Raw genomic sequence first — 56,342 nt, forward strand, 5'->3', positions numbered from 1 at the left:
TCAGCGGCTCGGAAGACGCGCGCGCATCGTTCAGCGCATGCAGCCACGCACCGGTGTACGCGCCGTGCTGCGCGCCGCCCGCCACCGCGGCAACCAGCGCGTCAGCCCCGCTCGCGCAGAAGACCGTCGCGCATCCGCCGGGTCCCGGCGATATCCGCGACTGCCCGACCTGTCCGATCCTGATCGCGGTGCCCGCCGGCTCGTTCGCGATGGGTAGCAATACTGACGATCCTTCCGAAAGGCCCGTGCATCGCGTGAGTATCGGCACTGCATTTGCGATCGGCAAATTTCCGGTGACGGTCGAGCAATGGAATGTCTGCGTCGCCGCCAACGCGTGCCCGAAGCTCACGCCCGAAAGCAATGCCAACAAGGCAGCACCCGCGCGCGATCTGAGCTGGGACGACGCGCAGCAGTACATCAAATGGCTCGCCAAGACCACCGGCAAACCGTACCGTCTGCCCACCGAGGCCGAGTGGGAATACGCGGACCGCGGCGGCACCACGACCGCGTACTGGTGGGGCGACCAGATGCGCAAAGGCACGGCCAATTGCAAGGATTGCGGCGATCCGTGGCACAAGGAAGGACCGGAAAGCGTCGGTACTTTCAGCCCGAATCCGCTCGGCCTCCACGACATGAACGGCGGCGTGTGGGAATGGACCGCCGACTGCTGGCACAACTCCTACCAGGGCGCGCCCGTCGATGGACATGCATGGGACAGCCCCGGCTGCGAAGTGCGCGTGATTCGCGGCGGCTCGTGGCGCGAAGGCGGCGATTACATGCTCAGCGCGACGCGCTTCAAGTACAGCGCGAGCGTGCGGCAATCGCAGGATGGTTTTCGCGTGGCGAGAGATCTGCACTGAGTCGCGCTTCTTCATTGAACCGGTCACCACCCGCTTGCGAGTGGATCAACGCGCGCGCGGCTTCGTCGTAATCGGCGCGAAATCCGCAACGATATGGGCCGCTCCGTACTTGCCGCCGATCTGCGCGAGCCGCGTATCCAGTGCGCGCAGATAGTCGGCGCGCGGCTCGCTTTCCGGGCGCATCGTGTCGAATAACTGCACCGGCGTAATCAGTAGCACCAACATTTCGGCGCCGAAAGGTTTGGCGACCGTCCAGTCGCCGCCACGGCCGATCGTCGCCGAATAGTTCGGCGGCGCCTGATTGTCTTTCATGCGCGGGCTCGGCACCATGTGCACGACGCTGCCGTCGAGCTGGAAATAGTCGACGGTCACATACGAGTCGAAACCCGGTGTACTCAGATCGACCACCAGTGCATCGCCTTCGCTCAGCAGCCCGCTCGACGGCCGCACATGCAGCGACGCAATTCGACCCGCCTGCCAGTTACGCACCCAGTACGGCGCCAGTGCTTTGACGATGTCGCATTTGTCGTCGGCGAGCGGCTGCACGTCGAGCGACACGGTCTCGACACCCGGCACCGCGGCCAGCGTGTCTTTCAGATGCGTCACGCCATAGCGCTGCGAGACGAAACCACGCAACGTCAACGCGTGATCCTGCACCGCCGGCGACAACGCCGAACACGGCACCTGCGCGAGCGCCGGCGCTACCGCGGCGAGCGTTAGCGCGGGCTTCGGCGCGGCCGCTGCCGAAGTCGTGGTGGGTGGTACCGCGGATGCGGCTGCTATCGATGCAGTGGCGGATGTAGTCGACGGCGCGGCGATCGAACTGGCCGGCTCGTTAGCCGCTGTCGCGCCGCCGCCATTCGCAATTGCATTGGCATTGGCATTCGAATTCGCCGCCAGCGCCGACGCGCCGCCCGTCCGATCCACCTGATCGGATCGCGACGTCGCCACGTCCGCCGGCGCGGCTTGCCGCACCGGTCCCGCACGAAATGCGAATACGCCGACCGCGGCCGCGCACACGACCGCGAAACTCGCGAGCCCGACCTTCGCCAGCGTGCCGGACTTTTCCGCCCGCGCCTCATTGTCGAATTCGGCGATGAAGCGCGCGACGCTCGGCATCCGCGTGGTGCGATCGAACGACAATGCGGAGCGCAGCGCACGCCATTGCCTCGCGTCGAGATTGGCCGGCCGCTGCGGCCTGAAATCGGCGTTGCGCGCCTGGGTCGCGGACAACCGGTCGAACGGATGATGACCGGTCAACAGCTCGTACGTGATGCAACCGAGCGCATAGATGTCGTCGCGCGGATCGGGCTCGCGATGCTCGATCATCTCCGGACTCGCATACGCGGGCGTCAACGCGCCGAGGCTGCCCGGATCGAATACGGTCGCGTCGCTTTCCTCTTCCGGCCGCTGGAATACCCGCGCGATACCGAAGTCGATCACCTTCACTTCGGCGGTCGTCGTCAGAAACACATTGGCGGGTTTGAAGTCGCAATGCACGAAGCCGCGTTCGTGCGCATACGCGAGCGCCGCGCACATCCCGCGCACGATCGGCAGCGCGGCGCGCACCGGCATGCCCTGATAACCGGGTGTGCGCAGCAACTGGCTCAGCGGCTTGCCGCTCAGGTACTCCATCGTCAGATAGACGATCGGACCGTCGCGGTCGAAGTCGTACACGGTGATGATGTTGCGATGCGCGAGCACCTGCGCCTTGCGCGCCTCGCGCTGCAATGCGACCAGAGAATTCGGATTGCCGCGGAACTGGACGTTCAGTACCTTGATCGCGACATAAGGTTTGCGATCCGAAGCTTCGAGCTTGCGCAGATCGAGTGCTTTATAGACGGTACCCATTCCGCCGACGCCGAGACACTCTTCGAGCACGAAGCGGTTATTCAGCGTGTCGCCGATGCCTTTGATCGTTTCATGGGGGGCGGCAGCCGACGGCGGCGAAGTACTCGCGGCGCCCGCGCTGCCGGTGCTCGACGAACCGACCGAAGGCACTTCGATCGTGGTCTGCAAACCGGTTTCGTCGCCACCGGCCGCGACATTCGACATCCGCAGCAACTCGATGCGCCTGCGTACTTCCAGATAGAGATCTTCGGGGAGCGGCGTTTGCCGGTGCGCGGCGCCGAGCGTATCCAGCAGTTGCGTGCGGCCGGCCTCGCCGGACGCCAACACGCGGTCGAGCTGCGCAACGAACTCGTCGCGCGACAGCTCGCCGCTCTGGAAGTCGTGAATCACACGCGCAAGGCTAGCCATTTGTGCGAAGCACCGCCGTTGCCGCTGGACCGTGTCGCATGCGACCGAAGCCACGCGGGTCGATAGAAAACCTGTCGTAACCAGTTACATGTGCCCTTTCGATACTAGCTCCCGGTCTGCGCTTTCGCAAACCAGGCAAAACAGGCATCGCGCGCGCGAGCAATTGCGGCTGCGCCGGCGCGGTGTCGTGGATCGGCCAACAGCAATTGCTCAGGTGTCGGAGCGCGGCCACCGCTCTGACCGTTCGCGCGCGCATCGTCTGCTCGTGCGGTACTACCGAATCGGCCGCCAAACCCTTGTACGGCAGGCTTTTCCCATTTTCTTCAGGACACTTGAATAAGACTGGCACAGCCTGTGCATTAGTGATACCCGAGCAAACAAGTTGCTCAAAACCACTCGCAACACTGCGAATACTTCTTTCAGGAGACTCACCATGAAAACGCTGATCATCAAAGACCTGTCCGTCACCGAACAACTCGACAGCAAGGCAATGCGCACCGTGCGCGGCGGCTTCGGCCCGAGCCTGTACTACAACTTCAGCCCGTACTCGGCGCCGAACAACAGCAAGACCCTCACCGCGACGCAAGTGATCAACAACGAGCTGAACTTCCAGAACGCCAACGGCAACAACGTTGCTCTGGCCGGCGGCGCCATTACGAATATGAGCCCGTACCTCGTCTCGAGCAACAGCGCCAACCAGTAACGCGTCGCGCGGCGAAGCACCTGCTCGCGCAGGCCGCTTCGCCGCGTTCCGCGTCTGTTCGCCTGCAATGCATTTCAGGAGCAACGCCATGTCATCCCTCATGATTCGCGATCTGTCCGCTGCCCGCGAACTGGACCGCCGGAGCATGTCCGCGATCACCGGCGGTACCGGCAGCAACGTGCCGATGCCGTCGGGCGGACTCGGCAGTCTCGCCGGCCTCGCCAACATCAACGTCACGGTGAACCAGAATCTGGTCCAGCAGCAATACGTGAACGTCGCGGCACTCAACAACATCGGCTCGATCGGCCCCAATGTCGTGCTGCCGTTCAAGCTCGACGTTTCCCCTTACCTGCAGGGCTCCAATTACGCCGCGGTGTAAGCGTCTGCAGCAGCATGGGAACGGGGGTTACCCCACTGCCGCTGCAGCGTCGCCGCCACACCGGCCGGGCCCGCATTTCCTATACTTAGAGTGCGTCGAGACCTCAGCACACCGAACCAGATACCAAACTACATACCGAACAACGTGCCAGCGCGGCGGCCGATTCCATAGCAGGATCGGCCGCCTGAGCGTTTTTGTGGAGCCGTCATGGCCAAGCTCATCATCAAGGATCTGACCGACAGCGTCGAACTCGATCGCGAGGCAATGGCCGCGATCGTCGGCGGCGCACGCGTCGGCGCGCGTTCGAGCATCGGCGCGCCGCTGGTGCCGCCCGCGACGCGGGTCGTCGAATATCCGCCCGGCTTTGCGGCCGCGCATCAGCGGATTGCCGATGTGAGTCTGGCGCGCAAGCGGCAGCGGCGCTGATCGTTGCGCTAATCGTTGCGCTGACCGCCGCGCCAATCCAACCATTGGCCACCGATTGGTGGGACGCGTGCCGACACTTCGGCTTGATATCTCCCGCGCTGCGCGCGCGTCCTTGCCTTCGCCCTTCTCCCACTCCCTTGACTGGCTTTGCGCGCCAGCGTGCGCGGGAAAATCCTCGCTGCATCCGGATACATTGGCATAGGCCTTGCAGAAATCGGAGCGGGCGCCAGCTTGTGCGCGCCCACTCATCTCAAGGAGTATTGCCATGAAAGCCGCTGTCATCATCAAGGACCTGCCGCATCGCGCCGGCGACGCACCCCACGAAAAAACGCTCACCGTCGAACAGATGAAATTGCTGCACGGCGGCCGCTCTGTCGTCGTCACAGTCGACGGCGGCAGCACGGCCCACGTCGACGATTTCGAAATCAATACCGCGATCTTCGAAGGCCGCATTCACGGGACCTATCTATAGGACGCGCGACGTGTCCGCAATTGGAAACGCGGCACCCGGCCCGGGGGCAGTTCATTCCGGACGAAGCGGGTGCCGCTCGCATTTGCATTTGCGCGGCAGGCGCGCTTGAGCGGCCGCGTCGCTTCAATGCCTTCTGTCCATTTCCGCCTGGGCACATGGTTTGCTTTTCAGGAATAACCCTGCGGCCCGACGCGGCCAGGCTGTGAAAGCAGGCCATCAACCAGACGGAGATCACACCATGCTAGGAACCATTCTTCTGATTGTGCTGATTCTGCTGCTCATCGGTGCTTTTCCGACGTGGCCTCACAGCCGCGCATGGGGCTACGGCCCGACAGGCGGACTCGGCGTTGTCCTGATCGTGGTGATCGTGCTGCTGATAGCCGGCGTGATATAGACGATGCCCGTTGAACGGGCTCGATTGAATGCCTGATTGAATGCCGAATGGCCGCTGCTGGTCCCGAGCGTTGCGATGCGCGGGCCGGCGGCGGCTTTGTTGTTTCCGCGTTCATTTCCGCTCGATCACGCGGGAGCAGCCGATGGAAAAATTACTCGCCACTCAGGTCGCGTTGATTACCGGCGCGAGTTCGCCAATTGGCTACGGCGCTGCCAAAGCCAGTTCAACCCGCTCGCCTTCGATCAATTGCTCGAACAGATTCGCGTCGCCCATCTGGCCGCCTTTGAGCATCATTTCGATACCGTCGAGTTCCGCGCGATCGGAATGCAGGCGGCACATCGTAACGCCTGTCGCAAGCGGCGCGAGATAGGACAGCCCCCATGCATCGAGCGCGCGCACCGCGAAGCTCGACGTGTCGCCACCGGCAATGCCGATGCGTCGCAGTCGTACGGTTCCCAGTACCTGTTGAAGAAGCAGGCCGCAGGCTTGCGCAAGCCGCGCTTGGGGAGCGGGTTCCTGAGACTCATGAGCCTCTTGAGACTTTTGAGCTGGATTGGCAGCACTTTCCTGACTCGACGGCCGATTACCGGGCGCTATGTCCGCCGCTGTATTCGGCGCTTCATTCGTGCGTCGCCGCGCGGTAAATGCCAGTACGTTTCGTCCCGTGCGTAGTGCGGCGGCGATTGCCGCAACGCGTTCGACGAGATAAACCTCTGACCGTTCGCCGGTCATCTGCTGGGGGTCCAGTTCTATCCGCAGATAGGAATACGCGGCTTCAATCTGCATTTCGGTAAGAGGCGAGAGACTGCCGGCCAATACAAATACCGGGCCGCTTGCCCGTGTTAATCGCGGCAAAGCTTCATTCTCCCGGGCCGATTCCGGGCGAGTGGTCGCCAACGCAAACGCATAGGCCTGGGCGACGCTGCTCGCGCCGACTGCAAGCAGCGGTGCGGTGCGCGATGCCTGAGCCACCACGACTTTGCCGATCGCCTGCAAATGCGTATCGTCGAGTACATCGAATAGCAATGCATCGGGGTTCGTAGCGAGCTTGCGTCGTACTTCCGCCTGTACCGCCGCGTCGCCCAACGCATAACAACGCGTGTCGATCAACCCGACCCGTTCAACGCCCTGCCGCTGCAAATGCACGCGCAAATCCGCTTCGTTCATCGGCGTCACCGGATGACGGCTCATCGTCGGATGGCGGTCGATACGGTGAATACGTTGCTCGCCGTCATCCGCGCCGGCCGCCGCGAACAACTGACCGAACACGCAATAGCGCCGCAAATTCGGTTGTCCGCCGACTATCGCGACCAGTTCATTCCCGCAGTATTCGCGCAGCGTGCGGATCGCCACACCGATGCTGCCGGTATCCGGCGCGCTGTCGAACGTCGAGCAAACCTTGTAGTGCATCACGCGCACGCCTAGCGCGGCAAACGCGGCGCCGACGCGCGCGAGTTCCTGCTGTTGCGCGGCGGGCGACATCGTGCGCGCGGCGCCCGCCACGCCGAGTGCATCGAGCGGCCCAAGGTTCTCTAGCCGAGCGGCGTCGGGCGGCGCAAGGAACAGCATCGTGCGCAATCCGGCGCGCGCCAGATGTGCGAGCGTGTCGGTTGCGCCGGTGAAATCGTCGCCATAGAACGCATACGCGGGTCCGCTCGCGCGGGTTGCGCCGGATTCTTTCACGTCGCTAACAGCAGGAAACGCACTCATGTGCGAGCACCGAAAAATTCCAACGCGCGCCGCAGCTCCGGCCTGCTCTGCGCGTAGCTCGCGAGCGGCGTGCCGGCCTGCGCCGCTTCCCACGCGTCGCGCACGCTCGTCACGCCCGCGGCCGGTCCGTCCGGATGCGCGAGGATGCCGCCGCCGCACATGAACAGCAGATCGTTCGATTGCGCCGCATCGAACGTAACCGGCGCGGTGCCGGCCCATTGTCCCGACGAAAACGCCGGGAGCACCCGGTCGTCGCCAGCGGCGCTCAAAGGCGTCGCGCAATCGCGCGCCGACTCGATCACCTCGGCGTCGCTCTGCGCGAACTTGCCGGCCAGTCCATGCACGTGCATATGATCGACGCCGGCCAGTCGCCACAACGTCTGATACGCCTGAAACGACATGCCGAGCGCAGGATCGCGCGACATCATTCCGTAGCCGTTGCGATGCGCGTGCAGCACCAGCGGCGTCGAACGGCGCAGCGACTGGATCGCGGAAAAGCCGCACCAGTTCAGGCTCGCCATCACGCAGTTGCCGCCTTCGCGTTCGACCAGCTCCGCGTGAGCGCGCATCGCGTCGAGGTCGTCGGTGATATTGAACGCGACCATCACCGGCCGGCCGCTGCGCTCGCGATACGCGCGCACTTCGGCCATCACCGCGCGCACGCGCTCGGCAAGCGGCGCATGCTCAGGGTTCGCGGATACTTCGTCATCCTTGATGAAGTCGATGCCCGCCTCGCACAACTCGCGCACCAGCGCCGCGGTTTCGCTCGCGCTCAGGCCGACGTTCGGCTTGATGATCGTGCCGATCAGCGGCCGGCCGCTGACCTGTGTAAGCGCGCGCGTACCGGCCACGCCGTGACGCGGCAACTCGAAGCGCGCGCGATACGCGGCGGGCAGTCGCAGCGACAGCAGACGCATGCCGGTCACTTCGCCGAGATCGTACAGATTGCCGGCGACGGTCGCCGCGAGTGTCGGCAGATTCGCACCGATATTCGCGAGCGGAAAAGACAGCGTCACGCGCGCGCGCCGCCACGGTCCCGGCGTGCGCTGGCGGGTCAGCCATGCGCTCGGCAACGCGGGTTGCGCGGCAGCTTCCAGTTCGTCGATCCGCAGCACCGTCGCACGACTACGCGCGCGCAGCGCATCGGATTCATTAGCAACCCGTACGAAGGTGCCGCTCGACTGCTCGCCGGCCATCACGTCGGCGACCCGCGCCGGATCGAGCGGCGTTTCGATCAGATAGTCCGCTTCGAGCGTGTCGCTGTCAGCCGGCGGCCGCACGTGTACAGAACTCATAACGTGCCCAGATCGGGGAACGGACGGACCGGCTCGCGACCGTTCCAGTCGCGCGACGCCGCATAGATCATGTCGAACAGCTTGCCCTTCGGACCGGCAATCTCCGACAGTTCGATCACGGTGCCCGGATGATCCTCGGTATCGAAGTAGACGAAGCGGCCATTGCGCCCCACCTCGCCGCTCATCGCAACCTTGAAGCCCTGCTGCTGCAAACGCGCGAGATCGGCGTCGAACGAGGTCGTCCAGTACGCGTTGTGCTGCAAACCGGTATTCCCGGCGGCGAGAAAATCGCGGTACATCGAAGGCGCGTCGTTGCGCGTCTGGATCAGTTCGACCTGCAACGGTCCCGAATTGGCGAGCGCCACCGAGTTGTGCACCTCGTAGCGCTCGCCGCGATACGTATAGTTTTCGATCGGCACCCGTTCGTTGTAAAACCACGGACCGACGCCGAGCACGCGGCTCCAGTAGTCCATCGCGGCTTCGATATCGCGCACCACGTAGCCGGCCTGCCGGATTTCGCCAAAGAAACGACTCATGAAACTCTCCCGTTGCTGCGGGTTTTAAAGGACGAGCGACACCCCGGCGCCGCGCGAACGCAGCGCCCGAATGCAGCGGATTAATGAATGTTTAGAGAAAGCCGATCGAGATCCACGGGATGGCCGCGACCAGCAGCAGGCCGACCAGCAGCGCGCCCATATAGCCGATGATCGGGCGAATCCCCGCGTCGGGATTGACCTTGCTGATCGCGCAGGCCGAGTAGTAGCCGACGCCGAACGGCGGCGAGAACAGCCCGACGCCCATCGACAGAATCACGACGATCGCGTAATGCACTTCGTGAACCCCGGCGAGACGCGCAATCGGAAATAGCAGCGGACCGAACAGCACGATCGCGGGAATACCTTCGAGTACGCTGCCGAGCATCACGAATACGACGATCGACACCGCGAGAAAGCCATACGCGCCGCCGGGCATCGACTGCATCAATTGCGCGAGATCCTGCGAAAAACCCGACTGCGTGAGCGCCCACGCCATCGCGGTCGCACAGCCGATGATGAACAGGATCGCGCCCGACAGCGTCGCCGCGTCGACCAGCATCCGGCCGAGCCGCCGCCATTCGAAGCGCCGGTAGATCAGCAGCCCAGCGAGCATCGAATAGGCGATACCGATCGTCGACACTTCGGTCGCGGTGGCGACGCCCTCGACCACCGCCATCCGGATCACGAACGGCAATGCGAGCGCGGGCAACGACACGACGAACAGGCGGCCGATCTGCCGGCGCGTGAAACGCTGCGCGCCGCTCAGATCTTCACGGCGATAACGCCACCAGACCACCACGCACAGAATCGCCGCGAGTACCGCGGCCGGCAACATGCCCGCGGTGAATAGCGCGGAGATCGACAGCCCCGTTACCGAGCCGATCGTAATCAGCACGATGCTCGGCGGAATCGTTTCGCTTTGCGCGCCGGTGGTCGCGAGCAATGCGACGAGATCGCCTTCGGATGCGCCGCGCTTTTTCATCTCGGGAAACAGTACCGGCGCAATGGCCGCCATGTCCGCGACTTTCGAACCGGAAATGCCGGACACCAGATACATTGCGCCGATCAGCACGAAGGAAAGTCCGCCGCGCACATGGCCGACCAGACTCGCGAGAAATTCGATCATCGCGCGCGCCATCCCGGTCATTTCAATTAGTAGACCGAGAAACACGAATAGCGGCACCGCGAGCAGCACCAGATGCGACATCCCCTCGTCCATCCGGCCGACCATCACTTCGAGCGGCGTATAAGTGGACAGCCCCAGATAGCCGAAGGTCGCGAGTGCGAACGAGAAGCCGATCGGTACGCCGGAGAAGATGCCGACCGCGACCACGCCGACGAAGAAGATCAGCAGATTGATCTTGCCGAGCGTCTGAAACCACGGACCTGCCGTGATCGCCACCGCGCCGAGTACCGCCGCGATCGCCAGCACGATCAGCACGTCGCGCAGGCGGCTCACCTGCGCAAGACGGATCAGCCCGACCGCCAGCATCAGCACCGCGCCGACCGGCAGCGCGAGCGCGCGCCATGCATTGCTGATCTGCAACGCGGGCGTGACGATTGCCGCTTCTCCCGACGCGTAGTCGTACGCCGGTGCAATCAACAGCGCCAGCAATGCGATCGACGCGACGATCGCGAGCGTATCGACGAACGCGCGCGAGCGCGGCGCGAGCCGACTGACCAGCGCGGTCATCCGCATATGCTCGCCGCGCCGCAACGCGAGTACCGCACCGAGCATCGCGAGCCACAGAAACAGAATGCCGGCCAGTTCATCGGACCAGACGAGCGGCTGATGCAACACGTAGCGCGATACCACGCCCGCCAGCATCACGACGATTTCGACCGCGAGCAGCGCGGCCGCGCACACTTCGACGAGCGCGACCAGCCCGCGGTCGACGCTCCCCAGCCAGCGTCGCGACACACTCGTCGCGTTCAACGGCACGCCGGCGTCCGCCGGATGCAATGCGTGATTCGCCATCCTGCTGTCTCCTTGCGCTCGCCCGCCGCGCGTGGTCCGAGGCTCGCCCGGGCGCGACGCGCTCACGCGAGTTTGCCGACCGACTGCTCGAGCAGATCCCACGCCTCGTTGCCAAAGCGGCCTTTCCATTGCCCATAGAAGCCGGCCTGGCGCAGCGCGGTACGGAACGTTTCCGGTGCCGGACGATTGATCGCGAGCCCCTTCTTTTGCAGATCGGCGACCGCCGCGTCATTCAGTTTGCGCACGTCCTCACGCTGCTTGAGTCCCGCCTGATTGAACGCGTCGCTGACGATCCCCTGCAGATCTTTCGGCAGCCGCTGCCACGCGCGCGGGTTCAATACGAACCAGTAGCCGTCCCACATATGATTGGTCAGCGAGCAGTACTTCTGCACTTCGTAGAGCTTGGCGACCTGCACGATCGGCAGCGGGTTTTCCTGCGCATCGACGATATGCGTTTGCAGCGACGAATACACTTCGCTGAATTGCAGACTGGTCGGCGCGGCGCCGAGTCCTTTGAACATGTCGATACTGAGCGGACTCACCGGCACGCGAATCTTCAGACCGCGCATGTTCTGCGCGTCGACGATCGGCGCGGTACTGGTGGTGGTCTGACGAAAGCCGTTGTCCCACATCTTCTCGAACGATTCGAGTCCGGCCTTCTGCATCGCCGCGCGCACATACGCGCCGAGCTTGCCGTCCATCGCGCGCCACACCTGGTCGTAATCGCTGAACGCAAAACCGACCGCGTTAATCGCGACCGACGGCGCCAGCGTCGACACCACCAGCGCCGACGGCGTGAACATTTCGATGCCGCCGCTACGCACCTGCGCGAGCATGTCGGTGTCGCCGCCCAACTGGTTGTTAGGGAAAATCCGGATCTCGATGCGCCCTTTCGACGCCTCGCGAACCTGATTCGCCGCTTCCTGCGAGCGTACGTTCAGCGGATGCGTGAGCGGCAGGTTATTGCCGTACTTGAACACGAACTCCGGCCCGGACGCGGCGCGCACGATTGCCGGAAAGCCCAGCGCACTGGCCACCGGGACGGCGGCCGCGGCACGCAGCAGACTGCGTCTCGCGAGGTTGGTCATCAGCGTCTCCATGCTTATAATTGATGTGACTTTCGAATCCATCAAAATCCATCATCGTCTGCCGCAACGCTCTGATTTCCGGTCATCAGCGTTACGGTGTCGGCGTGATAGCTGCAAGACTAGGCGCGCGCGGTAACTGCTGTCAAACCGCCAATTTGATGTTTTTTGATGGATTTCTATCGCTAAGGACTGCCATGTCCGAACCGCTTCAGCTTTCCGACGCCGCGCGGCTCGCTTCTTCCGCGCGCATTCCCGACATCGCGCGGGCGGCTGGTGTCTCGACCGCCACCGTCGATCGCGTGCTCAATGGCCGTGATGGCGTGCGTGCGGTCACCGCGCAGCGCGTGTTGCAGGCCGCCGCGCAACTCGGTTATCTGCTGACCCCGGCCGCGCCGGTCGTATCGACCGCGAAGCCCCCGCGGATCGCCTTTCTATTGCCGGCCGGCACCAATCGCTATTTGCGCATGCTCGGCGACTACATCGAATTCGCTCACGAGCAATGGAGTGCGCTCGGCATGAAATGCCGGGTGCACTACGTGGAGAGTTTCAATCCGAACGAATTGGCCGACCGTCTGTTGCATTACGGACAGCGGGCGGACGGTGTCGTTTTCATGGCGCTAGAACATCCGGTGGTGCGCGACGCGGTCAATACACTCGCGGACCAGGGAATACCGGCCATTACGCTGATCTCCGATCTGTCGAACTCGCGCCGCCTCGCGTATGTCGGCATCGACAATCGCGCGGCCGGACGCACCGCGGCGTTGCTATTGGGCCGTTTCATGGGGCCGCGCCCGAGCGGCAAGATCGCGATGCTGGCGGGAAGCCTCAATTACCGTGGACACGAAGAGCGCGAAATCGGCTTTCTGCATCTGATCGAATCGACGTTTCCGCAGGTCCGCGTGATCGGACTGCGTGAAGGACACGACGATAGCGAGCGCAACTACAGACAGACGCGCAAGTTGCTCGAAGAACATCCCGATCTCGCCGGCATCTATAACAGCGGGGGCGGCTCCGACGGCGTCGCGCGCGCCATCGTGGAAGCGCGCTCGGAACAGAAGATCCTGTTCGTCGGACATGGACTGACGCCCGATACGCGCGCATTGCTGATAGACGGCACGATGGACGCATTGATCACGCAAACGCCGCAGGCGATGGTCGGCAATTGCCTGCGCATCTTCGGCAACGTGCGCGACCGGCGCGATGCGCTGAGCGACGTGAAGCCGGTGCAGTTCAGCATCGTATTGCGTGAGAATCTGCCCTGAGCAACGGCGCGATTAGGTGATTTCGTCTGACGGAACGCGCCGTTGCCGAGTTAGCGCTTCGGGTGGCTCAGGCACGCGAACTGCTGAATCTCCCTCGTATTCCAATTCGATACGAAGGAGAACACATCATGCCTTATCTGATCGGCTGGCTGCTTGGCGTTCCGTTGATCGTACTCGTGATTCTGTACCTGATTTTCCACTGAGGGTGTGCGGAGGCTGGAATCACACGTTGTTCCGGCGGCGGTATCCGGCTGGTTTTCAGATCAGCGGACCGCCGCCATTAGCGCGCCCATCCCAACCAGCAGAGTTCCCATCAGGCGGTTCACCGCGCGTAGCCGCGCCGGCCGCTGCAGAACCGTGCGCAGCCGGTGAGAAAAGATCGCCGTCGAGGCAACGCCCAACGCAAACACCACCGCAAAAGTACTGGCCAGCAGCAGATACTGCTGATTGGCGGACCAGTGCGCGTCGTCCATCGACGTGCTGATGAATTGCGGAAAAAACGACGGAAAGAACAGCAACGTTTTCGGATTCAGGCCCGACGTCGCGAAGCCGCGCCAGAACAAGCCGCGATGAGCGGCGTTGCCGATCTGCTCGGGCGACGTCGACAATGAACCGCTGCGCCATTGTTTGAAGCCGAGATACACCAGATAAATCGCGCCGACCCAGCGCAACACGATCAGCGCGCGCTCGTCGATCAGCAACAGCGAATTCAGACATAGCGCGGTGAGCGCCAATTGCAGCAGCACCGCGCAGGTGCCGCCCCACACGCACGGCAACGCCGCGCGCCAACCGGCGCTCAACGCCTGGCTCATCGTCAGGACGTTGACCGGACCGGGGGAATAAACGAGCACCGCGGAAGCGAGAAGAAAGGACACATACAGCTGGATCGGCATCGGCGAAGCAACGGGCAGAAGTGCAAAAAAGCACAGGGTTGAGATAGACACATGAGAGAACATGCGTCCACGCCCGGCGAGCGCGTGTTCCGGCGCGGGTAACGCCGGAATCCGCCCGCGTGCCGCCTTCCTGTGAAGGCGGCGAGACACCGGAGAGCAGCTTGTGGCTGCTAGAGACCGGCAGGCTGAAGACCTGCGGTCCGGACGGTTGTCCCGGGCATGAATGCATGGTGAAAATATACCGGGAGCCCCGCTGGATAGGCTTCTTAAAGGTAGAGGCCGACGCACTTGCAACGGAATTATCTACACCTATAATTCGCTTCTACAAAATAACTTCCCGATCCCGCCGATGACTACCCGAACCCGCCCGCTCGACGCGCTCGACCGCAAGATCATGCGCGCGCTGCAAAAGAACGCCCGCCTCAGCAACGCGGAACTCGCCGATCTGGTCGGCATGTCGACCACCGCGTGCTGGAACCGTACGCGCCAGCTCGAAAACGAAGGCTATATTCGCGGCTACGTCGCGCTGCTCGATCAGCAGAAGCTCGGTTTCGCCGACGTGGTGCTGCTCGAAGTCACGCTGGACCGCCACGACGACGACGCGCTCGCGCGCTTCGGCGCCGAACTCGCGACGCTCAGCGAAGTACTCGAGGCGTATTTGGTCTCGGGCGATTACGACTATCTGGTGAAGGTCGCGGTGGACGGCACCGCGGGCTACGAACGCTTTCTGCGCGAGAAGCTCTACAAGATCGCCGGCATTCGCCATAGCCGCTCGATGTTCGCGCTGCGCTGTATGAAGAGCATTCCGTCGATTGCGATTTGACGGATTGCGCAGACTTCGCGCAATAGAGCGCCCTGTGTTGCGGCGCTCCATCTATTTGCCAATCCGGCTCGCGATTCTTTTACCTGCCGTTCAATGCGCGGCCTGTGAAGCGGCGATGATCGCGTTCGCGACCGCCTGCGGCTGACTGAGCATTGCGACGTGGCTGGTGTCGACCCGCGTCACCTTCGCGTCGATGTTCTTCGCCATGTCCAGTTGCAGAGCCGGATCGATCATCCGGTCGCGGCCCGACACCACGAAGTACGACGGCTTGTCGTGCCATGCGGCTTTGGTCACCTTGTCGTCGATACAACTCGCCGCCCACGGCTCCTGGGTCGCCGCGATCAGGCGTTTTTGCGGGGTCGGCAGATCCTGCGCGAAATCGTCGAGGATCGCTTGCGTCGACAGCGTCAGATAGCCGGCCGAATCTTTCTGTAATTGGCTCGCCCAGACCGGCGCGGGCTTGCCCTTCGTGATGTCGGCAATCGACTGGCCGTTGTCCGGCGCGAATGCCGCGACGTACACGAGGCTCTTCACCTTCTCGTCATTGCCCGCCTCGCTGACCACGACGCCGCCCCATGAATGACCGACCAGAATCACCGGCCCGTGCTGCTGCTCGATCACGCGACGCGTGGCCGCGACGTCATCGGCCAGCGAACTCAGCGGGTTCTGCACGGCGACCACGTGCAAGCCGCGCGCTTCTAGCAGCGGAATCACTTTGTCCCAGCTGGAGCCGTCGGCGAATGCGCCGTGTACCAGCACGACGTTCTTGCCTGTCAGGTCGTCGCTCGGCGCGGCCTGCGCGAGTTCCGTCGCCTGCAACGTGAACAGTCCGCCCAGCAGCAAGGCGGAGCCGAGGATTTTTTTCAGCAGCGTGGTCATGGTGTTTGTCTCGACAGGTTGGCAATAGCGTTTGCGTTTATTCGGGTTCGGCCGTCCGTGCATTCATCACACGGACGGCTTCGTGCGGTGCATCGATCAGGAGTGCGCGTAGATCGAGCCGAGACCGACAACGTTCGAGTCGTCCGCGCGCGGCGCGGCGACGTGCTTCATCGGCACGCGCGCGCCCGCTGCCGAACTGCTTTGCTCGACACCGCCATAAGCGCTGGCTGCCACATCGTTGGCCGCGCTGACTCGCGCCTCGGCCGCCTGGATGTTCTGCGGGTACTGGGTGTTGTCGCTTGCCGGGTTGTAGCCGGCCTTCTGCAACTGGATCAATTCCGCACGCACGTCGGCACGCGAGAGCGCATGCTGCGTTTGCGATTGAGCGAACGATGCGACGGGAGCGGCAACGAGGGCAGCGACGAGCAACGATTGAACGAGTTTCATGAGTCTTCTCCGGGTATCAAAAGCATTCAGGAATCAGGGATTCAGCAGTTCATGCGGGAGACCGTTAAAGCCGATACGCGTTCGGGTCCCGCCTGCTTCAACGCAACGTTGCGAATCAACCTTGCATGACTCCATTTGAACCCGCGAACGTATCTGCAATGTTTTCGTTACCCCCTGTTTATGCAAGCGTGTTTGTCTGTGTAGGGCGTCGATACATTGCGATACAAAGGCGCTTTTCTGATCCGGCTGCGGGTGCGGCAAATGTATGCCCGGCGCAAGACAGCGCTTTTCGTCAAGATTCAGAAAAGCTGAACGTTTTCGTCATCAAATTCAACTTTCCCTATTCTGTCGATCAATGGAACATAGGCGCTCGCTTACCCGTTACAACCTCTAGCCAGCGGAGTAATCCACGAATGAGTTCCCCCGTAGTTTTCATCGACGGCGACCAAGGGACCACCGGCTTGCAGATCCACGAACGGCTGCGCAACCGGACCGACCTTAGACTGGTCACGCTTGCCGCTGCCGATCGCAAGGATCCCCGGAGCCGCGCGGAAGCCATCAACGCCTGTGATATCGCGATTCTCTGTTTGCCGGACGACGCCGCCCGCCAGGCGGTGGCCTCCATCGTCAATCCCGCGGTCAGAGTTATCGACGCAAGCTCCGCTCATCGCACGCACGGTGAGTGGACGTACGGTTTTCCGGAAATGGCGCCGGGACAGGCTGAGCGGATTGCGAACGCACGCCGGGTCACTAATCCCGGTTGCTATCCAACCGGTGCGATTGGTTTGCTGCGTCCGCTGCTGCAAGCCGGACTGATCCCGGGCGACTACCCGATCAGTATTCACGCGGTGTCCGGCTATTCCGGCCAGGGGCGGGCCGGAGTGGAAGCACATGAAGGACAGCGTGCCGTCACCGCACCTTTATTCCAGTTATATGGCCTGGAACTCGCGCACAAACACGCTCCAGAGATTCAACAGCACGCAGGGCTCGCGCAGCGCCCGATCTTCGTTCCTGCAATTGGTGCGTTCCGCCAGGGCATCGTGCTGACCGTCCCCTTGGAGTTGCGGCTGCTGGCGCCGGGCGCGGATGGCGCCGCGTTACACGCTTGCCTGACAGGCCACTATGCGGAAGCGGCCCATGTCCGTGTGCTGCCGCTGTACGAATCGCGCCTCGTGAAACACCTGGACCCACAAGTGCTGAACGGTACGAACGACATGCACCTGAGCGTATTTTTCAATGAGGAACACGGGCATGCGCTACTGGCCGCGGTTTTCGATAATCTCGGTAAAGGCGCGGCCGGCGCCGCGGTTCAGAACCTTGATCTGATGATCGCGCAGAAATAGGAACCCGACGATCTTCTTCATGGCAAGAGCATTTATTCGAATTCGGCGGTCCGTGCATTCAGGCACGGACGGCGGGTGCTTTGCATCGATCAGGAATACGCACAGATCGAACCGGGACCGATGACGTTCGAGTCGTCAGCGCGCCGCGCCGCGACGTGTTTCATCGGTGCGCGCGAGCCGGCCGCCGAATTGCTTTGCTCGACTCCACCATTAGCGCTGGCCTCTATATCGTCGGCCGCGCTGACGCACGCCTCTGCCGCGTGGATGTTCTGCGGGTAATGGGTGCTGTCGCTTGCTGGCTCGCAGCCGGCCTTCTGCAACTGGATCAGTTCCGCCCGCACGTCGGCCCGCTAGAGCACTGCGGCGGGAAGCCGGCTTACATCGACCCTCGGTTAGAGCCGCGCGACGTCAAGAATCGCCTGTGCGAATGCGTTCGGCGCTTCCTGAGGGAGATTGTGACCAATCCCGCCGGTCAGATTGCGGTGCTGGTACTTGCCGGTGAACTTCTTCGCGTAGGCGGCCGGATCAGGATGCGCGGCGCCGTTCGCGTCGCCCTCCATCGTGATCGTCGGCACCGCGATGGTCGGCGCGGCAGCGAGACGCTTTTCGAGTTCGTCGTATTGCGGCTCGCCTTGCACGAGGCCCAGACGCCAGCGGTAGTTGTGAATCACCACGGCGACATGATCCGGGTTATTGAACGATTCGGCGGAACGCTCGAAAGTAGCGTCGTCGAAATTCCATTGCGGCGACGCGGTATGCCAGATCAGTTTGTTGAAGTCGTGACGGTTCGCCTCGTAACCCGCACGGCCGCGCTCGGTAGCGACATAGAACTGATACCACCACGTAAGCTCGGCCTTCGGCGGCAACGGCGCGCGATTCGCTTCCTGACTGCCGATCAGATAGCCGCTCACCGACACCATCGCCTTGCAGCGTTGCGGCCACAATGCCGCGATGATGTTCACCGTGCGTGCGCCCCAGTCGAAACCGCCGAGCACCGCCTTGTCGATCTTCAGTGCATCCATCAGATTGATGATGTCGACCGCGACCACCGCCTGTTGACCGTTGCGCGGCGTGTCAGCCGTCAGGAAACGCGTACCGCCGTAGCCGCGCAGATAAGGCACGATCACCCGATAACCCGCGGCCGCGAGCAACGGCGTCATTTCGGCGAAGCTGTAGATGTCGTACGGCCAGCCGTGTCGAATGCCATGTATATTATTCGATAAGCCCTGAGGTAGCGCTACAGGCCCGCTACATAAGGGTTTCTGGCATCAGTACGGGGCGCGGCGCCTCAGGGTAGCCCTTAATAATATTCGGCTACTACACCCTCTGCCCACTTCGTTGACCGTCCTATAATCCGGCCAAGGGCTCCCTTTCAAAATTCAAAGTCAAGATTTGCGTGGTTTCAAACTTGGAGGTCTCCTTGGAAGCTTCCTTGGAGGAAACTTTGAAGCCAAGTTTTGGAGGCCAAACTGAGAGGGACCAAGTCTCAGGTTTTCAGAGCAGATGTCAGGGGTGAAGGGTCATTTTTCTAACGAGGATGTATGAGAGCCGCCACGTTCAAAACACACACGCTTAACCTATGCGCGATTGAGGATACAGGGGAGCACTCGAAGCAAGGCACCGTCACGAACGATATAGAGAATGTCCTGCAAGCATTGACTGCCACGGGCCAACTCCATAAAGACCATCCCTATCAAGAGTGATCTACAGGGATAGCGAAGGGCGATGGGATGAGGTTGAGATTGATGAGGCCTGCCGCTTTGTCAGGTTTGCTCCTATCAGTGAGAGCCACATAGAAGGTTTTCCAAGTCCCGCACCCTCCAATGTTGATCCCCGGATACTCTTTGCACTCATGCTGCTCGATGAGGTTCGAACTGAGCTAGAGAATCCCCCTTCCTCCTCTGCGCCTATTTCCGGCTCGCCCTTGTCCGCGAGCTTGCCAACGCGAACCCGATAGATATGCGCAGACTGCCTGCGCTACTCACATTAGGAAGCATCGGATCGCCATCTTCGCGGCCTCCCGTGAGCACGTAGTTTTATGTTTGTGACACACGCAAAATATTGTCAGACTATGCGTTACGGGTGGTCCCCTGCTTGCAATCGCCCATGGTTCCGATTAAATGTTTTGCTCATGCGCGTATCGCATTGATCACAATTAATATGGAGCTGCAAATGTTTGACGGGCTTGTTGCAGACGGCGACGGCACCACCACCGGCGGTGTGGTGATGGGCCGTAGTGAGTTCTATAACGAAGACGGTCGATGTTTCGCTCGCAAGGAAAATCTTGCGACTTGCGGAAACTGCAAGGGTGGATGGCCGATCTACGGCACCGCGAGCGATTGGATGGACGACGATGTACCGCTGGTAAAAAACCGCGACCGCGTGCTATGTCCTTGCGGCAAAAATTTTGTTCTCGCCGCCATTTCATCTAATGCCTTCTATTCGACGGGCGAAAATACACGCGTCCCTGCTCCCGTACCGATTGATCCGGTCTATAGCCAGCAATATTTGATTCAGGATAAAAACGGGCAACCTCTCGCAAATACGAGGTACCGGGCGTTCATTGGCTCGACGGAAGTTGCCAAGGGTGTCACCGATTCGCAGGGCCGCACCGAACGCATTAGCGCCGAATCCGCCAAGCGCATCACCCTGCAAGTGGGCGATATCTGAGAGCGCCGGAAATATCCGCAACACGGACAATCAATCGAAAATTAGCACGATGTCAGATTATGAGTATGTAACCGTTCACGACTCAGCAGTTACGAATACAAACCCGAATTCGCTGGTTCCGGTCACTCTGGATACAAGTGAACCTCCGATCTGCCCCAACATGAGCGATGCAGAATTCAGAAAGAAGGTCCTGACATTGCGGGATGAAGCCCTCAAAAGTGTTGAGCTTCGCATCGACGAAGTGGCCTCCTGGAATGCAGCCGCTCAATCAAGGGCTGTCCAATGGCTCGGCAATTCAGACGAAGCCACCCGGTTAAAGCTATCGAACGGCTTGAGAGCACTTCTAGGTGTGATGAAGGGATTGACCGCGCACAACATTGTGCGAGTCGATTCGGAGCAGGATAGAGCCACTGGTTGCGTGCCGGGACGAAAAAATCTCACGGGGCAGGTTGCGCATGTATGCGCACCTGACACAGCGACGCATACCATTGCAATCAATGATGGCTTCTGTGATTTGCCTCCTACATCCTTGTCGCGGCTATCGTCAATGCAATTGACGATAGTGCACGAATGCTGTCATTTCATAGACACGTTCGGCTCACGGGACTACCCGGACGGTTACGGGTACACGTCGTGCAAATGGCTCGCCCGCGATCACCCCGAACGTGCCATAACCAATGCGGACAGTATTGCGTGGTATGTCCTGGCACGGTACTAGAACAATCACATGAAGCCTATTCTCCACTTATTCGGCGCCATCGCAGTTGCGATATCGATGCAAGCGCAGGCCTGTACGGTTCTGCTTCAGAACTTGATACAGCTGCCGCCCAACACCGCTGATGTTAGCAACGGTGACCGCCTTTCTCTGACTCGCCACTACCTGACTGCACGCGAATGGACAACAGAAGGCGCGAGCGCGCAGGTCGAAGCGGCAGCTTTCAATAATGAGCTGAACCCTGAACAGCTTGCCGCACAACGTGGAAAGAATATCGAAGCGTTCCTGATGCAACTAGGTTTGAGCAGGGAAAAAATCCACGTTCATGAGCGGGTCATCGAATTAAACAACGGGATGATCGATCCTGGCGACAAGTGGCAAATTGGTGTCGAGTTCAGACCAAACTGTCCGCCGTCAGGATGCGACGACCTTTGCAGCACTCCAAACCCGCAGGGTGTCGCCGCTCCCTCCGAAAATGGCTTTACGTGTGGTGGTGACCGGGAGCCCGCGAATACCCGGATTCTCAAGTCCAGTGTTTGGACCGAACGAACGCAGGAAAAGTCTTTGATCCTGAGCAGTATAGACAGCGCAGGCAATCAGGAGCCTCTGGCAAATACGTGCTACCGGGTAACCACAAGTGCGCGCGAATACATAGGGACGACCGACGATAAGGGCCGCACGGCGCGCATCCAATTACTCGGTCCCGAACGGACCAGGATTGAAACGAAAGGTGCCCCACGATGACCGCTCGACGGCTTCTCAGACTCGCGCTGTTACCGGCTCTGTTCGGCCTGTCATCTATCTATGTGCGCCCGCTTCACCATCAGTGCTCACAGGCGGAATCGCGGGCATGGCTGTTCACATCGCAGGCGCTCGGGATTCGCGACCCTGAGGATTTGTACACCATTGTTTGGCTTGGCATTCAACTGCTTGTTGCGGTGGGCTTTTACTTCGTAATCACCGCGCTATGGCAGCACGTCCAGCGTTGCAGGGCACGGCCTTGCGACTGGCGTTCCTAGCGCCTACTATTGGTTGTGTTCGTGCTCTCCATCGTATGGCGCGAACGGCCCTACCCATCGCAGGCCCACTATCTTGTGGGCCTCTTGTTTGCATCACGCGCCCGGAAAGAGACTATGCGGCGTCGATCTCAAGCGTTTCGAATTCGATTAATAGCTCTGCGCCGAGCGTGGCCGAAAAAACTGCTATAGGCTTCGGCGCACCGCTTGCTTTTCCGAAGTATGACTTTTCAAGAGCGTCAAGCGCACGCCCATAGTCGTGAGTGCTATGGTCGGTAAGTATCCTTACCTCACTAATGATGTTTTGAATGAGGAAATCATTCACGAGGCAGCGCGACGCGCCTTTGAAGAGTAACCGGGCACGCTTTTCCCTATCGTCAAACATCAGTGCCAATTCCACGGTCCCTCCAGTCAAATCCGCCGAGATGCCGGTCAAATACCAGTCGTGGAAAAATTCATACTTCTCGATTGTGTTCATTTGGTTAGTCCGTCAAGGTGCCCACGGTGAAAAGGGGACCACGTCGCTCCCCCCATCCCGTACGCCGTTGTTCCAGTTGTGAGCATGCGGTCGCAAGCCGTTGTGCAGGTGGTCAAAGTCCAAATCAATCACGGGTGCGCCGGTATCGCCGTACAACCGCATTTGACCGCTTCCGGGGTTGGTGTGCCACGTTCCCGGCTCACCCAAGTTCGGTGTCCTGGCAAGGCCAGCGGTGTCAAACGTATCGCCTATGGCGGTATTTTCGCTGTACTCGAACGGCTGCGCATCGCCAAGCAGCGTCGAGTTCGTGCTTTCTCCTGCGCCAGCACTGCCACTAGTGGCGAACCCGACACTGCCGAGTGCCGCCCCCGCTACTGCTCCGACCGCGCCAAGCCAGTCAAACCCACCGCCTGACCCTGCAACCGGCACGCGGTCAATCATGCGTCCGCTCGCGTCGAGCGGAATGAAATTACCGCCGCGCACGGCGTAGACGGTTGGCCCCGCTTCCGGTGCCCGCTTTGGCCAGCTTTGCGGCGCGTAAGGGCGCGCTACGCGTCGGCTCCCCCGCCAGGCTCGATTGATAGCCGGAACAAGCCTTCCATCGCTCACTGCTTCGCGAAGGATATCGGGCTCGCGTACAATCCGCCGCCGCACGCGCGGCTAGAGTATCGCGCGAGCTCACCGCAGCCGGTCGTGCTGTTACTGCGCAGCGACCATCCGCTCGCGAAAAAGAAGCGACCCGCCACGCTCGACGATCTGCGTGCCTATCCGCTTGCGCTAATGCCTCCCACCTTCGGGATCGGTCACGTCGTCAAGATGACGGAACTGGCGGAAAACATCGCGATTCGCGCGACGTTGACGACCAACTCGCTCGGCGCGCTGAAGCGCTTCGTGACGGTCGAGAACTTCATGACGCTAATCGGCGAATTCGCCGCGTACCGGGAAATCGCCAGCGGTGAATTGACGACAGTGCCGATCGCGCATCCGCTTTTTGCCGGCGCGCAGGCACGCGTGCTGGTGAAGACCGACCGGCCGCTCGCGCCGGGTCCGCTGGAATTGCTGCGGTGGATTCAGGAGAGGATGCCGATGTTTGCGGCGGCTGGTGCGAAGGGGAGCGGCGCGGCTCGTGGCGGTGGGGCTGCCGTACGTAAGCGCCAGCGTCAGCGTAAAAGCGGTTGATTCGGTGCAAATCTTTTGTTCTCGCTACCGTCGGACACACGCAGACCGATAAAGCGAGCGCGACTGTCTTCATGCTAGCCGTCACAGCACTTATTGGCACAATCCGGTAAGAACGCTATTTCGACACGCTTTGTGTTTTCATAACCAGGTGGATAGATGCTTGTTTCCGTCAAAACTTCTCCTCGAAGAAAGCCGAACTGCCTTAATCCCCGCGGCTAGACGCTTCTTTGCCAGCACTTTTCGAGAATCCATGAACATTCGTTTTTGAAAATTCATTCATTGCCTGCATTCCAGTCAGTGAAAATTCTGATCGATTGAGGTCCGGTTGTTCTCATTCGGACGGTTTCCCCGGCGGCGTCCGTTGTGCCTGCAATAACCTCACCGATCGCCGTGACGATGCGGTATCGAACGCCCGGCAGCGGGTGGCCTTCGTGATCCTTTATCCAGAAATCAACGCGGGAAGAGATAGCCCGTTGGCCAGCCACGCGACTCGCCCCACCCACGCGCGCGACAAATTGTGTCGCAATGTATCAACACGCCCCCGATACACAGAACCTTGCACACGCGCCCGTTTGCCGACATAAACCAGATACGCGCGAGCGTTCCAATACGGTCATACCAGCCAACGGAGCGCTCACCATGCACAGTACTCTCGAAACGCCACTCGCCCTGCTCGCCGGGCTGCTGACGATTGCTTCGCCCTGCGTGCTGCCGGTCATGCCGATCCTGCTCGGCACGTCCGTCGAACAGCCGAGCCGCACGCGGCCGCTGTTCATCGTCGCCGGCTTCATTCTGACTTTTGCGTCATTCGCGCTGCTGCTTGGCGCAGTGTCGAGCACCGTGCACGTCGCGCAGCAGGTGCTGCGCAATACCGGCATCGCGTTACTCGCGCTGTCCGGCCTGATGCGCGTATGGCCGCGTCCTTATGACTGGCTCGTCGCGCGGTTGCAGGCGCCGCTCGAACGGATCGGCGCGGCGATCTTGCCGGGCTCGTCCGGCGGCCAACCCGGCAGCGGCAACGCCGGCGGCTTCGTGCTCGGTATGTCGCTTGGCGCGGTGTGGACGCCGTGCGCCGGACCGGTGCTCGCATCGATCCTCGTGCTGGTGGTGAAAGCCCAGGACCTCGGCTGGTCGGCGCTGCTGCTCACGCTGTATGCGATCGGCGCGGCGATTCCGATGCTCGCGATCATCTACGGAGGCCATTACGTGACCCGCCACGTGCGCGTCGTATCGCGCCACGCGGAACGTCTGCAACAGGTATTCGGTGTACTGGTGATGCTGACCGCACTCGCCATCTATCTGCAATACGACGTGCTGCTGTACGCCCGGCTCGCCGCTTTCTTCCCTTCACTGAAAGGACTTTGATATGACTACCCGACTCAAAACATTCGTGCTGTCCACGGCTTTCGCCGCCTGCGCCGTGATGGCGACGAGCACCGCCGCGCTCGCAGCGCCCCTGGCCGCCGCGTCGACGGCACCGGAATTCACCGGTATTTCGCAATGGCTCAATAGCGAACCGCTGAAGTTGCAGCAATTGCGCGGCAAAGTCGTACTGGTGGATTTCTGGACTTATAGCTGCATCAATTGCGCGAACACGCTGCCGTATGTGAAAAGCTGGAACCAGAAGTACAAGGATCAGGGGCTGACGGTGATCGGCGTGCATACCCCCGAATACCCGTTCGAGCGCGACACCGGCAACGTCAAGACCGCGATCAAACGGCTCGGCATCACCTACCCGGTCGCACAGGACAATCAGTACGCGACGTGGAATGCCTATAACAACCAGTATTGGCCCGCGTTTTACCTGATCGACAAGAAAGGGCAGATCGTTTATTCGCACTTCGGCGAAGGCGATTACGCACAAACCGAAGCGAAGATTCAGGCACTGCTTGCGCAAAAAGATTGAAACAACGTACCTGTTATAAAAAAACCCACCCGCGCCTGAGCAATCAGGTTCGGATGGGTTTTTTATTCCGGAGCCGGCTTTCGCGCGGTAATGTCGCACCGCTTTACACCACCCGCTTAAAACAGATAATTGGCGAATAAGCCGTAAGTGATCTGACTGGTCTTTTGCGTAATCGGGCTGTCGCTCGCATCGCCTTGCAGCCACGCGAACGACACGCTCGCGCCGACATTCCAACGCGCCGCGATCCGGTACGCGCCGTTGATCGAGAAGCGCACCTGACTCAAACCGGAGCCGGCCGAATAGGTCGGCAAACCGGAACGGGCGCTCTGTTCCGGCGTCACGCCGAAATAGGTTTCATTGTACTTGCTGCTGCCCCACGTCAAGCCCGGACCGGCGCTCAGCGTCAGTTGCGGAATCGGCTCATAGCGGCCGAGCAGGTCGAAGGTCGCGACGGTGCCGCGATCGTTGCCGGCGATATCGGTCAGCACGCTCGCGCGCGCAGTGATGAACTGATAGGTATAAACGCCGAACAGTTCGGCATGCGCGGTCCGCTTGACGTCGCCGAGCCCGTGCAGACGCGCATCGTCCGACTCGCTGCGCGGCTCGATGAAGTCGTAAGTGATCGCGGCGCCGACGCGCCAGTTACTGTCGCGATACAAGTAGGCGCCAAGTGCCAGCACCGAAGCGGCGTCCGGATTCGCGCCGAGAAAGAAGCGGTCGTAGTTCACGCTCACGGCCGGCACCACTTCCCATTTGGTCCCGCTTGCGCCCGGGTATTTCGGCATGTTCACGACCCCGGCGCCCACCGCGAAGCGCCACGGGCTCGTGCTCACGCCCGTCCCTTGGGTGACCTCCGGCGCGCCGACCGAATACAGGCCTTCGGACAGGCCGAGGGTGTCGTCCGCCATCGCGGCGAGCGCGAACAGCGACAACGCGGAGCCCACCAGCACCTTGGTCATTCGGGGATTCAATACATCGATCATTCCGCTTCTCCGTGGCAAATGATTAGCCCACGCGCAATTGCGCCGGTCTAGCCGTTTATTGGGTACTGCCGATACTTTCGTATAACTGAATGCCGCGAAGATCACCGCCATTTCGCCTCGCCAACCGGATTGGCTTATTGAGCCTATTGCGAAAAAAGCTATGGCAAAAGGTGGTTTGAGCATAGCCGGTTTATTTCGGCGGTCGCAAGCAGATTTTTGTTAAATGCAAACTTAGGGCCGGCAATTGTCACAATGGTGGCGCGAATCCAACGCCGCCCTCCCCAATCGCCCGGATTTGCCATTCGCGGTCCCAAACGATAATCTTTGCGGGCTTGACTTTCATCGTCGCCGGCAATAAGCGGGCGGCGGCTTTCGACGCACAGTGATCTACGTTACGGGTGAGCTATGGCATCAGGAAAGTATCTCGGCAACAAAACCGACAGTCCGTCGCTTTCGTGTCTTTGTGACAAGTCTCAAGCGCAGTATGCCAACCGCCGTATCAGTGCTGACTTGTCGCGCCGCGGTTTCGTTGCCGGTCTCGCGGCCTCGATGCTGAGCCTCGTGCTGCCCGGAATCGGTCACGCTCAAACCACCCAACCGCCGCCGGCACCGGCCAAACCGGTACTGTTCACCAACTTCCGTCTGTTCGACGGCAAATCGTCGGCGCTGCGCGACGGCCTCTATATGGTGGTCGAAGGCAACACGATCAGCCAGATCGGTCAGGGCCAGCCGGCCTCGAGCGAAGGCAAGACCGTGGTCGATTGCGGCGGCAAGGTGATCATGCCGGGCCTGATCGACATGCACTGGCATTCGCTGCTCGCCGCGCTGCCGATCCAGGTGATTCTCCAGGCCGACATCGCATTCGTTCACCTGGCCGCGAGTGCCGAAGCCGAACGCACGCTAATGCGCGGCTTCACGACGATACGCGACGCGGGCGGTCCGTCGTTCGCGCTGAAGCAGGCGATCGACAGCGGCATGATTTCGGGCCCGCGCATCTATCCGTCCGGCGCGATGATCACCACCACCGGCGGCCACGGCGATTTTCGTTCGCTGGCCGAACTACCTCGCACCGCCAACCAGGTCAGTCAGGCGGAACGCGACGGCGCCAATGCAATCGCCGACACCGCGGACGAAGTGCGGATGCGGGTGCGCGAGCAGTTCATCCAGGGCGCGACGCAGATCAAGATGGTCGGCTGCGGCGGCGTGTCGACTCCGCGCAGTCCGCTCGACATGCTCACGTTCACCGAAGACCAGATGCGCGCGGCAGTCGAAACCGCGGCGGACTGGGGCACGTACATTCTGGTGCACGCGTATACACCCGAATCGATTCAACGCTCGGTCGCCGCCGGCGTGCAGTGCGTCGAGCACGGTCATTTGATGGACGATAAAACCGCCGCGCTGATGGCGAAACACGGTACGTGGTTGAGCACGCAACCGTTCGTCAGCGAAGAGGACGTCGCGCCGCTGAGCGGCCCGAGCCGCGAGAAATTCCTCGAAGTGACCGCGAGCACCGACAACACCTACAAGCTCGCGCGCAAGCACGGACTGAAGGTCGCGTTCGGCACCGACCTGATCTTTTCGCAGACCCTGGCAACGCGCCAGGGCAAGATGCTCACGCACCTGAAACGCTGGTACACCGCTGCGGAAGCACTGAATATGGCGACGGGCGCCAACGGCCAGTTGCTGGCGATGTCCGGTCATCGCAATCCGTATCCGCGCAAACTCGGCGTGCTGGAAGAAGGCGCGTATGCGGACCTGCTGCTGATCGACGGCAATCCGCTCGAGAATCTCGATCTGATCGCAAACCCCGAGCAGAACCTGCGCATCGTGATGAAGGACGGGAAGTTCTACAAGAACACGCTCAAAGCGTAATAAACGATCAGGCCGGGAGCATGCCGCGTCACGACGTCGGCAGGCTCCCGGCCTGAATAGTTAGCTGAACTGCGTTACTTCGAATCGCGCTACGCAAGGATCGGGCAACGCAGTACTTCACACCCGGCATCCGGGCGCGCAAGCTGCCGCGCCCGGCCCACCGACTCCGTCAGCCGGTTAGCTGCGACCCTGCAGACGGATATCGCGCGACGACGCTCCGACATACACCGAGCTGCCCGGCACATATTGCCAACGGCTGTGCGTCGTATCCCACACGCTTTGCATGCGCGGCGTGACGACCACGTGCACGTGACGCGACTGGCCCGGGTTCAGCGCAACCTTGTCCCAGCCCACCAGACGGCGCGGCGGTTCGCCCTGATACGGCACGCCCAGATACACCTGCGGAATTTCGGCGCCGGCCACGCGGCCATCGTTACGCACATCGAACGACACGTCGATCAGACCGCCCGGCAGGCGCTTGACCGACAGATCCGAGTAGCCGAAGTGCGTGTACGACAGGCCGTAGCCGAACTCGAACATCGGCGTGATGTTCTTCGCGTCATACCAGCGATAGCCCATGTCGAGCCCTTCCGAGTAGACCGGATCGGTCGGGAACGAGCCGTCCGTGCCCCACGTCGGCGTGTCCTGATCGCGCGCCGGGAACGTGACCGGCAGTTTGCCGGACGGATTGACCTTGCCGAACAGCACGTTCGCAATCGCCTTGCCGCCCGCTTCGCCCGGATACCACGCTTCGACGATCGCCGACACCTTGTCCTTCCACGGCATCAGCACCGGATTGCCGCTTTCGACGACGACAACCGTGTGCGGATTGGCCGCCGCGACCGCTTCGATCAGCGCGTCCTGGTTGGTCGGGTTCGCGAGGCTCAGGCTTTGCAGATCGCCGAAGTCTTCGCCGGCCGGCTGCGCGACGACCACCACCGCGACGTCGGAGTTAGCCGCGAGCGTCGCCGCCTGGCTGATCTCCTGCTGCGTGTATGCGCGGAACGGCGACGCCTGGTCGCTGTTGCCGGCAAACGTGACCTTGGCCTGCGGCGCGAGCGCCTGGATCGCCGAGACGATCGGCGTATCGACCTTCAGCCACGGATTGGTCCACCAGCTGCAACCGCTCGAGTTGCCGAACGTGAGGCCGCCGCAACCGGAGAACGCACCCGTCACCGGATCGCGCGTATTGCCGGACCCGCCGCCCGTCAGCACCGCCGCGTCCGCGTGGCCGCCGATCACCGCGATGCGCGACAGCGAACCCGCCGCGAGCGGCAGCTGATTGCTGGCGTTCTTCAGGAGTACCATCGACTGCTCGGCGGCCGATTGCGTGAACGCATTCGCAGCCGCGAAGTTGATGTTCTTGCCGCCCTTGGCCGGGTCGTCCATCACGCCGTTGCGAATCATCACGTACAGCTTGCGCTCGACCATGTCGTTCAGACGCGCGGTCGAGACCGAACCGTTCGCGATCGCCTGCTTGACCAGAGCCGGCGTCAGATAGACGGTCGAACCGACGTCTTCTTCCTCGTCGAGACCGGCGTTGATCGCGGCCGCAGTGCTATGCGCCGCGCCCCAGTCCGACTGCACCTGGCCTTCGAAATGCCAGTCGTTCTTCAGCACGTCATTGAGGATGTGCGAGTTCTCGCATGCGTAGGCACCGTTCACGCGGTTGTAGCTACACATCACGCTGCCCGGCTGCGCGGTGCGCGCGGCGATTTCGAACGGCAGCAGATACAGCTCGCGCATCGTGCGCTCGTCGATCTGGCTGTTGCCGCCGCTGCGCCCGTGCTCCTGCTCGTTGCCCATGTAGTGCTTGATCGTCGCGATCACCTTCTGGCTTTGCGTGCCGTCGGTGCGCTCGGCGAGCATTTCGCCCGCGAGGATCGGGTCTTCGCCGAGGTACTCGAACAGACGCCCGCCGCGCGGCTCGCGAGCGAGGTTCGTGCCGCCGCCGAGACCCATGCCGAAGCCCTGTGCGCGCAACTGGATCGCGACCTGCTTGCCGTAATTCGATGCCAGCTGACGGTCCCAGCTGGCCGCCACCGCGATCGTCGCCGGGAAGGTGGTCGACGGCTGGCTCGTGCTACCCGAGCCGGTCGACGAGTCGGCCATGTTCAGATCCGGAATGCCGAGACGTGGCACGCCCTGGATGTAGCCCGCGCCGCCGCCCGGCACCGACGACATTGCGTACTGCGAATGAATGAACTGCAGCTTCTCGTCGAGCGTCATCTTGTCGACGAGGGTCTCCGCGCGCCGATGCGCGGCCGCCGACGCAAATGCGTTCAGCACCGTCGATAGCGGCGCGAAGTCGAGCGCCGAAGTGGGAATTTCCGCGTGCGCAGCAGCGCTCACGGCCGCCGCTATCGCGACGGCCGGCCAAAGTTTCTTTTGCATAGATGTCTCTCCGAGTTGGACTTTTCGTTGGGGCTGCGAGCGCGTCGAATGGGTGCACAGCGGACGCGAAAACAGGCCTGCGGCGATGACCGCAAACGTTTGCCTGTTGAAAGAAGAATCGACGCGGCTGGATGGGCTGTAACGACTCTCCGTGGTGAGTAATGTAAGAATGTAGTCTGACTACAGCATCGGTGTTTTTACTAATACGCGTGTTTTTATGCGTAATGGGCCGTAAGAGTTTTCTTACATAATGCAATTGAAAGAATTGAAATTTGGCCGGTAATTTTTATTCGATTTTTTATTTCACCGGATTGGAGTCGGAAAAATATGCGAATAGGGTTTTTATTCGCTTTGCGTAGGCCGCATCCGGCTCAGATTGCGCCGTGATTGAAGCGTTTCCCGCATGCCTAAGCTCGTTCTCCCCCATACACGGCCTGAAAATACCGAGCCAAATTTATGTGCTTTAACTATCTCCAATCCCTGATATTTCCAAAGATTTATGAGGTTAGATCCTGTGATGTAGCCGGTGATTCGTACACCAAAGAATGAAAAGACAATGACGCGGATTTTCGGTCCTACCAGCACTTGACAACAAAAAAGTCCGCTTCTAGTTTACTGGAAGCCACATCCCTAAAACTGGAACTCATGGACATCAACGCGCTGATCGCCCGACGCGTCAAAGCATTGCGCGACGCGCAAAACTGGTCGCTCGACGCGCTAGCCGAGCGCAGCAAAGTCAGCCGCTCGAACATCTCGCTGATCGAACGCGGCCAAAGCAGCCCCACCGCGACCGTGCTCGACAAACTCGCGACCGCGCTGAACGTGCCGCTGGCATCGCTATTCGAGCAGGACGACACGCCGCAAGCCGCAACATCGCCCGTCAGCCGCGCAGCCGACCAACCGGTCTGGACCGATCCGACATCCGGTTACGTGCGCCGGCATCTATCGCCCACCGCGCCGTCCGCGCTCCAGCTGGTCGAGGTCGACTTCCCCGCCGGCCAGCGCGTCAGCTACGAAACCGGCGCGCGCGACGCGGACATCCATCAGCAGGTGTGGCTGCTGGAAGGATCGATGGAAATCACCACCGGCGACACCAGTTGGCGGCTCAAAGCCGGCGACTGTCTCGCGATGCGCCTCGATAGCCCGATCACATTCCGCAATCCCACGCGCAAACGCGCGCGGTATCTGGTGGCACTGACCACCACAGCGGTCAGCCCAGGCAACCAGAGCAACCGCGCAAACCAGATCAACCCACGGAGCAACGGATGAACGAACCCGCAACCATCCGGCGCATCGACGCGACCGAAGCGGCCGCCAGCATCGAAGCGCTCGCCGATGTACTGATCGACTGCGTGGAAGGCGGCGCGTCGGTCAGCTTCATGCTGCCGATCTCGCGCGACACCGCACGCGCGTTCTGGCGCAACGTCAGCGACGGCCTCGCGCGCGGCGAGCGGGCGCTGCTGATCGCGCGCGACCACAGCGGCGAAATCGTCGGCACCGTGCAGTTGATCACCGCCCAACCGGAAAACCAGCCGCATCGCGCGGACGTCGCGAAGATGCTCGTACATCGCAAAGCGCGCCGTCGCGGGATCGCGCACGCACTGATGAGCGAGGTCGAGCACGTCGCGCGCGCCGAGAGCAAATCGGTGCTGCTGCTCGACACCGTCACCGGCGCCGACGCCGAGCGGCTCTATCAGCGCGCCGGCTGGCAACGCGTCGGCGACGTGCCCAATTACGCGCTGATGCCCGACGGCGCCCTGTGCGGCACGACGTTTTACTGCAAACAGCTTTAACCGCGAATCCGCCGCTCCGCCGCATGTAGTTGAAAATTTCAACTACATGCCTATAATGCGTGCTTACCCGCCCCGGGTAGCCGACGACAGCGGAGCAATCTTGTACTCGGACTTCCTCACTTTCCGGCTCGATCTGACCAGCGCGCTGCTGATCAACCGCGCGAACGAGGTCTATCGCGAGCGCTGGGATCTCGACGTACGCGCGCTGCGCGTATTGCGCCTCGTCTGCGCCGAGCCCGACATCACCCCGAAAACGGTGTCGCAGCGCGCGCTGATCGAAAAAACGCTGCTCTCCAAAGTGCTCGCCGAGCTCGAAACGCGCGGGCTGATCGATCGCAACACCCATCCGTCGGACCGCCGCAGCATCGCGTTGCGCGCCACCACGCACGGTCTCGAAGTTGCACAGGCATCCGAAGCATTAGGATCCGCGCTGGAAGTCGAGCTTGCGAAGGGCCTGAGCGCGAACGAACGCAAAACGCTCGAACGCCTGCTCGGCAAGCTGTCGAACAGCCTGCTGGCGAACGAGTTAGCAGGCGAACACGCCAACGAGCGTACGAACGAGCCGCCGCACTGAGCCGCCGCACTAAGCCGCGCAAGCCGCCCGCCACCCAACCGATTTCCATAGCGCCCACGCCCAAGGAGCCCTTCATGTCGAAGCTGATCGCAACGCTGTCGCCCGCGATCGACACGCTGCTGCCCGAACTCGAAGCGATCTACAAGGATCTGCACCAACACCCCGAGCTGTCGATGCAGGAAGTGCGCACCGCCGGCATCGTCGCGGATTACGTCGAAAAGCTCGGCTATGAAGTGACCCGCGAAGTCGGCGTGACGGGTGTGGTCGCGTTGATGCGCAACGGCGACGGCCCGACCGTGATGCTGCGCGCCGACATGGACGCGCTGCCGATGGCCGAAGCGACCGGCCTGCCCTACGCGAGCACGGTGCGAACCAAGGACGAAGACGGCTTCGAAGTCGGCGTCGCGCACTCGTGCGGTCACGATCTGCACGTCACGTGGCTGCTCGGCGTCGCGCGCCTGATGGCCGAGCATCGCGACGCGTGGCACGGCACGCTGATGGCGGTGTTCCAGCCCGGCGAAGAAGTCGGCCGCGGCGCGCGCAGCATGCTCGACGACGGCATGACCACGCGCTTTCCGAAACCCGACGTGATTCTCGGCCAGCACGTGATGGTCGGCGCGGCCGGCACGATCGGCTATCGCAGCGGCACGATCCTGTCGGCCGGCGACAGTCTGAAGGTCAAGCTGTTCGGCCGCGGCTCGCACGGCTCGCAGCCGCAGACCTCGATCGACCCAGTGATCATGGCGGCGTCGACCACGCTGCGGCTGCAAACCATCGTGTCGCGCGAAATCTCGCCGCGCGACAGCGCGGTGCTGACGATCGGTTCGCTGCAAGCCGGCACCAAGGAAAACATCATCCCCGACGACGCGACACTGAAGCTGAACATGCGCACCTACGACGACGACGTGCGCGAATACATGCTCGGCGCGATCCGCCGGATCTGCTGCGCCGAATGCGTGGCGTCGAACGCACCGCGCGAGCCGGAGTTCACCACGTTGTCGAGCTATCCGCTGACGGTCAACGACCACCCGGTCACCGAACGTCTGCGCGAAGCATTCGAAGCGCAGTTCGGCGAGCGCGCATACGAAACGCAACCGGCCGCCGCCAGCGAAGACTTCAGCCTGTTCGGCCGCGAATGGAACGTGCCGTACTCGTTCTGGTTCGTCGGCGGTACGGACCCCGAAGTATTCCGCGCCGCGCTCGCTGCGAAAAAGCTCAACGAAATCCCCAGCAACCATTCGCCGAAATTCGCCCCGGTGCTCGACCCGACGCTGCGCGCCGGCCTCGAAGCGATGCTGTGCGCGGCCGGCGTATGGCTCGATCAATCCGCCTAGGCTACCTCCGCACCGTGAATTCGCACGCCGTCTATACGATCCTCGATCTGATCGGCACCTTCGTGTTCGCGATCAGCGGCGCGGTGGCCGCGCGCCAGCGCCGCCTCGACCTGTTCGGGATCGCGGTGATCGCGTTCATGGTCGCGTGCGGCGGCGGTATCGTGCGCGATATCTGCATCGGCGCGATTCCGCCGGCGGGGCTGTCGAACTGGCGCTATCTGGCCACCGCGCTGGCAGCGTCGGCGGTGACGATTCTCGCCTATCCGCAGGTACGCCGGCTGCGTCAGCCGGTGCTGTTCTTCGATGCGATCGGGCTCGGTCTGTTCGCGGTATCCGGCGCGCAGAAGGCGCTGACCTATGGCCACAATGCCGAACTCGCGATTCTGCTCGGCGTGGTCAGCGCGGTGGGCGGCGGCGTGATGCGCGACATCGTGCTGTCGCGCGTGCCGGCCATTCTCGAACGCGAGATTTACGCGTCGGCCGCGCTGTTCGGCGCGGCCGTGCAGGTGGGCTTTTCGTACGCGGGCTGGACCGACTGGTGGACGCCGTGGTTCGCAACGCTCGCCTGCGTGATGGTGCGGCTCGCGTCGCTGCGCTTCGGCTGGCGTCTGCCGGTCTTCCAGGGCCGGCGCGCCGCCGATACGCGCGACGCGCCGTAAGCGCCACCGTCATGTGCCACTGTCACGCGCCGCCGGCCATGCTCGGCAACAGCTCGCGGTAGATATGAATCATCGCCGGCCCCATCAGCACGACCAGCAACGCAGGAAAAATGCAGAACACCAGCGGAAACAGCAGCTTCAGCGAAATCTTCGCCGCGCGTTCCTCGGCGCGCATCCGCCGCCGCGTGCGCAGCGTATCGGACAGCACCCGTAACGACGCGCCGATGCCGGTGCCGAAGCGCTCGGCCTGAATCAGCATCGCGCTGAACGAATCAATGTCTTCCACGCCGGTGCGCAACGAGAAATTGCGCAGCGCCTTTTCCTTCGAAAAGCCCGAACGCATTTCGAGCAGCATCAGTTCAAGCTCGCTCGCCACCACCGCGCTGCGCATCCGGATCTCCTCGCCGACTTTGAGCAACGCGGCATCCAGACTCAAGCCGGCTTCGACGCACACGGTCAGCAGATCGAGCGCATCCGGAAAGTCCTCGACAATGCTGCGCTGGCGCGACGCGATACGGCGCGACAGCACCACGTTCGGCAGGTAGTAGCCGAACGCGGCGAGCGCCATCAGCACGATCGACCGTTCGAGCAGCGTCGTCACGAGCGCGCTGCCGTACAGCACGACCAGCGCCAGCAACGGCAGCACGACGGCCAGCGCGGTCTTGGTCGCGAGATAAACCGGCGCGGCATTGGCCGAGCGCCAGCCCGCATTCATCAGTTGCACCCGCAGCGCGGATTGCTCCCAGCCCTCTTTCGGCACGGAAAGCCGTGAAATAGGCTGCGAAATTTCCACCAGCTTTTCGTACCACGGCGTATCCGCGGTGCCGCCCGCCTGCTCCAGCGTCGGCGCGAGGTTCGGGCCGCCCGCCTGTTCGATGCGGCGGCTCATGTCGCGCGGCGTGGCCAGATGCATCGCGCCGAACGCGGCGGCCGACACGATCGCGAATACACCGAGCAGCAACAGAATCTGTGTGAGGTTCAGCGTTTGCATGATCTCTCCTCGTCGTTATTTTTCGCGGCGCGGCGCGGGTCAGCGCGCCACCGCTCGCCCGCTCAGACCCGGATCCTGACGATGCGCCGCATCCACAGGACCCCGAACAGAATGCCGACGGCAGCGATCGTGACCATCTTCATCCCCGCCGGGTCCTGCCACAGAATGCTCAGGAACTCGGGATTGATCACCAGCATCGCGGCGCCGATGCCGAACGGCAGCAAGCCGAGCACCCATGCGGACAGCTTGCCTTCGGCGGCCAGTACGCGAATCTTGTCGAACAGCTTGAAGCGGTCGCGCACCATCGCGGTGATCCCGTCGAGTACTTCGGCCAGATTGCCGCCGGTTTCGCGCTGGATCACCACCGCGATCACGAAGTAGCGCAGATCGCGAATCGGCACCCGCGTCGCGAGATTGGTGAGCGCTTCGCTAATCGACACGCCGTAGTTGATCTCGTCGAACACGATGCGAAATTCGCCGCTCATCGGCTCGGCGAACTCGGTGCCGACCATATCGATCGCGCCGGTGAACGCATGGCCCGAGCGCAACGCACGCGAGAGCATGTCGCAAACATCGGGCAGTTGCCGTTCGAGTTGGCGAATCCGCTTGTTGCGGCGGCGCTGCACGTAGACGATCGGCAGCAGCGCCGACAACGCGGCGGCCCCGGCCGTGAGGTGCCACGGCAGCGCGAGACTCGCGCCCACGATCAACACGAACGGCGGCAACACCGCGCAGGTGCCGACGAGCCGGCCCACCGACCAGGTCAGTCCCGACTGCTGCAGAAACAGGTCGAGCGCATGCACGCGCGGAATCTTCAGCAGTACCCGCGTGAATAGTTCCGACTCGGCCATCATTCGCGACTTCAGAATCGACAGCCGCTCCTTGTTCACGTGGCCGCCGGCGGAGACCGCGCGAATCCGCGATTCGACCCGGCGCGCGACCGGTCCGTGGCGGCTGTTCCAGTACTCGTAGACCGTGCCGGTCGCGAGCACCACCGCGACGAACAGCAGAATGATCGACGCATAGAAGATCGGATTCATGACGATGTCCCCCTCACGCCGTTTCGAAGCGCCGCGCCGGATCGTAGATCTGATCGGGCGGCGCAACGCCGAACGCCTGCAGACGCTCGGCGAATTTCGGCCGCACGCCGGTCGCGCAGAAATGGCCGCGCACGTTGCCCTTCGAATCGACTCCCGTGCGGCGAAACACGAAGATCTCCTGCATGTTGATCATGTCGCCCTCCATCCCGGTCAGCTCCGAAATGCTGATGATCTTGCGGCGTCCGTCGGTCAGCCGCGCGGCCTGCACGATCACCGTGATCGCCGACGAAATCTGCTGGCGCATCGTGCGGGTCGGCAACGGCAGGCCGCCGAGCGTCATCATGTTTTCGAGCCGGGTCAGCGCATCGCGCGGCGTGTTCGCGTGGATTGTCGACAGTGAGCCTTCGTGGCCGGTGTTCATCGCGTTGAGCATGTCGAGCGCTTCGGCGCCGCGCACTTCGCCGAGGATGATCCGGTCGGGGCGCATCCGCAGCGCGTTGCGCACCAGCGTGCGCTGGGTGATCTCGCCGCGTCCCTCGATATTCGGCGAACGCGTTTCGAGCCGCAGCACGTGCTCCTGGCGCAATTGCAGTTCGGCCGCGTCCTCGATCGTGACGATCCGCTCGTCGTTCGGAATGAAGCCCGACAGCAGGTTCAGCAGCGTGGTCTTGCCGCTGCCGGTGCCGCCCGAGACCAGCATGTTGACCTTCGCGCGCGCGAGTGCGTCGAGCAGTTCGGCCATCGGCGGCGTCATGCTTTGCAGTTCGATCATGTCGGCGACCTGCAACGGATTGGTCGCGAAACGCCGGATCGACAGCAGCGGTCCGTCGATCGCGCAGGGCTTGATGATCGCGTTCACGCGCGAGCCGTCCGGCAGCCGCGCGTCGACCATCGGGCTCGACTCGTCGATATGGCGGCCCACACCCGAGACAATCTTCTCGATCACCTTCATCAGATGCGCGTCGTCGTAGAAGCTGACGTCGGTCTGCTCGAGCCGCCCGCGTCGCTCGACATAGGTATGGCGATGCGTATTCACCAGAATGTCGGAGATGGTCGGGTCGCGCAGCAGCGCTTCGAGCGGGCCGAAGCCGAACATCTCGTCGTACACGTCGGTCACCAGCTGCTTGCGCTCGATATCGTTGGCCGGCGCTTTCTGCTCGTCGAGAATGCGCGCGATCAGCGCGCCGATTTCCTGACGGACCTGTTCGGACGGCAGCCGCGCGAGCCGTTCGAGTTCGACGCGTTCGAGCACCGTCAGATGAATCTCGCGTTTCAGTTTCTGATAAGCACCGCGAATCATTCCGGCGCCCGCCGGATCCTGGCGTTCGCCCAACGACTGCACACGTTGCGCGGAAATCTGCTCACGAAGCGACATGACGTTCCCCTGGTTCTGATGGTTCTAATGGTTGCGATCGTTGCGGCGGTGGCGCGTTACAGCGTTTCGAGTTTCGGCGCGTTTTGCCGGCCAAGCAGCCGGCCGAACAGCGACTCGCCCTTCGCGCGGCCGCGCCCCGGTGACGCGGTACCGGCCATCAAGTTTTCGGCGAGCGCCTGCAGGCTGCGCGCGACACCGCTGCCGCGCGCGGTCTTCGACACCGGCAGCCCCTGATTCATCGCGTCGGCGACGGTGTCGGCATCCTCCGGAATCACCTGATACGCGCTCATCCCGAGCACGCTTTCGAGCGCCGCGCGCGGCCGCTCGCCATGCCGCGAATAGCGGTTCAGGATCAGCCGCATCTGCTCCTGCGCGAAGCCGACCGAGCAGAGAATTTCCTGCAGCCGGCGGCCGGCGCGCACGTGCGCCATGCTCGCCTGCAACACGATGTGAATGTGGTCGCTGCGATCGAGCGCGAGCATCGACAGCCGGTTCAGCGTCTGGCCCAGATCGAACAGCACGAAGTCGTAATGCGGCGCGGCGACGCCGAGCAGCCATTCGAGACGGTCTTCCTTGATCTCGGCCGCCTTCACCGGATCGCCCGCGCCCGCGAGGATGTGGAAGCTGTCGGTCACATGCACGAGGCTGGTGTCGAAGAACGCCGCGTCCATCCGCTCGATCTGCGCGCAGATTTGCGGCAGCGTCGACGGCGGGCTCTGGTCGGAGACCAGAAACGCGGCGTCGGCGAACTGCTGGTTCAGATCGATCAGGAGTACGCGCTTTTTCTGCGGCAGACTCGCGATCGCATGCGCGACGTTCGCGGCGATGAAGCTGGTGCCGGCGCCGCCCTTGCTCGAAATGAACGACAGAATCCGCGTGTCGCGGCGGCCGCCTTGCAGGCTCTGCGCCTGCGCGCGCTGCAACGCATCGCCGAACTGGCGCGCGTCGAGCGGCCAGTTCAGCACGTCGCGAAAGCCCGCGCGCATCGCCGCGATCAGCGTGTCGGGCGACGCGTCCGGAACCAGCAGGATGCAGGTGAGCCGCCCGTGCGCGCGGTGCAGCGCTTCGACCACCGCGGGTTCCGCATCCTGCAGCGACACCGCATCGACGATCAGCACGTCGAATGCGTCGAGACTGTCGCCGCGCTCGCCGAGCAGCGACGGCCGGCCGCTCGCGCGGGTGATCCGGTAGTCGCCGCATTCGCCGGTCAGATGCGCGATCTGCGCGAGCCGTTTGCTGTCTTCAGAGAGAGCCAGGATGTTGATCATGATGTTCTCAACCGAGCTGTCGAGGTTGGGCGGCGGACCTCCGGGCCCGCCGCCGGCGCAACGCGACCGCGGCGCGTGATGGGCTGCCGCGCGCGTTGCCGCTTGCACTCACCGGCTGCCGCCGCTGCTGCCGATCCCGATCACGAACGGATTGACCGTGGTGGCCGGCGTCTGGAACGACTTCGCGTACTGCTCCTGCGCGGCCACCGCGGCGACGCCGTCGACGCCCGGCGTCGACGGGTTGTTCTCGCCCGCATGCGGATCGATGATCTGCATCCGCGTGACGGTGCGCACCGCGTCGCCGACATGCGCGTCCCAGATCGGCGAGCTCGACATGCAGCCGCTCAGCGAGCCGCCCGCGAGTGCCGCCAACGTCGCCAGCAACGCCGCGCGGCGCGTGATCACAACAAGTTCGAGTTTCATGAGAGTCTCCTTCGCGGCGCGTTACGGGTTGGCGGGGGTGGCCGGGATAGCTGGGCCGGACGAGGTGTCCGGGCTCGCGGCGTCGGCTTTGGCAAGCACCGGTTCGCTGCTGGCGGCGGCATCGGGCGTCGTCTTCGCGGCGACCCGGGTTGCCGCGCCGCTGCCCTGATGCATGACGGCGGCGCTGGTTTTATCGCCGCTCGGCAGCGCCGCCGCCGGCGCGGGCCGGTCCGCCTGGGTATCGCGCGGCAACAGCGCGGCCGGTGCGCTCGTGCTGCCGGTCGGTGCGGGCGCCGGTACCGGCAGCGTGGGTTGCGGCTGCGGTTGCATCTGCGGCTGGACTTGCGGCTGCGGCGCGTTCGGATCGACGGCACCAGCACCGGCGGCGGGCTGCGCGGCGGGCCGGCGGCCTTCCATGTTGCCGGTCGCGTAGACCGCTGCTTCTGACGTCTGATTAAAGCTGTCGGTCGGCAGCGGATAGTCGGTTCCGGACGGCATCGGCTTCACCAGATGCACGGTGATGATGAAGATCAGCTCGGTGCGATCCTGCTGGAACGACGTGCTGCGAAACAGCGCGCCGAGCACCGGCACTTCGCCGATGCCGGGCAACGCTTTCAGCGCACCGGTGATGTTGTTCTGGATCAGCCCGCCGATCGCGAAGCTCTCGCCGTCGTTCATCTGCACCGTGGTCGACGCACGGCGAGTGGTGATCAACGGCAGCACCGTCACGCCGCTGGTGCCGCTCGAAGAGACGGTGACGCCGGTCGGCGACAGCTCCGACACTTCCGGCGCGACCTTCAGGTTCACGCGGCTGCCCGCGAGCACGGTCGGCGTGAATTTCAGGCCGACGCCGAACTCTTCTTCCTGCAGCGTGATCGTCGAGCCGCCGGTGCCGTTGCTTTGCGGCACCGGAATAAAGACCCGGCCGCCAGCGAGGAACGACGCTTCCTGGCCGCTCAGCGTGACGAGGTTCGGCTCGGCGAGAATCTTGCCGAGGCTGTCGCTCTTTTGCGCGTCCATCGCCAGATTGAACGGCTTGTTGTTGGCCTTGCTGAGCGCGATGCCGTTGCCGACTCCGGCGAGCAGCGAGCTCACCAATGCGCCGGTCCACGAGCCGAAGCCGCCCTGGATATTGACCGCCGCGCCGAGTTGATTGAGCAGCGTCTTCGACACTTCGGCAACCTTCACTTCGAGCATCACCTGCTGCGGCGAGTCGACCGTCATCATGTTGATGACTTCGGAGCCCTTACTGATGCTCGTGCTTTGCTGAGACATCGAGCCGCCGTTGCCGAAGCTCGCGGTGCTGTTCTGCTGTTGCTGGGTCGGCTGCGCGCCCGCATAGGCGCCGGCGATTCCCATCGCCTGCGCGGCCGCTTGCGCGCTCGACACGCGGCCCGCCAGCACCAGATTGCCGGCCGCGCTCGACACGCGAATGCCGCGCTCGTTCGGCAGCAGTTGCTGCAACGCGCGCTGCAGCCCTTCGCCATCCACCGTCACGTTCACGTCGATGATCTGGCAGGCGCCGCTGCGGCCTTGCACGATCATGTTGGTGGTGCCCACCGTCATGCCGACCACGTACAGGCTGCGCTGCGAGACCAGCGCCGCCTCGGCGATCACCGGATTGCCGAGCGTACGGTTGCGCGCCGGTTCGATGAGCGGCACGATCACCGACTTGCCGACCGCGACCGACACGCTCGACTGATCGCGAATCTCGCCGCTGCAGTTCGGTCCGGTCAGTTGCGCGGGCGCGACCGACCTGCCGCCGCCCGCGCCGCCCGGAATTGGCGTGTTGCTGGCCAGCATCGGCGCCCCGCCTCGGCCGGCCGGCAACGGCGCCGATTGCATGCCCCAGCCCTGCGGCATCGGCGCGCCGGCCATGTTCTGCGCCGCGCTGTTCTGCGCGACCGTCAAGCCGGCGCACAGCGCCGCGGCGAGCATCGTGCCGCCGAGCGCGCGGCAACGCGTGCCGCCGGATGAGAACCCCTGTTTTGTTTTCATGTTGCTGCCCCCGTCGCTCGATGTGGATGAACCGAGACGTTTTGTCTTGCCTTTGTTATCCGGGCTCGCGGCGCCTTCGGATTCGCGCGCCGCGACCGCGCTAGAAACATTCGACGCTGCCCGTCACCCCCGACAGCACGCCGACGCAATCGCGCTTCGGCGCCGGTCTCGCCGCGTATTTCGCGCGCACCGGATGCACCGGCTCGGCTGCCGCGACCACCGGCGCCGAGGCCGGCAGATCGAGCAGCGTCAGCTTGGTCGCGCCGCCGGTATTCGGCGTCTGCTTGTCGACCTGATTGCGCAATACCAGCGACAAGGTGCCGACGCTGCGCGCGAGGTCGAGTTTTTCGGCCTGCTCGGGCGTGACTTCGAGCGTCACCGCGTTGACCACTTTCGGCGCGGTGTCGTCGCGGCTGACCTGCTGCGCGACCGCTAGCACGAGGATCTTTTCGAGCACGATCTTCGAGATGCTCTGCTGCGTGTCGGTCTTGTTGGCCTGCTGCGTATTGACGATCACGTCGACGTAATTGCCCGGCAGCGCGAAACCGGCAACTCCGACCACATCGTTCACACGCACCGTGATCGCGCGATGGCCTTCGCCGATCACCGCCGACAAACCGCCCTTGGTGCCCTGCGGCGCGAGCTTCGCTTCAAGCACCGGCTCGCCGGGCGCGAGACTCGTCAGCAGCACGCGTCCTTCGAGCGCTTTCGCGTCGGCGAACGCACCGGGCGGCACGCTCGAATTCGGCCAGCTGACCAGATGCACGAGGTTCTGGTTGAGCGGCTGGCCGAGACTGATGTCGCTCGTCGCCACCGCCACCGACGTCATCGCGCTCGACGACGTCTGCAACAGCCAGCGCGACGCGAAACTCACGGCCGCGAGGCCCGCCAGTACCGCGATCGCCAGCATCACAAAAGCACGACTGTTTTTCATGGCAATACTCCCTGCATTCAGTGGAAACGCGCGGCTACAGCGCGGCCGCGAACAGCATGCCGAGGGTGCCCGCCGCGATCGCGACGCCGTACGGCAGCGTGCCGACCGATTCGGACTGCGTATCGAGCAGCGCCGGCGGTCTGAGCGGCGCAACCAGCCAGCCGCCGAGCAGCCTACGCAGATTCGCGAGCAATCTGCCGAAGCGGCCGCGCAGCAACACGAGTGCGAGCGACCACACGCCGCCGATCAGAAAGGTCGCGAGTGCGATCCGCCAGCTGAGCGCCGGTCCGACCCACGCGCCGATCATCATCAGCAGCTTGACGTCGCCGGCGGCCATCCCGCGCAGCAGATAGAACGGCAGCAGCAGCGCGAAGCCGCACGCGGCGCCGGCCAGCCACGCGAGCGCGCCGGCGAGCTGGCCGTGCAGTGACATCTGCACGGCCAGCGCGGCGGCGAGGCCGAGCGCGATCAGGCGGTTCGGAATGCGGCGCGCGGTGAGGTCCGTGCTCGCCGCCACGATCGCCAGCACGATCACGCACAGCGGTACAGGATGTGGCGGTAAAGGTGGCAGCGTCATGGCGGTCTCGCTAGAGTCGAAGATTGGAGCGGGCGCGGCGTCAGACCGACGACGCGATGCTGGTAAACAGCGAACTCAGGTTCGTGCCGAGCGTCGTGATCGCACCGATGATCACGAGCGCGATCAGCCCCGCGAGCAGCCCGTATTCGATGGCGGTCACGCCGTGTTCATCGCGAGCGAAACGTGCCGCGCCGGCAATCAGTTTGTTCATGACAGACTCCTTCTCGATGAATGAGGATCGACGGACGAAGCGCACGGTTCGTCCGTCGACGGACGGCGCTTATACCGAATTGCCGATGCTGGTGAAAATCGAATTCAGATTGGTGCCGAGCGTCTTGACGGCACCAATGATCACCAGCGCGATCAGGCCGGCGAGCAGCCCATATTCGATGGCGGTGACGCCGTCTTCGTCGCGAACGAAACGAGCTGCGGCAGCGATGATTTTGTTCATGATTCGACTCCCTTTGGATAGCTAAATAATTAAACCCTTCACCGGGATCGGCGCGAGGGAAGGCACTGCGATTACTGCGATTACTGCGGGCACTGCGGGCACTGCGGGAACTACGTGGAGAAGGCTAGGTTCGCCGTCCAGCGCTCGTGCGGCGCGGATTGATCCGCACGAGCGAAACGCTGGGCGAGACGAAGGGTGGAAAACAGATGGAGTGCAACGGCATGCGTGCGGCCGTCAGATGCACGGTACGCACCGGCGAGGGCCGCGCGAGCCGCAGCAGCGTGGCCGCGAAGCGTTGCCGCAGCGTGAGCGAGCGGTGCGCGGCGCACTTGTGCCGGTTGGTGTCGCGCGGCGGCGTGAGCTGGTTGTTCATACATCCCCCGTGTTGCGTGTATTTGTGGGCGTCCGGTCAATGCCGGCGCATGTTGTTCGGTCGACTGTTTTTACGGTCATCGTGTCGTCGACTTGCGCGCTCTTCCTGTCGCAAAGAAGAGGCCAGCAATGCGGGAATCTCGCAACGACAAGGCTCTCGCCCGGACGATTCGCGGCGTGCTGCCCGGAAGGCGCCCTGAATGTGCTGCTTTCGCAACGTATCGGGCTGTTAAGCGAATACTTCGCGAATCGCGTAGAAGCCCGCCGCAGTAGGCCCGGCAATTTTTTCCCAGGAATTTCCCTGATTCGGCAAAAACGAAATGTCTTCGGTAAATGACGGGTGCCGGAGGGGGTCGACGGTCCAAAGCGTCTCATCGGCGAGACGCGTTGGTGTGGTGGCCCACATAAGGGTGGCCGTTTTACCCGCTATTTGGCGAAATCGTCGCTGCGCGGCGAGCGCCCAGGAAAACGCGAACTTGAAAGTCGACTGTTTTTCCGCCAACAATGATCTGACCGGTTCAGCGCGAACGGCACTATTTCCACACGGTTTTTCATTCGATGCCGCGCGCTGAAGCTTAAGAATCCGAAACAAAAAATGACACGAACGGCGGGTCCCCACGGACCCGATCCGGATCACACAGGGGGCGGGGATCATGTACGTTTCTCAACTGCGCATGCGCGGCACCGACGAGCGGGTTCGCAACTGGCTCACGCCCGAGCGCATCGTGTTCTACTGCCTCGGCATGCTGCTGTTGTTCATCGTGATGATGGCGGTATGGGCGTGGTCGAGCCACGCCTTCACCGAACGCGGCGCCGCCGGCCCCGGTACCGACTTTTCGATTTTCTGGTCCGCGTCGTATGGGCTATGGCACGGCTCGGCCGCGCAGGTGTACGACCATGTGTGGTTCGACGGTCTGCAGCGCAGGCTGTTCGATGACCTGCATCGCAGCAACCTGATGCCGTGGCTGTATCCGCCCACCTTTCTGGTGTTCGTGTCACCGCTCGCGCTGCTGCCGCCGCTCGTGATGTATTTCGTGTTCGTCGGCGGCGGCCTCGCGCTGTGCAGCGCGGGGACGCTGCGCGTGTCGGGTTTGACCGGCAGCTTGAGGGGCTCGCGCTTCGCGTGGTTGATCGTCGCCGCGTCGCCGTGCGTGCTGGTGCCGGCCATCTTCGGTCAGAACTCGTTGCTGACCGCCGCGCTCGCGGTGTTCGCGTTGCACTGGCTGCGCCGCGCGCCGCTGCGCGCCGGCTTGTGCATCGGCCTGCTCGCGATCAAGCCGCAAATGGCGCTGCTGTTTCCGCTGGTGCTGATCGCCGCGCGCGCGTGGCGCACGCTCGCCGCCGCCACGCTCAGCGCGGTGCTCTTCAGTGCGTTCAGCGTGCTGGTGTGCGGCGTGCAAACGGCGCAGCAGTTTCTCGTCAACACCGGCCTCGCGCGCACGACGCTGCTCGAGCAAAGCCGCTCCTACTGGCTCGCGTCGCCCACCGCATTCGCGGCGCTGCGCGACAGCGGCGTGCCGGTCGCCGCAGCCTATGCCGGCCAGGCCAGCGTCGCGCTGATCGCCGCGGCATCGGCGTGGTACGTGTGGCGCGGCACTCGCGATACGCGTCTGCGCGTGGCCGGCCTGATGGTCGCGACGCTGCTCGCCAATCCGTACGTCTGGCATTACGAACTCGCGTGGCTCGGTATCGCGCTCGCCTGCCTGATCGCTCGCGGCCTCGATACCGGCTGGCTGCGCGGCGAACAGAGCGTGATCGCACTCGCGTGGCTGCTGCCGGTGTATGAGTTTTTCAACCGCGTCACCGAGTTGCCGCAGATCGGGCCGGTCGTTCTGCTGCTGACGCTGCTGATCGTCGTGCGCCGCGTGCGGCTCGGCGCCGATGCACGCGCGGGACGCGCAGCACTCGTCTACTCGCACGCACTATAAACAGACAGAAAAATCGGTTTAACGGGGAAGCGTCATGTCAGCTCATATCAACAAACCACTGCTCTCGCTGGTCGCGCCGTTCTACAACGAACAGGATGCGGTCGAGCGCTTTTTCGCGGCGGTCGTGCCGGTGCTCGAATCGATCGACGGCACCCGCTTCGAGATCGTCTGCATCAACGACGGCAGCACCGATGCGACGCTCGCGCGCCTGCTCGATGCGAGCGCGCACGACCGGCGCATTCGCGTGATCGACCTGACGCGCAACTTCGGCAAGGAAGCGGCGCTGACGGCCGGCATCGACGAAGCCTCGGGCGACGCGGTGATTCCGATCGATGCCGATCTGCAGGACCCGCCGGGCCTGATTCCGGTGATGGTCGAACACTGGCGCGCGGGCGCCGAAGTGGTGGCCGCGAAACGCACCAACCGCGCGTGCGACAGCTTCGCCAAACGCACCGCCGCGGGGCTCTACTACCGCGTGCATAACGCGCTGTCCGAAGTGAAGCTGCCGGAGAACGTCGGCGATTTCCGGCTGATCGATCGCCAGGTCGTCAATGCGTTGCGCAGTCTGCCGGAGCGGCGCCGCTTCATGAAGGGGCTGTTCGCGTGGGTCGGCTATCGCACCGTGATCGTCGAATACGAGCGCGAGCCGCGCAGCGCCGGGCAATCGAAGTTCTCCGGCTGGCGGCTGTGGAACTTCGCGCTCGAAGGCATCACGAGCTTCAGCACGGTACCGCTGCGCAGCTGGACCTATATCGGACTCCTGATCGCGACGCTCGCATTCGTGTACGGCGGGTACATCATCGGCAGCACGCTGTGGTCGGGCAATCCGGTGCCCGGTTATGCGTCGACGATCTCGGTGATGCTGTTCATCGGCGGGATCGAGCTGATCGGTCTGGGCGTGGTCGGCGAATATATCGGCCGCATCTACTACGAGTCGAAAGAGCGGCCGGTCTATCTGATCCGGCGCCGCTATCAGGCGAAGAGCAAGGTCAGCACGCTGCCGGGCGTACGGCAGGACTCGCGCGCGCCGCATCTGGCCCGCGTCGAGTTGAGCCGGCGGCGGCCCGCGCCGCGCGTGCGCGTGGTCGGTCATTGACCCTCAGGAGTCCATCATGTCACCCGATGCCTACCTCGAAATGGCCGAGACCGAAGCCGCGCACTGGTGGTTTCGCGCGCGCCGCGACGTGTTGCGCTCGCTGCTCGATCGCTTGGCACTGCCACGCGATGCGCGCGTGCTCGAAGTCGGTTCGGGCACCGGCGGCAACCTCGAAATGCTGGCCGGCTTCGGCACCGTCAGCGGCCTCGAAATGGATGCGACCGCCCGCGCGCTGAGCGCGCGCAAAACCGGCGGCCATTTCGATATCCGCGCGGGTCATTGTCCCGACGACGTGCCGTTCCAGCGCGAACGCTTCGATCTGATCTGCTTCTTCGATTGCCTCGAACATATTGCCGACGACTCCGCTTCGCTCGCGCGTATGCAGTCGCTGCTGACGCCGGGCGGCCGTATCGTCGTGACGGTGCCGGCGGGGCAAAAGCTTTGGAGTGCGCACGATGTGTTTCTGCACCACTACCGCCGCTACAGCCGCGCATCGCTACAGCAGTGCGCGGCCGCGGCCGGTTACGAGGTGGAGCGCATCAGCTATTTCAACACGCTGCTGTATCCGCTCGCGGTCGCCGCGCGCTGGGCCGATCGAGTGCTGCAACGCCAGCGTTCGAGCGGCGACGCGATTCCGCCCGCGCCGCTGAACGCCGCGCTGTACCGGATCTTCAGTGCCGAGCGGCACTGGCTCGCGCGGGCGCCGCTGCCTTATGGCGTGTCGTTGTTCGCGATCCTGCGCAAGCGCGAGAGCGAGAGCGAGAGCGCGTCGTGATGCATCGGACTCGAATGGGCGACGCTGCAGCGCTTCGCACAAGCGTCCGTCACGCCGCGCGCAACGCCTTCTGACACGCGGCCAGCAGCGCACCGGCCGCGAGCAGCAACGCCGAATACACGAGGCCGCGCGCGAGCCCCGCGCCGTCCGACACCCAGCCGATCACCACCGGCCCGACGATCTGGCCGAACGCGAACACGATCGTGAACGCGCTGATTCCCTTCGCCCAATGGCTGGCCGGCAGGTTGTGGCGCACGAACGCGGTGGTCGACGCGACCGCCGACAGGAACGTCGCGCCGAACAGCGTGCCCGACACGAACGCGATCCACGGCTGCGAGAACAGCGCGGGCAACAGCGTCGCGACCGCGAGCAAACCGTTGAGCACCGCGAGCGCCTGACCGCCGCGCATCCGGTCGAGCAGCGACGACCAGATCCGCGCCGACACCACGGTCGCCACGCCGAGCAACAGATAGAAGCCGGTCACGACCGCCGCGCTCATCCCGGCGTTGCGCAGCAGCGCGACGATGAACGTCATGTAGCCGATATAGCCGACGCCGAACAGCCCATAGCCCGCGAGCGCGGCGGCGAAACGCGGCCAGCCGGGCACGTCGGCGCTGCTGGCCTGGCCGTGCGCCGACGCCGCAGCCGCGCTCGCATGCGCGCGTTCGATCCTGCGCGCCGCGCCGATCGCGAACGCGGCGAACAGCGCGCACGCGGCCGCGAGCGCGAACCACGCGAACTGCCAGCCGTGCGCGACATCGAGAATCGTCACCGGCACCAGCAGCGACGACGCGACGATCCCCCAACCGGTGCCGCCGTAATACAGACCGAGGATCAAGCCGGCGTCGCGCGGCCGCGCCGACGCGAGCCGCGCGGCCAGCACCCCGCCGCTGATGAAGATCGCCGCGCTGCTCGCGCCGGTGATCACGCGCACGGTCAGCAGCGAATGCGTGTCGGCCAGCAGACCGCTGCCCGCCATCAACAGCGCGGTCAGCGCGCAGCCGGCGGCGAACAGCGCGGCCGCCGACCAGCGGCGCGCGAGGCGCGGGAACACCAGCGCGCCGAGCAGATAGCCGAGCGCGTTGGCGGTGTTCATCGCGCCGGCCTGCGCGAAGCTCCAGCCGAGGTCGAGCTTCATCGACGGCAATAGCAGCGCGTACGCGAAGCGCGCGAAACCGAGCGCGATCGCGCTGCCGAGCGACAACGCGGCGGCGAGCAACAGGGTCGGCAGGCGCTGCGCCGAAGCGGTGGACGGGGAATGCGGGGCGGTCTCGAGCGAGCTGGAGGACATGAGTGATAGACGTCGGCCAGAACGCTGCTGGCCGGTTGGGTCGATAAGGGATGCACGCAGATCGCCATCATAGCTGGGCTGGGCTAAAGCGATCTGACAGTTAGTTGCGTTTGTCCGTGTTAGTCGCGAATACGGAACGCGGCCCGGAGGGTTTCTGTTGGACCTCGATAGAAATCGTAAATGAGAATGATTTGCATTAATACTGAATTTGCCCCATGATGCAGCGCATGGCAGCTCACCCGACCCACCCTTCGCATCCCGACGCACGCGCTGCGTCGTCGCCGATCCGTCGCCTGCGTGATGCGCTGGCCTGCGACGCGACCCTGTCCAACCCGGCCGGCGCGACTTTCCGGACTGTGTCCGCTCAGGAGCCTCGATGAACTTCCGCTCACAACACGGCAGCCGCCCCGAACTGATCGACGACCGTCCGTTCGACACCGACAGCGCGCCCGATCGCACCGTGCTCAACGCGGTGCGCACGTGGCTGCGGCCAGCCTGCGAAAGCGCGCGCGGCAGTTCGCATTGGCGCGACATCCTCAGCGAAGCCGGGTTGCGCCAGGACGGCCTCGAACATTTCGATCTGCTGATGCGCTCGCTGATGCGCGTGTCGTACCGGCCGCTCGACATGCGCTGCCGCTGCGCGACCGAGCTCGGCAAGGACGAGGCGGTGGTGCTGCAAACCATCGCGCTGCTGCAGAAGACGCATAGCGGCGCCGCGCTGCGGATGCTCGCCGAGTGGCTGCCCGCGCCCGCGGTCAGCGGCGTGCTGAAGCTGCTGCGCTGGTTCGCGATCGATCTGCTCGACGCCGGCATCGAACTCGACGTGCAGGCGCGTCGGGTCTCCTATATGCACTGAGGATTCCTGCCGATGTCATTGGAACCGGAACTCGAAGTGGGGGCGTTTGCGGAGATACGCACCGCCCCGCCGTTCACCCTTGTCCCGCTGAGCCGCCACTTTCCGCGTCATACCGCGATGCCGCGCGCCGGCGAGCTGCAACTGTGGCGCTTTCGCTGCGAGTGGTTGCCGGTGCCGGTGCCGGAAGGCGACACGTGGCTGTCGAAATCCGAGCGCGAGCGCGCGCGGCTGCATCCGAACGCCGCGCTGCGCAAGCGCTTCATCAGCGCGCGCGTGGTCGTGCGCTGGATCGTCGGAAATCTGTTCGATTGCGGGCCGCGCCAGGTCGAATTATTCGACGACGGCAGCGACAAACTGCGCGCGCATCATCCGCGCGACGGCCGCGGCATCGCGATCGACATCGCGTATGGCGGCATCTGGATCGTGGTCGGCATCGCGACGTCCGCGCTCGGTTTGAGCGTGATGGTGCCGACGCCGGGGATCGCGCTCGATGAAACGCCGGAACGACTGCGCCGGCGCGCGCGCCACGACAGTCTGCGCAGCGCGTTGCGCGATGCGCCTATCGAGTTCGATCATGGAGCGCTCGCGCTGGACGGACCCGCCTGCTTCAGGCTCGATCTCGCGCAACACGGTGAATGGCAAATGCTCGACCTGCCGATGAACGGCCAGTTGCGCGCGGCCGTCGCGATTGCGCAGCCGCTGAACGAAGTGTCGCTGATCGGCTGGCCGAAGAAGACGATGCAGTAGGCGCGGCGTTGAGCTAAGTGTCGAGCGCGCCGTCGCGCGCGCAACGCATCGCCTCCAGGAGCGTCTCGTGATCGCCGATGTGATTGGCCAGTAGCAGAATCAGTTGCGCATTGGCCGTCTGGCTCTGCGCATCGTCCAGGCCGCGATGCATATCGATCAGCGCCTCGTAGAAATCGTCGGGGCGCGCGAGGTTCGGTTCGGTGTTCAGTAGCGTCGCTGTCATTTCGGTCTCCTGCGCGGTTTCTGTCAATGCGCGACCGGCACGGCGGCGGCGCTCACACCCGCTTTCGCGGGCAGCGGCGCGCTCGCCGCGTCGATACATAACGCGCGCCTGAGCGCATCCTCGACCGCGTGCGCGTCGAGTTGCCGCCAACGCGCGCAGACGTGCTGATCCGGGCGGATCAGATAGAAGGTCCCGGGCGTCGCGTCATAGCGCGTGCTCGCCAGACCTTCGATATCGCGCACCACCCGCATGTTGGTCAACGCGCCGCCGCGCGCAGTGCCCTGCAACACGACCACCAGCTTCAGCGCCAGCGGCCCCGCGCGCAGCACATTCAGCGCGGTGCGGGTGGCCTGATCGATACCTCGTTCATCGCAGAACAGCAGACCGGTGAACTGCTCGCCGAGCTGGCGCAGCAGCCAGCCCGGCTCGCCGTCCAGCTGCACCGGCGCATCGACACAGGCCGCGCCGGGCACCATCGCGCCGTCGAAATGCGCGCAATCCGGCGTATTGAGCGGCGAATCGCGCAATACCGCAGGCACCGAGAGCCGCCCGCTATTGGTCAGCTGACGCGCGAACGGATAGTGTCGCGACAGCTTCAGCACGGCATCGCGAAACACGCGGCTGACCGGCGTCTTCGGCGTGATGAAATCGGTCGAGCGGGTCGAGTTGCGGATGTTCTCGTCGGCCGCGAATTCGCGTTCGCTCGCATAGGTGTCGAGCAGCGCATCGGGTGCGTGGCCGTCGAGCACCATCGCCAGTTTCCATGCGAGGTTTTCCGCGTCCTGCACGCCGCTATTCGCGCCGCGCGCGCCGAACGGCGACACGCCATGCGCGGCGTCGCCCGCGAACAGCACGTTGCCGTGACGGAAGCGCTCCATTCGCGTGCACGCGAACGTATAGACGCTGACCCATTCGAGTTCGAACTTCGCGTCGGCGCCGAGCAACGCGCGCACGCGCGGCATCACGCGTTCAGGCGTTTTTTCGAGCACCGGATCGGCGTCCCAGCCGAGCTGAAAATCGATGCGCCATACGTTGTCCGGCTGACGATGCAACAACACCGACTGATTCGGATGAAACGGCGGATCGAACCAGAACCAGCGTTCAATCGGAAAGTCCGCTTCCATTTTCACGTCGGCGATCAGGAAGCGGTCGCGAAACGTGACGCCCTTGCTGTCGAGTCCCATCAGCTTGCGCAGCGGACTGCGCGAGCCGTCGGCGGCGACCACATAGCGGCCGCGCAGCGCATAGATGCCGTCCGGCGTTTCGACGTTCAGCGTGACGCTCGCGTCGGCGCCGCCCGGCGTGCCGTGCTGCTGCACGCCGACCACCCTGCTCTTCCAGCGGATCTCGAGATTCGGCAGTTCCTGCGCGCGTTCGAGCAGAAAACCTTCGACGTAGTACTGCTGCAGATTGATGAACGCGGGCCGGTGATGGCCGGCCTCCGGTTGCAGATTGAACGTGTACACCAGCTCGCTTTTGAGGAACACCTTGCCGACGTTCCAACTGATGCCCTTATCGACCATCCGTTGCCCGCAGCCGAGGCGATCGAAGATATCGAGCGAACGCTTCGAAAAGCAGATCGCGCGCGATCCTCTGGATAACGAACAATCGTCGTCGACCAGTACCACCGGGATGTCCTGCTGCGCGAGATCGATCGCGGTGGCGAGGCCAACGGGTCCGGCGCCGACCACGATCACCGGGTAGCGCGCGGGCTCGGCGTGGCCGGTTTGCTGCGGGTCGCGCGATGGCTGCTGGTCACGGCATGGCCGGTACTCGAAGGCCAGCGCCTGATAGTCGATGCTCATTTCGTGTCTCCGTACCGCTGGGGCGTTATGCCTGCAGCGCGTCCCACATCTCCTTGTCACGCTGCGCGGTCCAGATACGCGGATGCGTGAGGCCGCTCGCTTCGTCGTACGCGCGCGACACGTCGAACGGCAGGCAGTGCTCGTAGATGAATACGTGGCCGAACTTCGGGTCCATCGACTTGCGGGTCAGCGCCATCGCGCCCTTCAGATCGAGCTTTTCGGCGACCGCGTCATGGCCGGCCTGCAATAGCGTCGTGACGAAGTCTTTCGTGTAGTCGAGGCCCTTGTTCACGTCGGCCGGCGACAGCAGCGCGGGGCCACGGCCCGGCACCAGCTTTTCCGCGTTCAAAGCGCGCAGCGCTTCGAGTGTGGCGGGCCACTGTTCGAGTTGCGCGTCGCCGCAATAGCAGGCCGCGTCGTATTCGACCAGGTCGCCGGAGAACAGCACCTTCTGCGACGGCAGCCACGCGACCGTGTCGCCCTTCGTGTGGCCGGCGCCGAGATGCGCGATTCGTACTTCGAGCTTGCCGAGAAACAGCGTGATTTCCTTCTCGAACACCAGCGTCGGCCATGTGAGGCCCGGCACCGTTTCGACGCCGGCGAACAGACGCGGAAAGCGCTCGATCTCCGACTTCATGTCCTGCTCGCCGCGCTCGACGATCATTTCATACGTGCCGCGACTCGCGATGATCTGCTGCGCGCCTTCCGCGAAATACGCGGACGCGCCGAGCACGCGCACCGCATGGTAATGCGACAGCACCACGTATTTGATCGGTTTGTCGGTCACGCTGCGGATCTTCGCGATCAGGTCCTGCGCCATGGCCGGCGTCGCGGTCGTGTCGACGATCAGCACGCCGTCGTCGCCGACGATCACGCCTGAGTTCGGATCGCCCTCGGCGGTGTACGCGTAGGCGTTCTCCGACAGCTGGGTCCACGTGATCTTCTTTTCTTCGAGGTCTGCCTGCGATGCGAATGCTTTAGCCATGCCTGTCTCCGTCTGGGTGAGGACGTGAGGCGAGACGGCCGGGCGGCTTCTGCAAGCGGAGCGCGGGCGGTGCTGGGGGAGATGTCTCGCCCCGCGTTGTGTGTGGTCGTGATGCCGGTGGCGGGGTTAAGGGATGGTGTGGCTGGGACGGGTTATTTGTCAATAGCGAAAAACGTCGCTATGTGCAAATTGGCGGCGACGTACTCTCCTACCCCGCCCCCTCCGGCTCATGCGGCATCAACCGCGCTTTCGCGTGCCGCATCTTCTCCAGCGTCTGCGGTCCGGCCTTCAACGCGACGCCGATCGCCAGCGCATCCATGATGCACAGATGCACGAGCCGCGACACACCCGGCGTATTCGGATCGATCGGACTCGGCACTCGCAGCAGCAGCGGAATATCGACCAGCCATGCAAGCCGCGAACCGACATTGGTCAGCGCGATCGTGGTCGCGCCGCGCTCCTTCGCGATCTGAATGCTTTCGTTCACCTCGACGCTGCGGCCCGAATGCGAGATCGCGAACGCGACGTCGCCGGGTTCCATCAGCCCCGCGTAAAGCCGCTGCAAATGACCGTCGGTAAACGCGGCGGCCGCGATATCGATGCGCAGAAAACGCAGCGCCGCGTCCTGCGCGACCAGTCCCGAGCCTGAACCCACGCCGAAGAAAAACACTCGGCGCGCGCTCGACAACGCGGCCAGCGCACTCTCGACCACGGCCGGATCGAGCGCGCCGCGCGCATGCGTGATGCCGTCGATCGCCGCCTCGCCGACCTTGTTCAGCAACGTCTGCACATCGTCGTCGCGCGCGACCGCGGTCGATGCATACGGCAGTCCGCCCGCCACGCTCTGCGCGAGTTGCATCTTGAAGTCGCGCAGACCGTGCGCGCCGATCGCGCGACAAAAGCGCGTGACCGAAGGTTCGGACACCTCAGCACGCTGCGCGAGTTCGGTGATGCTCGCGCGCATCGCGAAGTCGACGTCGGCCAGCACCATCTCGGCGACCTTGCGCTCGGCGGGCCGCAGACTCGTCAGTGCGCCGCGGATGTGGGGAATCAAGTTCGGTGCGGACACCCGGTGTTCCTTTGGGTCTGTTTACATAGGGAATCCGCGTTGCACGCAGCTTCTGCGGCCCGGTTCGACTTCGCTCGATGCGCGTCGATCCCACGCCGCAACACGCGGTTCAGACCAGCCTGCGTCCACTCTCCGTATCGAACAGATGAATATGTTCGGCCGGCAAACGCAGCGCGACCCGCTGCCCCGGCTCGATCTTCGAGCGCTCGCGCGTCGTCGCGCACCACGTGGTGCCGCCGATTTTCCCGTACAGGTGCGTCTCCGCGCCGGTCGGCTCGACCACTTCGACGTCGAGCACCGCGTCCGGAATCTGCGCGGTGATTTCGATGTGTTCGGGCCGCACGCCGAGCGTCGCCTTCGCGCCTGGCGTCGCCGACGCGGGCGCCCGCTCGAGCGCCACTTCGCTGCCGTCGCCCAGTCTCAACGCGAGGCCGTGGCCCTGCGAACGGTTGACGATCGTCCCTTCGGCGAAGTTCATCGACGGCGAACCGAGAAAGCTCGCGACGAACAGATTCGCCGGCCGGTCGTACAGTTCCAGCGGCCGGCCGATCTGTTCGATCCGCCCCGCGTTCATCACGACGATGCGGTCGGCCATCGTCATCGCCTCGATCTGATCGTGCGTGACGTAGATCACCGTATTCTTCAGCCGCTGATGCAGCGCCTTGATTTCGGTGCGCATCTGCACGCGCAGCTTTGCGTCGAGGTTCGACAGCGGTTCGTCGAACAGGAACAGCGACGGCTCGCGCACCACCGCGCGGCCCATCGCGACCCGTTGCCGTTGACCGCCCGACAGCGCGCGCGGCAGCCGGTCCAGATAA

General features: G+C 63.5%; 57 protein-coding genes and 2 pseudogenes (1 of these 59 running past the window's edge). 26 read left to right on the forward strand and 33 right to left on the reverse strand.

Annotated features, from left to right (window positions below; translation table 11 throughout):
* The coding region (locus BTH42_RS29025; protein ID WP_143752248.1) for a formylglycine-generating enzyme family protein at positions 1–860 on the forward strand (860 nt) is incomplete at its 5' end.
* 45 nt (positions 861–905) lie between these two features.
* Here BTH42_RS29025 and BTH42_RS29030 read toward each other — a convergent pair.
* Entirely contained in the window at positions 906–3,119 is a 2,214-nt protein-coding gene (locus BTH42_RS29030; RefSeq protein WP_075304628.1) for a serine/threonine protein kinase, read from the reverse strand.
* A 433-nt stretch (positions 3,120–3,552) separates the two neighbouring features.
* Here BTH42_RS29030 and BTH42_RS29035 point away from each other — a divergent pair, with 433 nt between their 5' ends.
* From BTH42_RS29035 to BTH42_RS29055, 5 genes are all read left to right on the forward strand, one after another.
* Complete coding sequence (locus BTH42_RS29035) at positions 3,553–3,822, forward strand: hypothetical protein (protein WP_075304629.1); 270 nt, start codon at positions 3,553–3,555, stop codon at positions 3,820–3,822.
* A gap of 88 nt (positions 3,823–3,910) precedes the next feature.
* Entirely contained in the window at positions 3,911–4,201 is a 291-nt protein-coding gene (locus tag BTH42_RS29040) for a hypothetical protein (protein ID WP_075304630.1), read from the forward strand.
* Between the two features lie 207 nt (positions 4,202–4,408).
* Complete coding sequence (locus BTH42_RS29045; RefSeq protein ID WP_075304631.1) at positions 4,409–4,627, forward strand: hypothetical protein; 219 nt, start codon at positions 4,409–4,411, stop codon at positions 4,625–4,627.
* 265 nt (positions 4,628–4,892) lie between these two features.
* On the forward strand, positions 4,893–5,099 hold the full coding sequence (locus tag BTH42_RS29050; RefSeq protein WP_075304632.1) for a hypothetical protein: 207 nt from the start codon (positions 4,893–4,895) through the stop codon (positions 5,097–5,099).
* Positions 5,100–5,337: 238 nt separating this feature from the next.
* Positions 5,338–5,493, forward strand: coding sequence for a DUF3309 family protein (locus BTH42_RS29055; protein ID WP_075304633.1), 156 nt, complete (start codon positions 5,338–5,340; stop codon positions 5,491–5,493).
* A 201-nt stretch (positions 5,494–5,694) separates the two neighbouring features.
* Here BTH42_RS29055 and BTH42_RS29060 read toward each other — a convergent pair whose 3' ends face one another.
* From BTH42_RS29060 to BTH42_RS29080, 5 genes are all read right to left on the reverse strand, one after another.
* Entirely contained in the window at positions 5,695–7,203 is a 1,509-nt protein-coding gene (locus tag BTH42_RS29060; RefSeq protein ID WP_075304634.1) for a four-carbon acid sugar kinase family protein, read from the reverse strand.
* Positions 7,200–8,498 (reverse strand): ribulose-bisphosphate carboxylase large subunit family protein, encoded by a 1,299-nt coding sequence (locus BTH42_RS29065; protein ID WP_075304635.1) that lies wholly within the window; start codon positions 8,496–8,498, stop codon positions 7,200–7,202. The genes BTH42_RS29060 and BTH42_RS29065 overlap by 4 nt, the downstream gene beginning before the upstream one ends.
* Positions 8,495–9,034 (reverse strand): VOC family protein, encoded by a 540-nt coding sequence (locus tag BTH42_RS29070; RefSeq protein ID WP_075304636.1) that lies wholly within the window; start codon positions 9,032–9,034, stop codon positions 8,495–8,497. The genes BTH42_RS29065 and BTH42_RS29070 overlap by 4 nt, the downstream gene beginning before the upstream one ends.
* A gap of 91 nt (positions 9,035–9,125) precedes the next feature.
* Complete coding sequence (locus tag BTH42_RS29075; RefSeq protein WP_075304637.1) at positions 9,126–11,012, reverse strand: TRAP transporter large permease subunit; 1,887 nt, start codon at positions 11,010–11,012, stop codon at positions 9,126–9,128.
* A 62-nt stretch (positions 11,013–11,074) separates the two neighbouring features.
* On the reverse strand, positions 11,075–12,100 hold the full coding sequence (locus BTH42_RS29080; protein WP_075304750.1) for a TRAP transporter substrate-binding protein: 1,026 nt from the start codon (positions 12,098–12,100) through the stop codon (positions 11,075–11,077).
* Between the two features lie 194 nt (positions 12,101–12,294).
* Here BTH42_RS29080 and BTH42_RS29085 point away from each other — a divergent pair, with 194 nt between their 5' ends.
* Complete coding sequence (locus BTH42_RS29085) at positions 12,295–13,362, forward strand: LacI family DNA-binding transcriptional regulator (protein ID WP_075304638.1); 1,068 nt, start codon at positions 12,295–12,297, stop codon at positions 13,360–13,362.
* Positions 13,363–13,625: 263 nt separating this feature from the next.
* On the opposite strand, the gene BTH42_RS29095 is transcribed toward BTH42_RS29085, so the two are convergent.
* Entirely contained in the window at positions 13,626–14,255 is a 630-nt protein-coding gene (locus tag BTH42_RS29095) for a LysE family translocator (protein ID WP_075304639.1), read from the reverse strand.
* A gap of 349 nt (positions 14,256–14,604) precedes the next feature.
* On the opposite strand from BTH42_RS29095, the gene BTH42_RS29100 reads away from it, so the two are divergent.
* Positions 14,605–15,078: an Lrp/AsnC family transcriptional regulator gene (locus tag BTH42_RS29100; RefSeq protein ID WP_075304640.1), complete on the forward strand. Its 474-nt coding sequence runs from the start codon at positions 14,605–14,607 to the stop codon at positions 15,076–15,078.
* Between the two features lie 90 nt (positions 15,079–15,168).
* On the opposite strand, the gene BTH42_RS29105 is transcribed toward BTH42_RS29100, so the two are convergent.
* Both BTH42_RS29105 and BTH42_RS29110 read right to left on the reverse strand, forming a co-directional pair.
* Complete coding sequence (locus BTH42_RS29105) at positions 15,169–15,957, reverse strand: alpha/beta fold hydrolase (protein ID WP_075304641.1); 789 nt, start codon at positions 15,955–15,957, stop codon at positions 15,169–15,171.
* 96 nt (positions 15,958–16,053) lie between these two features.
* Entirely contained in the window at positions 16,054–16,404 is a 351-nt protein-coding gene (locus BTH42_RS29110; protein ID WP_075304642.1) for a DUF4148 domain-containing protein, read from the reverse strand.
* 413 nt (positions 16,405–16,817) lie between these two features.
* On the opposite strand from BTH42_RS29110, the gene argC reads away from it, so the two are divergent.
* Positions 16,818–17,747 (forward strand): N-acetyl-gamma-glutamyl-phosphate reductase, encoded by a 930-nt coding sequence (argC, locus tag BTH42_RS29115; RefSeq protein WP_075304643.1) that lies wholly within the window; start codon positions 16,818–16,820, stop codon positions 17,745–17,747.
* Between the two features lie 89 nt (positions 17,748–17,836).
* On the opposite strand, the gene BTH42_RS34415 is transcribed toward argC, so the two are convergent.
* Complete coding sequence (locus BTH42_RS34415) at positions 17,837–18,067, reverse strand: hypothetical protein (RefSeq protein WP_143752249.1); 231 nt, start codon at positions 18,065–18,067, stop codon at positions 17,837–17,839.
* Positions 18,068–18,139: 72 nt separating this feature from the next.
* Positions 18,140–18,943, reverse strand: a pseudogene (locus BTH42_RS29120) (alpha/beta fold hydrolase); the annotation flags it as partial.
* 910 nt (positions 18,944–19,853) lie between these two features.
* Between BTH42_RS29120 and BTH42_RS29125 the strand changes: the two are divergent.
* The 3 genes from BTH42_RS29125 (at position 19,854) to BTH42_RS29135 (ending at position 21,876) form a co-directional block, all read left to right on the forward strand.
* A complete protein-coding gene (locus BTH42_RS29125) occupies positions 19,854–20,417 on the forward strand; it encodes a PAAR domain-containing protein (protein WP_143752250.1) in 564 nt (187 codons plus the stop codon).
* Between the two features lie 160 nt (positions 20,418–20,577).
* On the forward strand, positions 20,578–21,135 hold the full coding sequence (locus tag BTH42_RS29130; RefSeq protein ID WP_256702379.1) for a M35 family metallo-endopeptidase: 558 nt from the start codon (positions 20,578–20,580) through the stop codon (positions 21,133–21,135).
* A gap of 9 nt (positions 21,136–21,144) precedes the next feature.
* Entirely contained in the window at positions 21,145–21,876 is a 732-nt protein-coding gene (locus BTH42_RS29135) for a hypothetical protein (protein WP_075304646.1), read from the forward strand.
* Between the two features lie 387 nt (positions 21,877–22,263).
* Here BTH42_RS29135 and BTH42_RS29145 read toward each other — a convergent pair whose 3' ends face one another.
* Positions 22,264–22,626, reverse strand: a complete 363-nt coding sequence (locus tag BTH42_RS29145; RefSeq protein ID WP_075304648.1) for a hypothetical protein — start codon at positions 22,624–22,626, stop codon at positions 22,264–22,266.
* Between the two features lie 12 nt (positions 22,627–22,638).
* On the reverse strand, positions 22,639–23,067 hold the full coding sequence (locus BTH42_RS35085) for a hypothetical protein (RefSeq protein ID WP_143752251.1): 429 nt from the start codon (positions 23,065–23,067) through the stop codon (positions 22,639–22,641).
* Positions 23,068–23,250: 183 nt separating this feature from the next.
* On the opposite strand from BTH42_RS35085, the pseudogene BTH42_RS29150 reads away from it, so the two are divergent.
* The 3 genes and pseudogenes from BTH42_RS29150 to BTH42_RS29160 form a co-directional block, all read left to right on the forward strand.
* Positions 23,251–23,805 (forward strand): annotated as a pseudogene (locus tag BTH42_RS29150) (LysR substrate-binding domain-containing protein); the annotation flags it as partial.
* Between the two features lie 639 nt (positions 23,806–24,444).
* Entirely contained in the window at positions 24,445–25,170 is a 726-nt protein-coding gene (locus BTH42_RS29155; RefSeq protein WP_075304649.1) for a cytochrome c biogenesis CcdA family protein, read from the forward strand.
* 1 nt (position 25,171) lies between these two features.
* Entirely contained in the window at positions 25,172–25,711 is a 540-nt protein-coding gene (locus tag BTH42_RS29160) for a thioredoxin family protein (protein ID WP_075304650.1), read from the forward strand.
* Between the two features lie 116 nt (positions 25,712–25,827).
* Here the strand turns inward: BTH42_RS29160 and BTH42_RS29165 are convergent, their stop codons facing one another.
* The gene (locus BTH42_RS29165) at positions 25,828–26,694 is read right to left on the reverse strand and encodes a MipA/OmpV family protein (protein WP_178392258.1); all 867 of its coding nucleotides are present in this window, start codon (positions 26,692–26,694) and stop codon (positions 25,828–25,830) included.
* 549 nt (positions 26,695–27,243) lie between these two features.
* Between BTH42_RS29165 and BTH42_RS29170 the strand changes: the two genes are divergently transcribed.
* Positions 27,244–28,566 (forward strand): amidohydrolase family protein, encoded by a 1,323-nt coding sequence (locus tag BTH42_RS29170; protein ID WP_075304751.1) that lies wholly within the window; start codon positions 27,244–27,246, stop codon positions 28,564–28,566.
* Between the two features lie 177 nt (positions 28,567–28,743).
* Here the strand turns inward: BTH42_RS29170 and BTH42_RS29175 are convergent, their stop codons facing one another.
* A complete protein-coding gene (locus tag BTH42_RS29175; protein WP_075304652.1) occupies positions 28,744–30,960 on the reverse strand; it encodes a glycoside hydrolase family 3 protein in 2,217 nt (738 codons plus the stop codon).
* A 645-nt stretch (positions 30,961–31,605) separates the two neighbouring features.
* Between BTH42_RS29175 and BTH42_RS29180 the strand changes: the two genes are divergently transcribed.
* From BTH42_RS29180 to BTH42_RS29200, 5 genes are all read left to right on the forward strand, one after another.
* Entirely contained in the window at positions 31,606–32,229 is a 624-nt protein-coding gene (locus BTH42_RS29180) for a helix-turn-helix domain-containing protein (RefSeq protein WP_075304653.1), read from the forward strand.
* On the forward strand, positions 32,226–32,753 hold the full coding sequence (locus BTH42_RS29185) for a GNAT family N-acetyltransferase (RefSeq protein WP_075304654.1): 528 nt from the start codon (positions 32,226–32,228) through the stop codon (positions 32,751–32,753). Before BTH42_RS29180 ends, BTH42_RS29185 begins: the two co-directional genes overlap by 4 nt.
* A 100-nt stretch (positions 32,754–32,853) precedes the next feature.
* Positions 32,854–33,327 (forward strand): MarR family winged helix-turn-helix transcriptional regulator, encoded by a 474-nt coding sequence (locus BTH42_RS29190; RefSeq protein WP_075304655.1) that lies wholly within the window; start codon positions 32,854–32,856, stop codon positions 33,325–33,327.
* Positions 33,328–33,401: 74 nt separating this feature from the next.
* The gene (locus BTH42_RS29195) at positions 33,402–34,661 is read left to right on the forward strand and encodes a M20 family metallopeptidase (protein ID WP_075304656.1); all 1,260 of its coding nucleotides are present in this window, start codon (positions 33,402–33,404) and stop codon (positions 34,659–34,661) included.
* Between the two features lie 14 nt (positions 34,662–34,675).
* Complete coding sequence (locus tag BTH42_RS29200) at positions 34,676–35,320, forward strand: trimeric intracellular cation channel family protein (RefSeq protein ID WP_075304657.1); 645 nt, start codon at positions 34,676–34,678, stop codon at positions 35,318–35,320.
* Between the two features lie 22 nt (positions 35,321–35,342).
* On the opposite strand, the gene BTH42_RS29205 is transcribed toward BTH42_RS29200, so the two are convergent.
* The 12 genes from BTH42_RS29205 to BTH42_RS29260 all read right to left on the reverse strand — a co-directional run bounded on the left by BTH42_RS29205 (position 35,343) and on the right by BTH42_RS29260 (position 45,368).
* The gene (locus BTH42_RS29205; protein WP_075304658.1) at positions 35,343–36,311 is read right to left on the reverse strand and encodes a type II secretion system F family protein; all 969 of its coding nucleotides are present in this window, start codon (positions 36,309–36,311) and stop codon (positions 35,343–35,345) included.
* Positions 36,312–36,373: 62 nt separating this feature from the next.
* Entirely contained in the window at positions 36,374–37,351 is a 978-nt protein-coding gene (locus BTH42_RS29210) for a type II secretion system F family protein (protein ID WP_075304659.1), read from the reverse strand.
* Between the two features lie 13 nt (positions 37,352–37,364).
* Positions 37,365–38,726 (reverse strand): CpaF family protein, encoded by a 1,362-nt coding sequence (locus BTH42_RS29215; protein WP_075304660.1) that lies wholly within the window; start codon positions 38,724–38,726, stop codon positions 37,365–37,367.
* Positions 38,727–38,782: 56 nt separating this feature from the next.
* The gene (locus tag BTH42_RS29220; RefSeq protein ID WP_075304661.1) at positions 38,783–39,994 is read right to left on the reverse strand and encodes an AAA family ATPase; all 1,212 of its coding nucleotides are present in this window, start codon (positions 39,992–39,994) and stop codon (positions 38,783–38,785) included.
* Between the two features lie 108 nt (positions 39,995–40,102).
* Positions 40,103–40,417 carry a hypothetical protein gene (locus BTH42_RS29225; RefSeq protein WP_075304662.1) on the reverse strand — a complete coding sequence of 105 codons (315 nt, stop codon included), beginning with the start codon at positions 40,415–40,417 and terminating at the stop codon, positions 40,103–40,105.
* Between the two features lie 21 nt (positions 40,418–40,438).
* Positions 40,439–42,415, reverse strand: coding sequence for a type II and III secretion system protein family protein (locus tag BTH42_RS29230; protein WP_075304663.1), 1,977 nt, complete (start codon positions 42,413–42,415; stop codon positions 40,439–40,441).
* Between the two features lie 100 nt (positions 42,416–42,515).
* Positions 42,516–43,349: a Flp pilus assembly protein CpaB gene (cpaB, locus tag BTH42_RS29235; protein ID WP_075304664.1), complete on the reverse strand. Its 834-nt coding sequence runs from the start codon at positions 43,347–43,349 to the stop codon at positions 42,516–42,518.
* Between the two features lie 34 nt (positions 43,350–43,383).
* The gene (locus BTH42_RS29240; protein WP_075304665.1) at positions 43,384–43,926 is read right to left on the reverse strand and encodes a prepilin peptidase; all 543 of its coding nucleotides are present in this window, start codon (positions 43,924–43,926) and stop codon (positions 43,384–43,386) included.
* 40 nt (positions 43,927–43,966) lie between these two features.
* Positions 43,967–44,137, reverse strand: coding sequence for a Flp family type IVb pilin (locus tag BTH42_RS29245; protein ID WP_075304666.1), 171 nt, complete (start codon positions 44,135–44,137; stop codon positions 43,967–43,969).
* A gap of 69 nt (positions 44,138–44,206) precedes the next feature.
* Entirely contained in the window at positions 44,207–44,377 is a 171-nt protein-coding gene (locus tag BTH42_RS29250) for a Flp family type IVb pilin (RefSeq protein ID WP_075304667.1), read from the reverse strand.
* Between the two features lie 124 nt (positions 44,378–44,501).
* A complete protein-coding gene (locus BTH42_RS29255; RefSeq protein WP_075304668.1) occupies positions 44,502–44,750 on the reverse strand; it encodes a hypothetical protein in 249 nt (82 codons plus the stop codon).
* A gap of 228 nt (positions 44,751–44,978) precedes the next feature.
* Positions 44,979–45,368 carry a hypothetical protein gene (locus BTH42_RS29260; protein WP_143752252.1) on the reverse strand — a complete coding sequence of 130 codons (390 nt, stop codon included), beginning with the start codon at positions 45,366–45,368 and terminating at the stop codon, positions 44,979–44,981.
* 34 nt (positions 45,369–45,402) lie between these two features.
* Here BTH42_RS29260 and BTH42_RS29265 point away from each other — a divergent pair, with 34 nt between their 5' ends.
* The 3 genes from BTH42_RS29265 to BTH42_RS29275 are packed head-to-tail and all read left to right on the forward strand — an operon-like array spanning position 45,403 to position 48,548.
* Positions 45,403–46,677 (forward strand): glycosyltransferase family 87 protein, encoded by a 1,275-nt coding sequence (locus BTH42_RS29265; RefSeq protein ID WP_143752253.1) that lies wholly within the window; start codon positions 45,403–45,405, stop codon positions 46,675–46,677.
* Positions 46,678–46,711: 34 nt separating this feature from the next.
* A complete protein-coding gene (locus tag BTH42_RS29270) occupies positions 46,712–47,773 on the forward strand; it encodes a glycosyltransferase family 2 protein (protein ID WP_075304670.1) in 1,062 nt (353 codons plus the stop codon).
* Positions 47,774–47,789: 16 nt separating this feature from the next.
* On the forward strand, positions 47,790–48,548 hold the full coding sequence (locus BTH42_RS29275) for a bifunctional 2-polyprenyl-6-hydroxyphenol methylase/3-demethylubiquinol 3-O-methyltransferase UbiG (RefSeq protein WP_075304671.1): 759 nt from the start codon (positions 47,790–47,792) through the stop codon (positions 48,546–48,548).
* A 49-nt stretch (positions 48,549–48,597) separates the two neighbouring features.
* Here the strand turns inward: BTH42_RS29275 and BTH42_RS29280 are convergent, their stop codons facing one another.
* Positions 48,598–49,839, reverse strand: coding sequence for a YbfB/YjiJ family MFS transporter (locus BTH42_RS29280; RefSeq protein ID WP_075304672.1), 1,242 nt, complete (start codon positions 49,837–49,839; stop codon positions 48,598–48,600).
* 376 nt (positions 49,840–50,215) lie between these two features.
* Between BTH42_RS29280 and BTH42_RS29285 the strand changes: the two genes are divergently transcribed.
* Positions 50,216–50,695: a hypothetical protein gene (locus BTH42_RS29285; protein ID WP_075304673.1), complete on the forward strand. Its 480-nt coding sequence runs from the start codon at positions 50,216–50,218 to the stop codon at positions 50,693–50,695.
* A 12-nt stretch (positions 50,696–50,707) separates the two neighbouring features.
* On the forward strand, positions 50,708–51,442 hold the full coding sequence (locus BTH42_RS29290; protein ID WP_075304674.1) for a hypothetical protein: 735 nt from the start codon (positions 50,708–50,710) through the stop codon (positions 51,440–51,442).
* A 13-nt stretch (positions 51,443–51,455) separates the two neighbouring features.
* Here the strand turns inward: BTH42_RS29290 and BTH42_RS29295 are convergent, their stop codons facing one another.
* The 5 genes from BTH42_RS29295 to BTH42_RS29315 form a co-directional block, all read right to left on the reverse strand.
* A complete protein-coding gene (locus BTH42_RS29295; protein ID WP_075304675.1) occupies positions 51,456–51,665 on the reverse strand; it encodes a DUF2783 domain-containing protein in 210 nt (69 codons plus the stop codon).
* 23 nt (positions 51,666–51,688) lie between these two features.
* On the reverse strand, positions 51,689–53,470 hold the full coding sequence (locus tag BTH42_RS29300; RefSeq protein WP_075304676.1) for an FAD-dependent oxidoreductase: 1,782 nt from the start codon (positions 53,468–53,470) through the stop codon (positions 51,689–51,691).
* A 25-nt stretch (positions 53,471–53,495) separates the two neighbouring features.
* A complete protein-coding gene (locus tag BTH42_RS29305) occupies positions 53,496–54,455 on the reverse strand; it encodes an MBL fold metallo-hydrolase (RefSeq protein ID WP_075304677.1) in 960 nt (319 codons plus the stop codon).
* A gap of 208 nt (positions 54,456–54,663) precedes the next feature.
* A complete protein-coding gene (locus tag BTH42_RS29310; RefSeq protein WP_075304678.1) occupies positions 54,664–55,524 on the reverse strand; it encodes a MurR/RpiR family transcriptional regulator in 861 nt (286 codons plus the stop codon).
* 109 nt (positions 55,525–55,633) lie between these two features.
* Positions 55,634–56,342: the 3' portion of an ABC transporter ATP-binding protein gene (locus BTH42_RS29315; RefSeq protein WP_075304679.1), read on the reverse strand. The gene runs 374 nt beyond the window's last position; the window shows 709 of its 1,083 coding nt (coding positions 375–1,083); its start codon lies off the right edge, out of view — the gene reads right to left on this strand; it ends in the stop codon at positions 55,634–55,636.

This window comes from Burkholderia sp. SRS-W-2-2016 (genome assembly GCF_001931485.1).
GTDB lineage: Bacteria > Pseudomonadota > Gammaproteobacteria > Burkholderiales > Burkholderiaceae > Paraburkholderia.

Coding starts and splice junctions, on each gene's coding strand:
- BTH42_RS29030 (WP_075304628.1), bottom strand. CDS start 3,119: ATGGCTAGCCTTGCGCGTGTGATTCACGACTTCCAGAGCGGCGAGCTG.
- BTH42_RS29035 (WP_075304629.1), top strand. CDS start 3,553: ATGAAAACGCTGATCATCAAAGACCTGTCCGTCACCGAACAACTCGAC.
- BTH42_RS29040 (WP_075304630.1), top strand. CDS start 3,911: ATGTCATCCCTCATGATTCGCGATCTGTCCGCTGCCCGCGAACTGGAC.
- BTH42_RS29045 (WP_075304631.1), top strand. CDS start 4,409: ATGGCCAAGCTCATCATCAAGGATCTGACCGACAGCGTCGAACTCGAT.
- BTH42_RS29050 (WP_075304632.1), top strand. CDS start 4,893: ATGAAAGCCGCTGTCATCATCAAGGACCTGCCGCATCGCGCCGGCGAC.
- BTH42_RS29055 (WP_075304633.1), top strand. CDS start 5,338: ATGCTAGGAACCATTCTTCTGATTGTGCTGATTCTGCTGCTCATCGGT.
- BTH42_RS29060 (WP_075304634.1), bottom strand. CDS start 7,203: ATGAGTGCGTTTCCTGCTGTTAGCGACGTGAAAGAATCCGGCGCAACC.
- BTH42_RS29065 (WP_075304635.1), bottom strand. CDS start 8,498: ATGAGTTCTGTACACGTGCGGCCGCCGGCTGACAGCGACACGCTCGAA.
- BTH42_RS29070 (WP_075304636.1), bottom strand. CDS start 9,034: ATGAGTCGTTTCTTTGGCGAAATCCGGCAGGCCGGCTACGTGGTGCGC.
- BTH42_RS29075 (WP_075304637.1), bottom strand. CDS start 11,012: ATGGCGAATCACGCATTGCATCCGGCGGACGCCGGCGTGCCGTTGAAC.
- BTH42_RS29080 (WP_075304750.1), bottom strand. CDS start 12,100: ATGACCAACCTCGCGAGACGCAGTCTGCTGCGTGCCGCGGCCGCCGTC.
- BTH42_RS29085 (WP_075304638.1), top strand. CDS start 12,295: ATGTCCGAACCGCTTCAGCTTTCCGACGCCGCGCGGCTCGCTTCTTCC.
- BTH42_RS29095 (WP_075304639.1), bottom strand. CDS start 14,255: ATGCCGATCCAGCTGTATGTGTCCTTTCTTCTCGCTTCCGCGGTGCTC.
- BTH42_RS29100 (WP_075304640.1), top strand. CDS start 14,605: ATGACTACCCGAACCCGCCCGCTCGACGCGCTCGACCGCAAGATCATG.
- BTH42_RS29105 (WP_075304641.1), bottom strand. CDS start 15,957: ATGACCACGCTGCTGAAAAAAATCCTCGGCTCCGCCTTGCTGCTGGGC.
- BTH42_RS29110 (WP_075304642.1), bottom strand. CDS start 16,404: ATGAAACTCGTTCAATCGTTGCTCGTCGCTGCCCTCGTTGCCGCTCCC.
- argC (WP_075304643.1), top strand. CDS start 16,818: ATGAGTTCCCCCGTAGTTTTCATCGACGGCGACCAAGGGACCACCGGC.
- BTH42_RS29125 (WP_143752250.1), top strand. CDS start 19,854: ATGGTTCCGATTAAATGTTTTGCTCATGCGCGTATCGCATTGATCACA.
- BTH42_RS29130 (WP_256702379.1), top strand. CDS start 20,578: ATGAGCGATGCAGAATTCAGAAAGAAGGTCCTGACATTGCGGGATGAA.
- BTH42_RS29135 (WP_075304646.1), top strand. CDS start 21,145: ATGAAGCCTATTCTCCACTTATTCGGCGCCATCGCAGTTGCGATATCG.
- BTH42_RS29145 (WP_075304648.1), bottom strand. CDS start 22,626: ATGAACACAATCGAGAAGTATGAATTTTTCCACGACTGGTATTTGACC.
- BTH42_RS35085 (WP_143752251.1), bottom strand. CDS start 23,067: ATGATTGACCGCGTGCCGGTTGCAGGGTCAGGCGGTGGGTTTGACTGG.
- BTH42_RS29155 (WP_075304649.1), top strand. CDS start 24,445: ATGCACAGTACTCTCGAAACGCCACTCGCCCTGCTCGCCGGGCTGCTG.
- BTH42_RS29160 (WP_075304650.1), top strand. CDS start 25,172: ATGACTACCCGACTCAAAACATTCGTGCTGTCCACGGCTTTCGCCGCC.
- BTH42_RS29165 (WP_178392258.1), bottom strand. CDS start 26,694: ATGATCGATGTATTGAATCCCCGAATGACCAAGGTGCTGGTGGGCTCC.
- BTH42_RS29170 (WP_075304751.1), top strand. CDS start 27,244: ATGCTGAGCCTCGTGCTGCCCGGAATCGGTCACGCTCAAACCACCCAA.
- BTH42_RS29175 (WP_075304652.1), bottom strand. CDS start 30,960: ATGCAAAAGAAACTTTGGCCGGCCGTCGCGATAGCGGCGGCCGTGAGC.
- BTH42_RS29180 (WP_075304653.1), top strand. CDS start 31,606: ATGGACATCAACGCGCTGATCGCCCGACGCGTCAAAGCATTGCGCGAC.
- BTH42_RS29185 (WP_075304654.1), top strand. CDS start 32,226: ATGAACGAACCCGCAACCATCCGGCGCATCGACGCGACCGAAGCGGCC.
- BTH42_RS29195 (WP_075304656.1), top strand. CDS start 33,402: ATGTCGAAGCTGATCGCAACGCTGTCGCCCGCGATCGACACGCTGCTG.
- BTH42_RS29205 (WP_075304658.1), bottom strand. CDS start 36,311: ATGCAAACGCTGAACCTCACACAGATTCTGTTGCTGCTCGGTGTATTC.
- BTH42_RS29210 (WP_075304659.1), bottom strand. CDS start 37,351: ATGAATCCGATCTTCTATGCGTCGATCATTCTGCTGTTCGTCGCGGTG.
- BTH42_RS29215 (WP_075304660.1), bottom strand. CDS start 38,726: ATGTCGCTTCGTGAGCAGATTTCCGCGCAACGTGTGCAGTCGTTGGGC.
- BTH42_RS29220 (WP_075304661.1), bottom strand. CDS start 39,994: ATGATCAACATCCTGGCTCTCTCTGAAGACAGCAAACGGCTCGCGCAG.
- BTH42_RS29225 (WP_075304662.1), bottom strand. CDS start 40,417: ATGAAACTCGAACTTGTTGTGATCACGCGCCGCGCGGCGTTGCTGGCG.
- BTH42_RS29230 (WP_075304663.1), bottom strand. CDS start 42,415: ATGAAAACAAAACAGGGGTTCTCATCCGGCGGCACGCGTTGCCGCGCG.
- cpaB (WP_075304664.1), bottom strand. CDS start 43,349: ATGAAAAACAGTCGTGCTTTTGTGATGCTGGCGATCGCGGTACTGGCG.
- BTH42_RS29240 (WP_075304665.1), bottom strand. CDS start 43,926: ATGACGCTGCCACCTTTACCGCCACATCCTGTACCGCTGTGCGTGATC.
- BTH42_RS29245 (WP_075304666.1), bottom strand. CDS start 44,137: ATGAACAAACTGATTGCCGGCGCGGCACGTTTCGCTCGCGATGAACAC.
- BTH42_RS29250 (WP_075304667.1), bottom strand. CDS start 44,377: ATGAACAAAATCATCGCTGCCGCAGCTCGTTTCGTTCGCGACGAAGAC.
- BTH42_RS29255 (WP_075304668.1), bottom strand. CDS start 44,750: ATGAACAACCAGCTCACGCCGCCGCGCGACACCAACCGGCACAAGTGC.
- BTH42_RS29265 (WP_143752253.1), top strand. CDS start 45,403: ATGTACGTTTCTCAACTGCGCATGCGCGGCACCGACGAGCGGGTTCGC.
- BTH42_RS29270 (WP_075304670.1), top strand. CDS start 46,712: ATGTCAGCTCATATCAACAAACCACTGCTCTCGCTGGTCGCGCCGTTC.
- BTH42_RS29275 (WP_075304671.1), top strand. CDS start 47,790: ATGTCACCCGATGCCTACCTCGAAATGGCCGAGACCGAAGCCGCGCAC.
- BTH42_RS29280 (WP_075304672.1), bottom strand. CDS start 49,839: ATGTCCTCCAGCTCGCTCGAGACCGCCCCGCATTCCCCGTCCACCGCT.
- BTH42_RS29285 (WP_075304673.1), top strand. CDS start 50,216: ATGAACTTCCGCTCACAACACGGCAGCCGCCCCGAACTGATCGACGAC.
- BTH42_RS29290 (WP_075304674.1), top strand. CDS start 50,708: ATGTCATTGGAACCGGAACTCGAAGTGGGGGCGTTTGCGGAGATACGC.
- BTH42_RS29295 (WP_075304675.1), bottom strand. CDS start 51,665: ATGACAGCGACGCTACTGAACACCGAACCGAACCTCGCGCGCCCCGAC.
- BTH42_RS29300 (WP_075304676.1), bottom strand. CDS start 53,470: ATGAGCATCGACTATCAGGCGCTGGCCTTCGAGTACCGGCCATGCCGT.
- BTH42_RS29305 (WP_075304677.1), bottom strand. CDS start 54,455: ATGGCTAAAGCATTCGCATCGCAGGCAGACCTCGAAGAAAAGAAGATC.